Below are 56482 nucleotides of genomic sequence, written 5' to 3'. Positions count from 1 at the left end.
GGAGAAGACCATGGCGAACACCCCCACCCCAACGGCACAGCTCACCGCCTCCCCCGAGCAGGCGGCCTTCGACAAGGTGCAGAAGTGCATCGGGCTCTTCGCGGCAGTCAGCGCCATCGTGCTCGGCACGGTAGCCGTGATGGCGGCCACCGGACACACGGCGACCTCGTTCATGTGGGTTCGCGGCAGCATCCTGCTCGCGGTCTCCCCCTTCATCCACCGGCTCGCCGACCGCGCCGCACGGGGCTCGGCACCGGCCTTCGACCGGCTGCGCGCCCTCGCCACCGTGCTGCCGATCGCCGTCATCGGTGTTGACCTGATCCCCGGCCTCTGCCCGGCCTGGTACGCCGTCATGCAGGGGCTCTCGGTGCCCGGCCTCGTCGCCGTCGCCGTGATCACCCGGAGCCCCGCGCTGCGCACGGCCTTCACCAAGACGAGTTGACCGTCCCCCTCCCCCGGGCGCTCAACGGTGGGATCCCAGCAGGGCGTACGCGCCCCGGCGCGCGATCACGACGGCGGCGCCGAGCACCAGGATCAGCCCCCACACCGGCAGGCCCCCCGCCCGCAGGACGAACGCCGTACGGCTGGTGGCCAGGGTCGGCGCCACCACCACCGCGACCCAGGCACCCGCCAGCGCGACGGCGGCGCGGGTCACGCCGATCACCCCGCCGAGCGCCAGGGTCATCGAGGTGAAGGCCAGGCACGGCAACAGCCACTGGACGGCCGTCACCCCGGTCACCCATCCCCCCACCAGCATCGTCGGGATCACCACGGCGAGCACGGCGGCGGTGCGCCGCAGCACCAGCTGCAGCCCCGCCCTCGGCGTCGCGGCGGTCAGCTCGTACGCCGGGTCCAGGCCGCGCGACCAGGCGCCCGCCACCCCGCAGACGGGCAGCACGGGCGCGAACAGCAGCAGCAGGGAGACCCGGCCCGAGCCGGAGCCGGAACCGGAACCGAGCCCATCCAGCAGCAGTGCGAGCAGCGTGACGACCAGCGCCATGGCCAGCCACGGCGTCATGGCGGGCGTCGTCCACGCCGACAGCCGCGCTCGCCACCGGCGCGGCGGCGCCGGGACGGCCCCGGCCAGCCGGGGTTCGAGATCGGCCCAGACGGCCTCGGTCAGCGCCGCGACGGCGGGCGCCTCGGCCATGACGGCGGCCGCCAGCCGGTCACGGCAGATCCGGCAGCCCTCCAGGTGGGCCTCCAGTGCCCACACCTCGTCCGCGACGAGGTCCGTGGCGCCGCGCGCGTACCCCTCCACGAGCCGTGCCGAGGCGTGTTCCACGTTCTCCGCGTTCTCCACGTTCTCCGCGTTCCCCACGCTCATGCCAGTGCCTCCCGCATCGCGATCCGGGCCCGGCGGGCGCGGGTCTTGACCGTTCCCTCGGGCAGTCCGAGCAGAACGGCGGTCTCCCGGACGGTCATTCCGTCGAGCACCATGGCCTGCAGTACGTCCCTGAGCTCCGGCGCCAGGCGCCGCAGCGCGTCCCCGACGTCGCCGCCGACGGTGGCCACCAGCGCCTCCTCCTCCGCCGCGGGCGCCACGGTGTGCCCGGCGGCGGCGGGCGGCGGCTCCGCGTGGTGGGCCCTGCGCCGGAACGCGTCGACGAGGCGGCGGGCCGCGATCGTCCAGAGCCAGCCGACGGCCGATCCCCCGGTGCGGCTCCCGGTGAACGAGCCCGCCGCCCGCCACACCGCCAGGTACGTCTCCTGCATGACCTCGGCGACGATCTGCTGATCGGCGCAGCGACGGTTCAGCCGCACCGCCAGCCACGGCGACGTGCGGCGGTACAGCTCCTCGAAGGCGGCCCGGTCACCCCGGGCCACGCGTCGTAGGAGACGCTCCTCGTCCAGTTCCTGCGGCGGTGCCGCCCCAACCCGTTTCACACCTGCCAGACGCCGGGCCGGGGCGGCAGGTTCTCCCCGGGAGGTGATCCGGGTCACAGCCGGGCCGGGGTGGGAGAGGCACCGGTCACGACCGCTGCAACTCCACGGCCACCGCGTCCAGCAGCAGCCGGCGCGCGTGCTCCAGTGGCAGCGAGCCGCTGAGCCAACGGATGCTCAGGCCCTCCAGCAGCGCGGTCAGCCGTTCCGCGGCGGCGGCGTGCTCGGGGGCGGTGCCGCTCGGGTGCGCGCGGGCGAGCAGGTCGGCGGTCTCGTGCACCCAGCTGTGGGTGGCCCGGGAGAGTTCCTCACGCAGCTCCGGGTCGAAGACCGCGCTCGCTCTCAACTCGCCCCAGGCGGTGCTGTTCTCGCGCACCTCCGGGGTGTCCTGGAGTTCGAGCAGCAGCACCTGTTCCAGGTCGGCCCGGGGGCCGAGCGGGCCGGTCCCGGGCGGCCGCTCGGCGGTGTAGCGGTCGGCGCGGTCGGTGATGAAGTCCAGGGTCTGGCGGAGCACACCGGCCCGGTCGGTGAAGTGGTAGTAGATCAGCGAGGTGGACACGCCCGCCTCGGCCGCCAGCTCGGCCACCCGCAGTCCGCGCACGCCGCTGCGCGAGATGACGCGCGTGGCAGCCCTGAGTATCTCTGTTCGACGGTCCGACATGAGCCCTCACCCTACCGGCTGGACAGGCCGTCAGGTGCCGTTTCCTGATTGAAATATCAGGGCTAACACGCACCTCAGCAGCGTGGCACCCCGCCGAACGGGCAGCAACGGCCAAGCATCGGCGCCAAGCTATTGACTGAATTTTCAGTTCGGTGCAGGATGCCGGTCATCACTCCTCCTGCCCCCACTAGGAGTCCCCGTGGACCTGTCCACCCCGTCCCGCCGCGGGCTGCTCAAGCTCGGCGCGACGACCCTCCCCCTCCTCGCCCTCGGCGCAGCCTTCCCCACCCTCGCCCGAGCGGCCACCGGCACGAACACCGGCACGAACAGCGACACGGCCGCCGACACCAACGCCACCGCCGCCACCGCGGCGCTGCGGATGCCGGCCGAGTCCGACCCGCACGCGCTGACCTACATGGCCTGGCCCGAACCCACCGCGGTCTGGGGCACCATGCTCTCGGCCGTGCGCCAGGACGTCGCGAACCTGGCCCGGCAGATCTCGCTGTACGAGCCGGTCGTGCTCGTCGTCAGCCCCGGGCAGTACGCCTCCGCCGCCTACCAGTGCGACACCAGCGACCTCCCCTACAGCTACGGCGTCAGCTTCCTGCAGATCGCCAACGACGACCTGTGGATCCGCGACTTCGGCCCGACCTTCGTCGTCGGCCCGGGTGCCATCGCCGGCGTCGACACCAACTTCAACGGCTGGGGCAAGACCGGCACGCCGTACTACCAGAACTTCGCGAACGACGCCGCGGTCGCCGCGACCCTGCTGGCCCGCAGCGGCACCACCCGCATCGCGGCGCCGTTCACCGGCGAGGGCGGCGCACTGGAGACCGACGGGCAGGGCACCCTGCTCGCCACCGTCAGCTCGCTCGTGAACGCCAACCGCAACCCCGGCCTCTCGCAGGACCAGGTCGAGCAGCGGCTGAAGGCGACGCTCGGGATCGACAAGGTGATCTGGCTCGCCGGGCTGGCCGGGCAGGACATCACCGACGACCACGTCGACTGCCTGGCCCGCTTCACCGCGCCCGGCCGGGTCATCCTGGACCAGCCGGGGCCGGGCACCGAGCAGATCTGGATCGACGTCTACCAGCAGGCCAAGCAGGTGCTGCAGAGCGCCACCGACGCGCAGGGCCGCCCGCTGACCGTCATCGAACTCCCCGGCCCGGACCGCAGCCTGATCCGCGGGCGCGGCAAGGAGTTCCTCTCCAGCTACACGAACTTCTACACGCCCAACGGCGCCGTCTTCGTGCCCCAGTTCGGCGACGCCGACGCGGACGCCGCGGCCCGCACGATCCTGCAGGCCGAGTACCCGAACCGCACGATCGTCCAGGTCCGGATCGACAACATCGCCTCCGGTGGCGGCGGCATCCACTGCTCCACGCAGTCCCAGCCCGCCGTACCGCCCACCGCCTGAGCCACCGCCACAGAACAACCGCCAGCGCCGTCCCCTCCCTACTGACTGAAAATTCAAACAGGAAGAGAGTCACCATGGACTTCCGTATGCCCGCCGAGTGGTCCGAACACGAGTGCACCCTGATGGCCTGGCCGACCCGGCGCGAGCTCTGGGGCGACACGTACGACGAGGCCAAGCGCGAGTACGCCCAGGTCGCCCGCGCGATCGCCGAGTTCGAGCCGGTCACCATGGTGGCCGTGCCGGGGCTCGGCGCCGAGGCCCGCGAGCTGTGCGGGGACGGCGTCGAGGTGGTCGAACTGCCCATCGACGACTCGTGGTTCCGCGACTCCGGCCCGATCTTCGTGCTCGGCCCGGCCGGCGAGCGCGCGGGCGTGGACTTCCGCTTCAACGCCTGGGGCGGCAAGCACCACCCGTGGGACACCGACGACAGGATCGCCGCGCTGCTGCTGGAGCGCGCCGGCGTCGAGCGGATCGAGTCCCGGATGATCCTCGAAGGCGGCGCGATCACGGTCGACGGCGAGGGCACCCTGATCACCACCGAGCAGTGCCTGCTGCACCCCAACCGCAACCCCGGCATGACCAAGGCCGAGATCGAGGCCGAGCTGATCGCCCGGCTCGGCGTCAGCACGGTGATCTGGCTGCCGTACGGCGGCCTGGAGGACACCGAGACCGACGGCCACGTGGACGGCGTCTGCGCGTTCGTCGCCCCCGGCAGGGTCGTGGTCCAGCTCCCGAGCGACCCGGCCCACCCCGACTACGAGCGGATGCGCGCCAACCGCGCCGTGCTGGAGGCCGCCACCGACGCGCGCGGCCGCAAGCTGGAGATCATCGACCTGCCGCAGAGCGCCTTCGTGGACGTCAACGGCAAGCGCACCGAGGTCGGTTACCTCAACTTCTACATCGCCAACGGCGGCGTCGTCGTCCCGACCGCCGACGTACCCGAGGACGCCGGCGCGCTGGCCGTCATCGCGGCCGCGCTGCCCGGCCACAAGGTCGTCGGCGTGCGCACCCGGGTGATCGCGTACGGCGGCGGCGGCATCCACTGCATCACCCAGCAGGTCCCGAGCCCGGCGGCGGTGACGGCATGAGCCGCAGCGACACCGACAGCAACAGACACCCACGCTCCCACCGCCAACTCGCCCTCGCCACGGCGGCCCTGGCCGCCTTCGCCCTCGTCGCCGCCTGCTCCGGCCCACCCGCCACCACCTCCGCCGCCGACAGCGCGATGTTCCGCCTGTCGCCCGGCACCCCGGCCGCGAAGGGCGAGCTCGCCTCGTTCAGCTGGGCCTCGTACGCCGAGCCGCTGACGCTCGACTACATCAACGCCTTCGACTACCCCTCGAACACGATCCTCTCCAACGTCTGCGAGAGCCTGATGCGGTGGACGCCGCAGCTGACCGAGGAGCCGGGCCTGGCCGATAAGGCGTCGAACCCGGACCCGACCACCTGGGTCTACGACCTGCGCCCGAACGTGCACTTCCACGACGGCTCGGTGCTGACGGCCGACGACGCCGTCTTCAGCCTGCAGCGCCAGATGGACCCGAACAACGCGGCCGCCTGGGCGAGCCAGTTCCAGAACGTCGACTCGATCACCAAGACCGGCCCGCTCCAGATCACGGTGAAGCTGAAGTCCCCGGACTCCCAGTTCAACCAGTACATGGCGACGGCCGCCGGCGTGGTCGCCAGCGAGGCCGCGATCAAGGCCGCCGGCAAGGACTGGGGCAGCGGCACGGTCGACTGCACCGGCCCGTACAAACTCGGCACCTGGAACAAGGGGCAGTCGCTCGAACTCGACCGCTTCGACGGCTACTGGGGCACGAAGGCCAAGTCGGCCAAGGTCGTCTTCCAGTTCCTCAAGGACGCCTCCGCCCGCACCAACGCGATGCTCAGCGGCGGGGTGGACGGCGGCTACCTGATCCCGACCGAGAGCTACCAGCGCCTGCACGACAGCTCGGTCGGCAAGCTGTACTTCGGCGAGAGCCTGAGCACCGACAACGTCAACATCACCAACATGCAGGGCCCGCTCGGCGACCTCCGGGTGCGGCAGGCGCTGTCGCTGGCGCTGGACCGCCCCGGCTTCGTCAAGACCGGCCTGGCCGGCAACGGCACGGTGACGGCCGCGCTCACCGACCGGGCCGCCTGGGCCGCCGCGCCGCCCGACACCCTGAAGTCCGCGTTCGACCTGCCGTCCGCCGCGCAGAACCTGGCCCAGGCCAAGGAGCTGATCAAGCAGGCGGGCGCGACCGGCAAGACGCTGACCGTCGCGACCAGTTCGATCGGCGAGGACGTCTCGCTGCTGGCCACCGCCGTGCAGGCGGCCGGCACCCAGATCGGCCTGGACATCAAGCTGAAGACCATCGCGCCCGACGCGTTCAGCGCGCTCTTCACCGACCCCAAGGCGCGCGAGGGGATCGACATGTTCCCCGAGACGTACTACCTGTCCATCACCGACCCGATGGACCTGCTCAGCAACTTCCAGACCGGCTCGTACCAGAACTACGCGAACTACAGCGACGCAGGCTACGACGCTCTGGTCAAGCAGGCTCAGCAGACCTACGACCCAGCCGAACGGCTGGCGATCGAGGCGCAGTTGCAGCAGAAGGCGGCCACCCAGCTGCTCTGGCTCCCGGTCGCCGAGTGGCCGACCGCCGTCTTCATGAACAAGCGGATCACCGGCGCGCCGACCACCATCAGCTACCTGTACTACCCGTGGGCGGCCGACGTCGGGGCGGCCACGTGAACTTCCTGAGGTTCGCCGCCCGACGGCTGGCCGAGATGGCCGCCACCCTGTTCGGCGCGTCCTTCGTGATCTTCGGTGCGATGTACCTCGCGCCGGGCAGTCCGGCGAGCTTCCTGCTCTCGGGGCGGTCGGCCTCGCCGGAGGCCCTGAAGGCGATCAACGACCAGTACCACCTGAACGAACCGTTCACCGAGCAGTACCTGCGCTGGCTCGGCCAGGTGCTGCACGGCGACTTCGGGCGCTCGATCGAGTACCGCACCGACGTGTCGAAGCTGCTCGGCGACCGGCTGCCCAGCACGCTGCTGCTGGTCGCGATGGCGCTGGTGCTGGTCGTGGCGTTCGGCCTGGCACTCGGCTGGATCGGCGCGGTGCGCGGCGGCGCGGTCGACTCCACGATCCTGGTCACCACCACCTTCGCGGTCGGCACGCCCTCGTTCGTCGCCGCCGTGCTGCTCCAGGGCCTGTTCGCGGTGAAGCTGGGCTGGTTCCCGAGCGGCGGCACCGGCAGCGGGTTCGGCGACATGCTCTGGCACCTCGCGCTGCCCGCGCTGGCGCTCGCGCTCTACCTGATCGGCATGCTGGCCCGGGTCACCCGGGCCGCGATGCTCGAGGTCCTCGGCCAGGAGCACGTCGCGGTGGCCCGCAGCCGGGGGCTGAGCGACGGTCAGGTGATCCGCCGGCACGTGTTCCGCAACGCGCTCGGCACGGTCCTCACCACCGGCGGCCTGATCGTCTCCACGCTGCTCATCTGCACCGTGCTGGTGGAGTCCGCGTTCAACGTCGGCGGCATCGGCCAGCTCCTCGAACTCTCCACCACCACGAAGGACTTCCCCGTGGTCCAGGCCATCTCGCTGCTCATCGTGGGGCTCTTCATGACCGTGAACCTGGTCGTCGACCTGCTGCACCCGCTGGTCGATCCGCGGATCTCGCTGAGCTCCCGGAGGTCCGCCTCGTGAGCACCACCAGCGCGAGCGGAACCCCCGCAAGCGGCACCCCCACCAACACCAGCCCTGCCCGCCGCCCGCTCCTCGGCCGGCTGCGGACCACCCGCGCACCGCTGTACCGGCTCTGCCTCGGCTTCGTCGCCGTCATCGTCCTGCTGGCCCTGCTCGCGCCCTGGCTCTCGCCACACGACCCGAACGCGGTCGACCTGAGCAACGCGCTCGCCGGACCGTCCCCGGACCACCTGCTCGGCGTGGACGCCTCCGGCCGGGACACCCTCGCCCGACTGCTCACCGGCGCCCGCACCTCGCTGCTCGGCCCGCTCGGCGTGGTCGTCTTCTCCACCGCGGCCGGCGTCGCCGTCGGCGCGGCGGCGGCCTGGCGCGGCGGCTGGCTCGACTCGGTGCTGTCCCGCAGCACCGAGCTGGTCTTCGCGTTCCCCGGCCTGCTGCTGGCGATCCTGATCGTCTCGATCTACGGCGAGGGCCTGACCGCCCCGGTCCTCGCACTCGCCGTCGCCTACCTGCCGTACGTCAGCCGGCTGACCCGCTCGCTGGTGCTCGCCGAACGCGAACGCCCGTACGTCGAGGCGTACCGCGTGCAGGGCCACTCGGGCGCGCAGATCTGCCTGCGCCACGTGATCCCGAACATCGCGCCGGTCGTGCTGGCCCAGTCCACCATCAACTTCGGCTACGCGCTGATCGACCTGGCCGGCCTCTCCTTCCTCGGGCTCGGCGTCCCCGCGCTGACCCCCGACTGGGGCCGGATGGTCTTCGACGGCGAGAGCGCGATCCAGCACGGCTACCCGCTCTCCGCGGTGCTGCCGTGCGCGGCGATCGTGCTGACCGTCGTCGCGTTCAACGTCGTCGGCGAACGCTGGGCCGACCAGGTCGCCCGGAGGGACAGATGAGCACACTCGACATCCAGGCGCTGCGACTGCGGCTGCCGAACACCGCCAGGCCCGTGCTGGACGGCATCGACCTGACCGTCGGCGCGCAGGAGACGGTCGCGCTGGTCGGCGAGTCCGGCTCCGGCAAGTCGCTCACCTCGCGCAGCGTGCTGCGGCTGCTGCCGGCGGGCGCGAAGGCCGAGGGGTCGGTCCGGGTCGCCGGCCAGGACGTGCTGGCGATGAACCCCACCGAGCTGCGCCGGCTGCGCACCGGCACAGCCGCGATGATCTTCCAGGACCCGCGGGCCGCGATCAATCCGCTGCGCCGGATCGGCGACTTCCTGACCGAGAGCCTGCGCCTCAACACCGGCCTGCGACCGGAGCCGGCCGAGCGCCGGGCCGCCGAACTGCTGGACGCCGTCGGCCTGAGCGCCCGGGTGCTGCGGCAGTACCCGGGTGAGCTGTCCGGCGGCATGCTGCAACGCGTGATGATCGCCGCCGCGCTGATGGGCGACCCGGCGCTGATCCTGGCGGACGAGCCGACCACCGCGCTGGACGTCACCACCCAGGCCGAGGTGGTCGCCCTGCTCGGCGACCTGCGCGAGCGCTTCGGCACCGGGCTGCTCTTCGTCACGCACGATCTCGGCCTGGCCGCGGCGATCAGCGACCGGGTGTACGTCATGTACGCCGGGCGGATCGCCGAGACCGGTCCCGCCGACGCGCTCTTCGAGCGGCCGCGCCACCCGTACACGGCCGCGCTGCTCGGCTCGACCCCACGGCTCGACGCACCGCCCGGCCGGCTCGCCGCCATCGACGGCCAACCACCCAGCCTGCGCGAGGATCTGACGGGCTGCGCATTCGCTCCGCGGTGCCGGTACGCCACCGCGCTCTGCACCGAGCGGGCGCCCGAACTGCTGCCGCTCGCGAACGCGCCCACCCGGCTCGCCGCCTGCCACCACACCGACCGACTCGAAGGGAGCGGCGACGATGACTGAGACCGTCCTGGAGGTCACCGGCCTGCACCGGGCCTACGGCAGCGTGCGGGCGGTCGGCGACGTCTCGTTCGCGCTCGCCGAGGGCGGATCGCTCGGCATCGTCGGCGAGTCCGGCTCCGGCAAGACCACCACCGCCCGGATCGTCGTCGACCTGGAACGCGCCGACTCCGGGCAGGTCCTGGTGCACGGCCAGGACCGGACGGCCCGGCGGCGCGGCCGCGCCGAGCGGCTGCGCCGGGCCCGCGAGGTCCAACTGGTCTTCCAGGACCCGTTCCTCTCGCTGGACCCGCGCACCAGCGTGCACGACGTGCTGCGCGAGACGCTCCGGCTGCACTTCCCGGGCACCGACCACGCCGGCCGGATCACCGAACTGCTCGACCAGGTCGGCCTCGGCAGCCGGGAGGCCGGATCACTGCCCCGGCAGCTCTCCGGCGGGCAGCGCCAGCGCGTCGCGATCGCCCGCGCGCTGGCCGTCGAGCCGGCCGTGCTGGTGCTGGACGAAGCGGTGGCCGCGCTCGACGTCTCGGTCCAGGCGCAGATCCTCAACCTGCTCGCCGACATCCGCGCGCAGACCGGCATCGGCTACCTGTTCATCACGCACGACCTCGGCGTGGTGCGCTGCGTCACCGAGCAGGTGATCGTGATGCGGCACGGCCGGATCGTCGAGTCCGGCCCCACCGACAGCGTCCTCGGCAGTCCACAACACCCGTACACCCGGCTGCTGCTGGAGTCGGTGCCGCGCCCGGGGTGGGACCCGCAGGGCATCTCCGCCGCCCGCCGGGCTCTCCACGCAACCCCGGACTGACCACGGCTGCTCACCCGAACGGAGGCGCGTGGGGTACCGGCGGCGGACCCCACCGGCCTCTACTCTCGGACGGCATCGTGCTCGGACCGGGTAGCACAGGAAAAGTCGGAGCCCGCATGACGAACCCTCAGCTCTCCCGCCGTGCCGTGCTGCGATCCGGCTCCGGCCTGGCCGGCGCGGCACTGCTCGGCGCCTGCACCTCCTCGGCCTCCGACCAGTCCTCGACGCCGTCGGGCGCGCCGAGCTCGGCCGCGTCATCGGCAGCGTCCGCCGCGTCTTCCGCCTCCGCCGCAGCGGCCGGCGCCGGCGCGGCCGGCTACGCGATGCCCGCCGAGTCCGCCCCGCACACCCGCACCTTCATGGCCTGGCCGGCCCTGGAGGAGGTGTGGGGCGACCAACTACCCAACGTCCGCAAGGACATCGCGGGGATCGCGCAGGCCGTGGCACAGTTCGAGCCGGTCGTCATGATGGCCCGCCCGGACCAGAGCGACCAGGCCCAGCAGCAGTGCGGCTCCTCGGTCGAGGTGATCCAGCTGACCGTGGACGACCTCTGGGCCCGGGACACCGGCCCGACCTTCGTGCTCGGGCCGCCCGGCCTGGCCGGGGTGGACTTCAACTTCAACGGCTGGGGCAACAAGCAGACCCACGCCAACGACAGCCAGGTCGCCCGCGCCCTCCTCGCCAAGTACGGCATCACCCGGATCCCCGCCCCCATCACCGCCGAGGGCGGAGCCCTCGAAGTCGACGGCGAGGGCACCCTGATGGCCACCGAGAGCTCGCTGGTCAATCCGAACCGCAACCCGGGCAGGACCCGCGACCAGATCGAGGCCGCCCTCAAGGAGTTGCTCGGGGTCCGGCAGGTGATCTGGCTCCAGGGCGTGGCCGGGCAGGACATCACCGACTGCCACGTCGACGCGCTCGCCCGGTTCGCCCAGCCCGGGGTGGTCGTGCTGCACCGCCCGGCCGCCGACACCCCGCCGGACATCTGGTCGCAGGCCTCGGACCAGGCCCTCTCCATGCTCAACTCCGCCACCGACGCGAAGGGCCGCAAGCTGCGGGTCGTCGAGATCACCGAGCCCGACTTCAACGCGATCCAGAACCAGAGCAAGGACTTCCTGGCGACCTACCTCAACTACTACGTCGTCAACGGAGGGCTCGTCATGCCGCGCTTCGGCGACCAGGCCGCGGACGACAAGGCCGCGGCCACCCTGGGTGAGCTGTACCCCGACCGGAAGATCGTCCAGATCTCGATCAACGCCGTCGCGGCGGGCGGCGGCGGCATCCACTGCTCGACCCAGCAGCAGCCTGCCACCATCCCCGCCTCGCCGTGACGACCTGCGGCGGCCCGTGCGCCGGAGCGGAGTGCCCGCCCCGGCGCCGGTGCGACTACTCCTGCAGGTACGTCTCGCTGAAGCTGGTGCCGCCGGAGCCGAGCGCGCTGGTGCGGGCCTCGTAGGCGCCGTTCGACGGGTCGAGCGCGACCGGGCTGGAGGACCCGAGGGCCTTGCCGTTGACGGTGGCCGAACTGAAGTTCAGCGTACCGAAGTTGGGGTAGGCCCCGGTCGGCGACTCGATGATGACCTCGGCGCTGGTCCGCTGCGCGGAGAGGGACTTGGTCGTGCTGTAGGTCCAGCCCCGCGTGGAGTTGTTCAGCTTCAGGGCGTACCTGTTGCTCCCGGTGTAGGTCACCGAGGCGTTGATGACGTCACCGGTCTTCACCGGGTACGAGCTGAGGCTCAGGTAGACCGGGTTCGCCGGGTACATCTCGTACCAGGCCTGGTTGACGGGACTGCCGCTGGAGCAGTCGGTCGCCACGCCGGTCTGCTCCACGCTGGACGAGCCGTAGCCGTCGATGCCGACCCAGGGGGCGTAGAGGTCGTTGCTGGAGTTGCAGGTCGCCTTCGCCTCGGTCCAGCTCGCCGCGACCGAGGTGAAGTTGCTGCCCTGGGCGGCGTAACCGCCCCAGTTGTAGCCGTTGATGTTGTAGTGCAGGGGGCGGAACGACAGCTCGTGCGCCGCGGCCGCAGTGGCCGGCACGGCGGGGGCGGCGACGGTGGCCGCCGCTGCCGCGAGGGTGGCGACACGTATCAGGAATTTGCGCATGCCGGCTCCTATGTGGGGGACGATCAGGAAGCTCGTACGCCGACCCAAGCCGTGGGGAGGCTGTGAGGGCGGCAGTACAGGGTCTCCGATTGTCATGGGCCGGGCAAGGGGTTTGGCAGATCAGTCCCAGCCGAATTCCACTGCCGGACAGCAGACTTGATGATCACTCCGGCGCCGCGCAGACACAGTCCGCAGCTCAGCGACCCGCCGGAGCTCAGCGAACGGGAACCGTGGGGACCCCGGCGGCGAGCCCGAGGATGAGCGCCCGGATCGCCGCCCCGGCGTCGAGCTCGGGCTCGGCCGCCAACGACTGGACGGCGGCCAGGCCGTCGGCCGCCGCAGCGGCCGCCTCGCCGAGCGGGCGCGGGTCGAGGCCGCCGCCGCGCTCGTCCGCCAGCACCTGGAACAGCGCCACGAAGCAGGCCCGCCAGCGCCGGTACTCCGCCGCCAGGCTCTCGCGGACCCGCTCGTCGTTGAGCGCGAACCAGTGCAGCGCCGAGTGCAGCCGCGCCAGGTCGGTCGCCTCCGGCTGCGCGAGCAGGGCGATCACCCGCTCGGCCCGCTCGGCGAACGAGCCGGCGGCGCCGACGGCCTCCTCGAACGGGTCGATCCACTCCGGCCGGATGTCCTCGATCACGGCGACGATCAGGTCGGTCCGGTTCTGGAAGTGGTAGTGGCACATCCCGTGCGTGACCCCACCGAGCGCGGCGACGTTGCGCGTGGTGAACGGCACGGTGTCGTCGCCGGCCAGCAGCGTCCGGGCCGCGGCGACCAGGCGCGCCCGGGTCTGCTCCCCCTTCGCCGAGGCCCGCGGCTTACGGGCGGCAGCCGCACCGGCCGCCGCCACTGGACGGCCTGACGGGCGGTCGGCGGGTCGGGGGTCCTCGGCTCGGCTGGTCACGCCCCAACCCTAACGAGTCGCCCAGCCCCGGCGCCCACCCCTCGCCCCGATCCGGCCCGCGCGGTTCCACCCCACCCGCGCACCGGCCCACCCAGCCCGCGCGGTTGCGCCCCGTCCGCTCAGCGATCCACCCCACCCGGCCCGCGCGGCGCAGCCCGACTCCACCCCGGCGGCCCACCATCCCACTCAGCCCAGCCCGGCTCCGCCTCACCTGCTCACCACCCACCCAGCCCACCCACAGGCCACCGAGCTCAACCACCCCGCGCAGCCACTGCGGCCACGCGCCCCTTGCCGGCCAACCGATCTGACACCCCATCGGTTTCACCGAAAGCCTGCGCAGATTATTGACCGAGCGCTTGGTCAGTTATAGCGTCCGGCGCACCGGCCGCGGACCGCCGCCGGTCGATCGAGTGGAAGGCCAGCAGATGAACGACCAGGTGGAGCCGAACGATCAAGCCGACCCGGAAGCCCCAGCGAGCCGGGCCACCGGCCGTCCCGGAGTGGACCGACGCAGTCTGCTGGCCATCGCGGGCCTGACGACGGTCGGCGTCGTCTGGGCCGCCAACAGCGGCACCTCCGGCGTCGCCCGGGCCGACACCCCCGGCTGCGGCCCCTCCCCGACACCCACCCCCACGCCCACCGCCACGCCCACCGGCGGCGGTGGCGGCGGTGGCGGCGGCTTCGCTGTGCCAGTCGACTCCGTCCCGCACACCCGCACCTGGATGGCCTGGCCCGACGACCCCACCATCTGGACCGGCGGTGGCGGCGGCCGGCGCGGCAACGGGACTCCGTCAGTCGCCCAGATCCAGGCCAACATCGCGCTGGTTGCCAACACCATCGCCAAGTACGAGCCGGTCTACCTGTGCGCCAACCCGGCGAGCGCCGCGGCCGCCCGGAAGGCCTGCACCAACCCGAACGTCACCGTGCTCACCTCGATCCCGGTCAACGACTGCTGGATGCGCGACTCGGGACCGGTCTTCCGCACCAACGGCTCCGGCGGGCTCGACGCGATCGGCCTCAACTTCAACGGCTGGGGCAACCGGCAGACCTTCACGAACGACGGCAAGGTCGCCGCGAACGTCGCGAGCTACCTCGGCATCCCGTTCACCGCCGCGGGCCTGGTCAGCGAGGGCGGCGCGATCGAGGCCGACGGCTCGGGCACGCTGATGGCGACCCAGAGCAGCATCCTGGACCCGGCCCGCAACCCGGGCATGACCCAGGCCCAGGCCGCCACCGCGATGTGCGCGGCCTACGGCGCGTCCGAGGTGATCTGGTTCAACGGCTACGTCGACCCGTCGGACATCACCCGCGACCACGTGGACGCGACCTCGCGTTTCCTCGCCGAGGGCCGCGGCGTCGTCCAGCGGCCGAACGCGACCGACGACCCGAACGACGGCTGGACCATCGACGAGAACAACCAGTACGCCGTGCTCTCCGCCGCGACCGACGCCAAGGGGAACGCGATCCAGGTCGCGGGCATCGGCGGGCCCGACTACTCGGTCATCCGGCAGTACAACTCGCTCAGCTTCGTCGGCTCCTACGCGAACTACTACCTCTGCAACAACGCGGTGATCTCGGCCCAGTTCGGCGACCGCACCGCCGACGCCGCCGCGAAGAAGACCCTGCAGCAGCTCTTCCCGGGCCGGACCGTCGAGCAGCTGAACATCGACTACATCGGCCTGGGCGGCGGCGGCATCCACTGCGTCACCCAGCCGCAGCCCCAGCCGTAACCCCGCCGCTCCCCCCACTCCCCCACCCCGCCCCCGCCTCGCCACCCGCCCAGGTGGCGAGGCGGCGACACGCTCGACCGCGACTGGCCCCGGACGCCCGACCGGGCGAGGCTGGGCAGCAGAGCCCAGCGACCCGACAGTCGAGGCCGAACAGTCGAGGAGAGACCGATGACAGACAACCTGCCCCCGGGCATCGACCCCAGCGCCGCGCCCAGCGGCGACGGCTGCGTGGAGTGCCTGGCCGCCGACGGCTGGTGGCTGCACCTACGGCGCTGCGCGGCCTGCGGCCACATCGGCTGCTGCGACACGTCCCCGTCCCAGCACGCCACCAAGCACGCCCGGCAGGCCGGGCACCCCTTCATCACCAGCTTCGAGCCCGGCGAGGACTGGTTCTGGAGCACCGAGACCGAGGAGTACTACGACGGCCCACCGCTGCTCCCGCCGACCTCCCACCCGGCCGCCCAGCCGACCCCGGGCCCGGCCGGCAAGGTCCCGGCGAACTGGCAGGACCTGCTGAACTAGGCCCGGCCACCTGGCGCAGTACGGCCGCCCCGACAGACCCGGCGGCCCGCCGGCACACCGCCGACGGGCCGCCGAGTCATGCCGTCCGTGAGCAGGGCAACACGGGAACGTCACGCATCGCGCCATCCTCGCGGCGTAAGGACGGTCACAAGGGATCCATCAAGGCCGAAGAGTTTGCGGCCGAACGATGCCTACGAAGGAAATCCTCCCGGCCTTCCCAAGTGAAACCGCCGCACTGCCGAAGTTCTCACTTTGGTAAAAGATGCAACTTCTTACACATCATGTCCAGAAAGAATCACCCCTCCGCCCCCGGATGATCGCAATCGCCAACTCGCCTCCACGCCCTGATAGGAATGAGTCAGAGCGGAGCGATCACTCATCGCCGTGCGGCGCAGCAACTGCGCTTCTCATCTGGGGGAGGAGAGCCCGATTTGCCGTCAATGCTGTTCGGAGTTTGTGGATATGATTGCCCATCACATCGTTCACAGGCAGTGGTGTTAGTGTTGCTCTGTGGTGACCATGCACGTGAAGCGGGCGTATCGGTACCGCTTCTATCCGAGTGACGTGCAGGCGGCTGAGTTGTCGCGCACGTTCGGGTGTGTGCGGAAGGTATACAACCTGGCGCTGCAGGTCCGTACGGAGGCGTGGACGCTGCGTCAGGAGCGGATCAACTACAGCGCCACCAGCGCGATGCTGACGGCGTGGAAGAAGACCGAGGAACTGGCCTACCTCGCTGAGGTGTCCAGCGTCCCGTTGCAGCAGGCTCTGCGCCACCTGCAGGGGGCGTTCGCCAACTTCTGGAACAAGCGGGCGAAGTACCCGACGTTCAAGTCCCGGAAGAAGTCCCGCAGGAGCGCCGAGTACACCGCCTCGGCGTTCCGCTTCCGTGACGGCAGGCTGACTCTGGCGAAGATGGCGGAGCCGCTGGACATCGTGTGGTCCCGTCCGCTGCCTGAGGGGTCCGTGCCGTCCACGGTGACGGTGTCGCAGGACGCGGCCGGGCGCTGGTTCGTCTGCCTGCTGTGCGACGACCGGCCGATCATGCCCGCGCCCGTCAACGCGGCGGTGGGCATCGACGCCGGTATCACCGCCCTGGTGACGCTTTCCACCGGGGAGAAGGTCGCCAATCCCCGGATCGAGCACAGGGACCGGGAACGTCTGGCCAGGGCGCAGCGGGATCTTGCCCGCAAGGTCAAGGGCAGCAACAACCGGTCCAAGGCCCGTCTCAAGGTTGCTCGGGTGCATGCCCGGATCGCGGACCGGCGCAGGGACTTCCTGCACAAGCTCACCACTCGACTCGTTCGTGAGAACCAAACGATCGTGATCGAGGATCTGACCGTGCGGAACATGCTCAAGAACCGGACGCTGGCGCGAGCCATTGCGGATGCGAGCTGGTCCGAGATGCGGTCCATGCTGGAGTACAAGGCCGGCTGGTACGGCCGGGACCTGGTGGTCGTTGACCGGTGGTTCCCCTCGTCCAAGCTCTGCTCGGCCTGCGGCACCTTGCGAAGCGAGATGCCGCTGAACGTCCGTGAGTGGACGTGCGACTGCGGTGCGACCCACGACCGGGACGTGAACGCGGCATGCAACATCCTGGCCGCCGGACTGGCGGTTGCAGCCTGTGGAGACGGTGCAAGACCTCAACGGAACACTCCGGGCGGGCGGTCGTCGGTGAAGCAGGAAGTCGTCCCACCGCAGCGCTCACGCGCAGCGGCTCAGCCGCGAGGCTGAGGGGAATCCCCGCCCTTCAGGGCAGGGAGGATGTCAAAGACCGGCTCTGGGCGACGTTCTACAGCTACGACAGCGCCTACTAGAGAGGTCCTGGGACTCGTCCCGGCCCCCCGTTGTCAGCCCCGGCCCGTACGATCGCGCGCAGATGGCGGCTAGCTGCGAGGAGTTGACGATGGCGCACGTCCAGACGGTCTGCGGGCCGGTGGATCCCGCCGAGCTCGGAAGCGTGCTCACCCATGAGCATCTGCTGGCGCTCACCCCGGGGCCGTGGCTCGCCGGCGGCCCGAAGGCGGGGCAGCAGGAACAGCAGGACGAGGTGCAGATCGACCTCGCCGTGGCGGCGCTCAGCGGCCTGTCGGCCTACGGCGTCCGCACGGTGGTCGACCTGAGCCCGTACGGGGACGCCGGGCGGGACGCGCACGGGGCGAACGCCGCGCTGCTGCCCGAGATCTCCCGCCGCAGCGGTGTGCACATCGTCAGCGGCACGGCCAGCTACCGGGAGGGATTCAGCCCCGCCTGGGTGCGGGACGCCTCCGTCGCGGAGCTCGCCGCGCGCTTCGTGGCCGACGCCACCACCGGCATCGGCGACACCGGGATACGCGCCGGCTTGCTCGGTGAACTCCCCACCGGGCTCGGCGAAGTGACCGACCACGAGCGGAAGGGCCTGCGCGCGGCGGCCCGCGCCCACCACACGACCGGCCTGGCCGTGAGCACCCACACCACCCACGGGACGATGGCCCTCGAACAGACCGACCTGCTCCGGCAGGAGGGGGTGGACCCCCAGCGGGTGGTCATCGGGCACATGGACAACCATCCCGAACTCGACTACGTCCGCCGCGTGCTGGACCGCGGCGTCACCATCGCCTTCGACTCGGTCGGCAAGGAGAACTGGGATCTGCGGCTGCCACCGGCGCCGGAGCCGTTGCCGGACGGGCAGTACACCAAGCAGGCGCTGCGCCAGTCCGACGGCACCAGGGCCGACCGGATCGCCCGGCTCGTCGCGGAGGGCCACGCCGAGCGCATCCTGCTCTCGCAGGACCTCACCGGCGGCCAGGCCTACCTGAACCCCACGACACACGGGCGGTGGGGCTACACCTATCTGACCGCCGTCTTCGTCACGATGCTCGCCGAGCGCGGTGTCACCGAGGCGCAGCTGCACACGATGCTGCACACGAACCCCGCCCGCCTGCTCACCCTCGACTAGACGGGCCGGCGCCCTGCGCCGTCCCGTCCGGAGCGCATCCGGACGAGACGGCGCGGGGGTGTGACTAGCCCGCCTGCCAGTACTTGATCGACGAGATGCTCACGTCCGCGGAGGAGCCGACGCTCGGCGCGGTGCCGCTGGTGTCGGTCTCCGACTGGAGCACCAGGTGCATCGGGGTCGACGGGACTCGCGAGGTCGAGTGGCCGATGACCTGGCCGTCCAACGAGAAGGTCAGGCTCCCCGGCTGCCAGTCGATCGTCGTGGTGTGCCAGGCGCCGGCCTCGGGGACGCTGGTGGAGTACGCGTCCTGGTCGGATCCGGCGGTGGCGTCCTCGCGGTGCATGAACGCCGCGATGTTGCCGTTGAGCGGGCCCTCGGGGAAGTCGATCTCACCGTTCTGCGGCCAGATCCCGCTGTCCGGCCAGAGCAGCCAGGCGGTCTTGTAGCCGGCGGCGGAGGTGGCCTTCCAGGTCACCTGGAACGTGCCGTACTGCACGCCGCCGTCCGACCCGACCGCGCCGGGCAGCTTGGGCACCGGCGCGCCGACCCAGGTGCCCGAGCTGTCACGGTTGAGGTGGACGTTCAGCTGGCCGTTGGCGATCGACATCGTCTTGGCCGGGCTGTAGGTGCCGTTCTTCGAGGTGTCCTGCCAGCCGTCCGGGTAGGCCCACCACTTCGAGTCCACGTTGGCGGGCAGGCCGGTGCAGTGGCTGTTCTGGATCGGGCCGTTCGCCGAGCAGCCGGTCCAGCTGCCGAGCGGCACGTTCTCCCCGCTGAAGTCGTCGGACCAGGTGGGGGCGGTGCCGGAGGCCACCGCGGTCGGAGTCGCAGGCGCCGTCGGAGTCGGGGCAGACGGTGTGGCGGTCGGCGTCGGCGTCGGCGTGGACGCCGCACCCGACGCACCCGTGACGGTCAGTGTCTGCGCCGGCAGGTTGTGCCACTTGCCGGCGGAGTCCTGCCAGAAGCCGAACTCGCTGTACGTCCCGGCCGGCAGCGTCCGGGTGCCCGTGGTGATCGAGATCCCGCTCGGGCAGATCCGGGCGTTGCTCGCCGACCCGGGGAAGTCGAGGTTGTCGCCGGCCGCGTCGCGGACGCCCACGCCGAGCGTCCGGGCGGTGAAGCAGCTTGCGGAGTGCACGGTCAGCGAGGCCGACGTTGCGGTCCCGGCGGCCATCGCGGCCGGGGCGAGTCGGTCCTGCACGACACGCGGGGTGGCGGCTTCGGCGTTGCCGAAGACGGTGACGGCGAGCGCGCCGGCCGTGGCAACGGCCGTCGCACCCACCCGAAGGGTTGTGGCAGAGATGCGCATGGAGGTTTTCCTCGGCAACGCCTGCGAGGTGAGCTGTCGGATTCGGGCCGTGAGGTAGCCCGGCCGCCGGTGGAAGCGGCTTCACCCCTAGCCTTGCACGTCCGCCGAAAAGGCCTGCGGAGTGCTGAGGCGACTTACCTGGGTCCCCCGCTCCCGTCCGTGTCGGTTCTTGATCGACCGCCGACGGGTGGACGGGATTCGGCGTCCCGACGGCGGCGCCCGCACCTGGCGGACGACGACAGCAGGCTAGGCACCGGGCACGAACGACACAAGCGAGCAGCCCTTCCTGTCACACACCTCACACCTCATGCCTCCCATCGCTCACACGGCCCGCACCGTTCACGGCACCGGCATCACGCCTCGGCGCGCTCCGGGAACCGCTGCCGGATCGGCGTGCAGAGCGCGACCGCCACCACCACCGCCAGCAGCACCGCCGCCCCGAGCAGCGGCCCGCGCGCGCCGTAGCGCCCGACCAGCGCGGTCAGCACCGCCGCGCCGAGCGGCGCGAGGGCGCCGTGCGCGGTCCAGAACGCGGCGGTGACCCGCCCCAGCAGGTGACCGGGCGTGACCTGCTGCCGCAACGACATCGAGCAGAGCCGGGCCACCGCCATGCCGAAGCCGTACCCGAAGGCCGCACCCGCCGCCAGCGTGATCCGCCCGGTCAGCGCGAGCAGCAGCACGGCGGCACCGCCGAACGCGGTGGCGATGAGCCAACACGGGCCGAAGCCCCAGCGGCGGCGCAGCGCGGGGGTGACCAGGGCCGCGGCGCAGGTGCCGAGGCCGCCCAGCGCGAGGACGAGGCCGACCGTGCGCTCGCTCTGCCCGAGACCGTGCCGCACCTGGTAGATGAACACGTCGGTCATGCCGAGGTCGAGCAGGCTGACCACGGCCAGCGCGACGGTCAGCGCGCGCAGCACGGGGTGGCCCCAGAGGAAGCCCAGGCCCGCGGTGAAGTCGGCCCGCAGCCGCGCACCCGGGCTGAGCTCCTCGGCGGACGTCGCAGCGCCGGAAGCCGTCACCTCGGACGTCACGGCCTCGGACGCCGCCTGCTCGACGGGGCGCAGCCGGATCACCGCCATCCCGAGCAGCGAGACCCCGAAACTCGCCGCGTTGATCCCGATCGCGGCCGTCGGACCGAACAGCCCGGCCACCACACCGGCGAGCGCGGGCCCGACGATGTAGGCGAGCGCACCGGTCGACTGCAACTTGCCGTTGGCCGCGGTGATCCGGTCGGGGCCCACCAGGTTCGGCACGACGGTGACGTACGTGATCCGGAAGAGCAGGTCGAAGACCGAGGCCAGCGCCATCACCACGTACAGCAGCCAGATTTGCGGACTGACGGCCCAGCAGATCGGGATCGCGCCGAACAGCAGCAGTTGCGCCGCGTCGCAGGTCATCATCAGCCGCCGCCGGTCGAACCGGTCGGCGAACGCCCCGGCGACCGGCCCGCTGAGCAGCGCCCCGACGCTGCTGATCGCGGTGAGCAGCCCCATCTGCGCGGCCGAGCCGGTCATGTGCAGCACCAGCAGCGGCAGTGCCACGAGTGAGAAGGCGCTCCCCAGGTCGGACAGTGTCTGGGCGCCCCAGAAGATCGCGAAGTGGCGCTCTGGGCGTATGAAACCGGGAGTCATGCGCCTGATCCTGGGAAGCTCCGCGATCATCCGTCAAACCCTTATCGCTCATCGCACGGTTACCATCCGTCACCCCTGCCCCACCAGTACACGCCAACTCCCATGGCCGAGGCCGGGGTGCAGGGCAGCGGCACCTCACCTAGCGTCAGAGCAGTGCCGGGACCGGCCCCGGGTGCGGCGTCGCCGCCGGACCCCGCCGGGGAAGCGCGGCACGGCTCGGCGCAGCAGGGCTCGGCACGGCCGGGGACGCAGGCCGTCCTCCGGAAGACCGCGCCCGTTGGAGACGGCTGGAGAGATCGGCATGACTGCCTACCGCGGTTCGATACGACCGACGCGAGCGACCCGATCGTGGTCCCGCAGCGAGGGCCCCGATCCGAGCACCCCCGATCCGAACACCCCCGATCCGAGCAACCGGGCACCGAGCGCCACAGCCCCGCCCGGCCGCGCCCCGGGACGTCGGCGGTGAGCGGCGCGACGGCCCCCGGCGGGGTCCGGCTCTCGGAGCTGGCGGCGGTCTGGCCGGGCGCCGAGCGGTGCGGCGGGGATGCCACGGTGATCGACTGCACCCACGACAGCCGCCAGGTCCGCCCGGGCTGGCTGTTCATCGCGCTGCCCGGCGCCCGCTTCGACGGTCACGACTACGCCGCGGCCGCCGTCCGGGCCGGCGCCCCGGCCCTGCTCGTGCAGCGGTTCCTGCCGGAGCTGCCCGTCCCGCAGCTGCGGGTGCCCAGCGTGCGCTGGGTGATGGGCCCGGTCGCCGCGGCGATCCACGGCCGCCCGGCCGACGGCCTGTCGATCGCCGGCGTCACCGGCACCAACGGCAAGACGACGACCAGCCACCTGCTGCACTCCGCGTTCGTCGCGGCCGGCTGGAGCGCGGGCCTGCTCGGCACCGTGGAGACCCGGATCGGCCAGGACCGGTGCAGCTCCTCGCTGACCACCCTGGAGGCGCCCGAGCTGCACCGGGCCTTCGCCCGGATGCGCGGCGAGGGGGTCGGCGCCACCGCGATGGAGGTCTCCTCGCACGCGCTCGACCAGCACCGGGTCGGCGGAGTCGTCTTCGACGTCGCCGTCTTCACCAACCTGGCCGCCGAGCACCTCGACTACCACGGCACCGTCGAGCAGTACTACTACACCAAGTCGCTGCTCTTCACGCCGCAGTTCAGCCGGTGCGCGGTGGTCTGCGTGGACGACGAGTGGGGTGCCCGGCTGGCCTCGCACAGCACCGTGCCGACCGTCAGCTTCGGGCACAGCGAACGCGCCGAGGCCCGGATCACCACGGTCCGCAGCGACCGCACCGGCACCCGGATCGCCCTCGACTGCGCGGACGGCGCGGTCGAGCTGTCCGCCCGCACGGTCGGGCGGTGCAACACCACGAACCTGGCCGGCGCCTACCTCGCCGCCCGCGCGATGGGCGTGCCGGCCGAGGCGGCGGTCGCCGGGATCGCGGCCTGCCCGCCGATCCCGGGCCGCTCCGAGCTGGTGGACGCCGGACAGCCGTTCCTGGTCGTGGTGGACTACGCGCACACCCCCGACGCGATCGCGGCGCAGGTCGCCACCGCCCGCGACCATCTGATCGGACCGGGCGGCCGGGTGCTGCTGGTGGTCGGCTGCCGCGGCGGCCGGGACCGGTACAAGCGGCCCGAGATCGGCCGGGCGGCGGTCACCGCCGACCGCGCGTTCTTCACCAGCGACAGCCCGGACGACGAGGACCCGCTCGCGATCCTGGCCCAGATGGTCACCGGCGCGCTCGGCCGGCCGGACCGCTTCGTGGTGGAGCCGGACCGGGCCACCGCGATCGCCCAGGCGCTCGGGCTGGCCCGAGCGGGCGACGTGGTGCTGATAACCGGGCGCGGCCACGAGACGACCCAGCGGCTGTCCGGTCATGATGTGCCGCTGGACGACCGGGACCACGCGCGCAACGTGCTGCTGACGCTCGGCTGGCCCGGCACCTCGCGCACCTCGCGCACCGCCCGCCGCAGGCCCACGGCCACCCGCCCGCGCCTGCGTCCGGCCCACCGCCACCACATCCGCAGCCGGAGCAGCACCCCAGATGATTGAGCGTCGGATGAGCGAACGTCGGACGACCAGCCCGGCCCGCCCGGCCCGCGCCGAACTGGCGATGGCCGCCGGCACCGCGCTGTCCCGCCTCACCGGCCTGGCCCGGGTCTTCACGCTCGCCTTCGCGTTCGGCATCACGCCGCTCGCGGACGCGTACAACCTGGCCAACACCACCCCCAACATGGTGTACGACCTCGTCCTCGGCGGTGTCCTCTCCGCGACGCTGATCCCGGTCTTCGTCGCCCGCCTGGACACCGACTCCAAGGACGCGCCCGACCGGGACGACGGCGACGACGGCGACCCGTGGACCGCGATCTCCGCCGTCGTCACCGTCTGCACCGTGCTGCTCGCCCTCGCCTCGCTGCTGGTCGCCGCCGGCGCCGGGCTGCTGGTGGACGGGTACACCATCGCCACCCCGCACGGCTCCGCCGCCGCGACCGCCTCGGTCGGCGCCGAGCGGACCACCGCCGTCCGGCTGCTCCAGCTCTTCGCACCGCAGGTGCTGCTCTACGGCCTGATCGCGATGGTCACCGCCGTGCTCAACAGCCTGCGCCGGTTCGCGCTGCCCGCCTTCGCGCCGATCGCCAACAACCTGGTGCTGATCGGCCTGCTGCTCGCGCTGGCCGGGCCGCTGCGGCACGCCTCGCCCGGCTGGCTGCTCGACCACCCCGACCTGCTGCTGCTCCTCGGGCTGGGCACCACCGCCGGGGTCGCGGCGCAGGCGCTGGTGGTGGCCGGCGGGCTGCGCCGGGCCGGCGCCCGGCTGCGGCCGTGCTGGCGGCCGCGGCACCCGGCCGTCCGGCAGGTGGTCAGGCTCTCCGGCTGGACCTTCGGCATGACCGCCGCGAACCAGGCGGCGCTCTTCGCGGTGCTGCTGCTCGCGAACACCACGCCCGGCGGGGTCAGCGCCTACACGTACGCCTACGCGTTCTTCCAGCTGCCCTTCGGCGTGGTGGCCGCCTCGATCACCGGGGCCCGGCAGCCGTCCTGGGCGGCGGCCTGGGCGAGCGGACGGGTCCGCGCGCTCGGCGCGGAGGTGGCGGACGGGCTGCGGCTGCTGATCACGCTGATGGTCCCGATCGCGGCGGTGCTGGCGGCGCTGGCCGACCCGCTGGTGCGCCTGCTGCTCGGGCACGGCGCGACCAGCGCGACCGGCGCGGCGCTGACCGGGCAGGTGCTGGCCGTGCTGGCCGCGGGGCTGCCGGGGTTCTCGGCGTACCTGTACTTCGTCCGGGTCTACCAGGCCCTGCGCGAGCTGGGCACGGCGTTCCGGCTCTACCTGCTGAACAACGGCCTGATGGTGCTGCTCGCCGCCGCGCTGTACCGGCCGTACGGCGTGCAGGGCATCGCGGCGGCCGTCTCGATCGGCTACACCACCGCCGCGCTGGCCGCGGCCGCGCTGCTGCGGGCCCGACTGCGGACGGCCGCCGCCGCACCCTCCGCGCTGCCGGCCGGCGAGGTGTCCGCGCTGCCCGCGCTGCTGCCGGCCCGCACGCTGGTCCGGGCGCTGGGCGCCGCCGCGGCGGCCGGCGGCGCGACCTGGTCGGCGGTGCGCTGGAGCAGGTCACCGGCCGCCGCGCACGCGCTGCCGTCCTCACTGCCGCCCGCACTGGCGCTCGCCGTGCTGCTCGTGGTCGCGCTGCCGACGGTCTGGGCCTGGCGGCACTGGGTGCGCCCGCCCGAGCCCCTGCTGCCGGCTGGCCCGCCGGCCCGGCCCGCACGCAGCCGGACCGCCACCGACCGGCCGGCCACCGACGGGTCAGCCCCCGACCGCGCGACAACGGACCGCCCGGCAACCGACCGCCCAGCGACCGACCGGCCGGCACCCGACCGCCCGGCGACCGACCGAGCCGCCGCCCGCGCTCAGTACCGCCGCAGCCGCCGCGCCGCGCGCCCCGCCAGGAAGGGCGCGAGGTAGCGCGCGGCCGCCGCCGGCACGTGCGGGGTAAGCCCCGCGAGGCGCAGCTCCCGCCAGACGCCGCGCGCCCGCGCCGACTCGCCGGCCAGCAGGAACGCGAGCGCGAACCGCAGGTAGTGCCAGGTCAGCACGCGGGCGAAGGCCACCGCGCTGAGCGAGGTGACCGCCCGCTCGCGGTCCAGCATCAGCAGCATCCGGGCGTACAGCCGGGGCAGGTTCTTGCTGTAGCCCGCCGGCTCGTCCCGGTAGACGACCAGCGGGACGCCCAGCTTGACGACCGGCCCGACCTTGGCGCAGCGCAGCCAGAGGTCCCAGTCCTCCGCACCGTCCACCGTCGGGTCGAAGCCACCGCAGCGTTCCAGCACGTCCGCGCGGACCAGCACGGTCGAGGTCTGGAACCGGTTGAGCAGCAGCAGCTCCCGGTAGCCGAGCCGGTCCTCGTGCTCCGGCCCCGAGGTCGCGGGCCGCGGGCCGTCGGTGCGCACCCAGTCGCCGGCCAGCAGGACGGCGTCCGGGTGCCGCTTCATCGCGGCGCGCTGCCGGGCCAGCTTGCCCGGCAGCCACTCGTCATCGGCGTCCAGGAACGCCACCCAGGGCTGGGACGCCGCCTTGATCCCGGTGTTGCGCGCCACCGAGGGCCCCTGGTTCTGCTGCTCGACCACCCGGACGCCCGGGAACGACCGGGCCACCCTGGCGGTGCCGTCCGACGAGCCGTCGTCCACCACGATCACCTCGGCCGGGCGGGGCACCTGGGCGAGCACCGAGGCGAGCGCCGCACCCAGCGTGCGCTCCGCCTGGTAGGCGGGGACCACCACGCTCACGGGCAGCGGAACATCAGTCATCTCATCCCTTTCTTCGATTCTTCGGATCAGCGGAGTCTTCAAATCAGCGGAGTCTTCAGACGCCTTATCGGGTCACGCCGTCTCGGGGCACTGCGCCAGCAGCTGCCGCGCGGTGTCCTCCAGCCCGGCGCTGTGCGAGCCCTTCAGCAGCACCAGGTCGCCCGACCGCAGCCGCTCGCGCAGGCAGGCGAGCGCCGCGTCCCGGTCCGGCACCCAGGTGGCAGCGACCCCGCCGGCGACCGCGTGCTCGTGGATCAGCTTCGCCCCGGCGCTGCCGACCGCGATCAGCTCCGCGACGCCCGCCGCCGCGACCCGGCGGCCCAGTTCGGCGTGCTGGTCCTCGGAGGCGGTGCCCAGCTCGGCCATCTCGCCCAGCACCGCGACGGTGCGCCGTCCGCCGTCCGCCGACATCGCGACCAGCGCGCTGAGCGCCACCCGCATCGAGTCGGGGTTCGCGTTGAACGCGTCGTTGACGACCGTCACGCCGTCCGGGCGCTCGCCGACCTCCATCCGGCCCGGCGTCAGCTGGCGCGCCTCCCCGAGCGCCCCGGCCACTGCCCGCAGGTCGGCGCCGAGGCCGAGCGCGACGGCCGCGGCGGCGGTGGCGTTCGCGACGTGGTGCTCGCCGTGCATCCGCAGCGTCACCCGGACGCCGGCCCCCGAACCCCGGCTGGTCAGGATGAACGACGGCCGCCCGGCCCGGTCCAGCGCGACCGAGGCGGCCCGCACCTCCCCGGCGGCGCGGCCGAAGGTCAGCACCCGCGCCCTGGTCCGCGGCGCCATCGACATCACGTACGGGTCGTCCGCGTTCAGCACCGCGAGACCGTCCGCGGGCAGCGCCTCGACCAGCTCGCCCTTCGCGGCCGCGATCGCCTCCCGGGTGCCGCCGAACTCGCCCAGGTGCGCGGTGCCGACGTTGATCACCAGGCCGACGGCCGGCGGCAGGATCCCGGTCAGGTGCGCGATGTGCCCGGCCCGGCTGGCGCCCATCTCGGCCACCAGGTAGCGGGTCGAGGCATCGGCGCGCAGCACCGTCAGCGGCAGGCCGATCTCGTTGTTGAAGGAGAGCGGGGTGGCGACCGTGTGGTCCATGGTGGTGAGCACCTGGGCGAGCAGGTCCTTGGTGCTGGTCTTGCCGGCCGACCCGGTCAGGCCGATCACCAACGGGCCGCCGGCCGCGCTCAGCCTGGCGAACACCGCCCGGGCCAGCCGGGTGAGCCCCTGCAGCACGTCCGGCACCAGCACGGCGGGCACCCCCACCGGGCGGGACGCGAGCACCGCGACCGCGCCCGCCCGCACCGCGGCCACCGCGAACGCGTGCCCGTCGGTGCGGGTGCCGGGCAGCGCCACGAAGAGCGCGCCCGGCTCGGCCAACCGGGAGTCGATGACCGCCGGGCGATCCACCGTGGCCCCCGGCTCGGGCACGTCGCACAGCGTGCCCCCGACGGCTTCGGCGATCTCCTGCAGGGTCATGGGGATCACGGCAGCTCCCGATCCATGGCGAAGGGCCCCGAGCAGGGCTGTGCCCCATCACACGCCACCGCACCCCACCACCAGCGCAACCACGCCGCAGCCACGCCCCACCCATCCGGCAAACGGGCGCGCGCCAACCGCCGGGCGCCGCCGGCGCGGCCCGCGAGCGCCGGAACGGCCGGAACAAAATGCCGCGCCCGCGCCCGCCCAGCCCGCTAGCATCCCGTCATGACGACGCCCTCCACTCCTCCTCCCGGTACACCGAGCAAGCCCACCCTCGACGGCCTCGAGGTCAAGTGGGCCGCCGCCTGGGACGAGCAGGGCGTACACCACTTCGACCGGACGGCGCCCCGGGAGCGGGTCTACTCGATCGACACCCCGCCGCCGACCGTCAGCGGCAGCCTGCACGTCGGGCACGTCTTCTCCTACACGCAGACCGACACCATCGCGCGGTTCCAGCGGATGCGCGGGCGCAGCGTCTTCTACCCGATGGGGTGGGACGACAACGGCCTGCCGACCGAGCGCCGGGTGCAGAACCACTTCGGCGTCCGGTGCGAGCCGGGTCTGCCGTACGACCCCGGCTTCACGCCGCCGCAGACTCCCGGCAAGCAGCAGATCCCCGTCTCCCGGCGGAACTTCGTCGAGCTCTGCGAGCAGTTGACGCTGGAGGACGAGAAGGGGTTCGAGGAGCTCTGGCGCCGGCTCGGGCTCTCGGTGGACTGGCGCTACGGCTACCAGACCGTCAACCGGCGCGCCCAGGCCGTCTCGCAGCTCGCCTTCCTGCGCAACCTGGCGCGCGGCGAGGCGTACCAGGCCGAGGCGCCGACGCTGTGGGACGTCACGTTCCGCACCGCCGTCGCCCAGGCCGAGCTGGAGGACCGCGAGCGCCCCAGCGCCTACCACCACCTGCTCTTCGACGGACCGGACGGGCCGCTGGAGGTCGCCACCACCCGCCCAGAGCTGCTGCCCGCCTGCGTCGCGCTGGTCGCGCACCCGCAGGACGAACGGTTCCAGCCGCTCTTCGGCCGTACCGTCCGCACGCCCGTCTTCGGGGTCGAGGTGCCGGTCCTCCCGCACCGGCTGGCCGACCCGGAGAAGGGCACCGGGCTGGTCATGGTCTGCACCTTCGGCGACACCACCGACGTCGTGTGGTGGCGCGAGCTGAACCTGCCCACCCGCCCGGTGCTCGGCCGGGACGGCCGTTTCCTGCCGGACACACCCGACTGGCTCACGGCCCCGGCAGCGCGGGCGGCCTACGAGCAGCTCGCCGGGATGACCCCGCACACCGCCCGCGAACGCCTGCTCGAACTGCTGCGGATCGCGGCCGGCGTGCTCGGCGAACCGCGCCCGTTCAACCACCTGGTCAAGTTCTACGAGAAGGGCGACAAGCCCCTGGAGATCGTGACCAGCCGCCAGTGGTACCTGCGCAACGGCGGCCGGGACGCCGCACTGCAGCAGAAGATGCTGACCCGCGGGCGCGAACTCGCCTGGCACCCGGAGCACATGCGGCACCGGTACCAGGCCTGGGTGGAGGGGCTCAACGGGGACTGGCTGATCAGCCGGCAGCGCTTCTTCGGCGTCCCGGTGCCGGTCTGGTACCGGCTGGACGCCGAAGGCAACCGGACGGACGAGCTGCTGCTGCCCGCCGAGGACGCGCTGCCGGTGGACCCGAGCAGCGAGACCCCGCCCGGCTTCACCGCCGAACAGCGCGACCTCCCCGGCGGCTTCACCGGGGATCCGGACGTCATGGACACCTGGGCGACCTCCTCGCTCACCCCGCAGATCGCCGGCGGCTGGTCCTTCGACGAGGACCTGTTCGCCCGGGTCTTCCCGATGGACCTGCGCCCGCAGGCCCACGAGATCATCCGCACCTGGCTCTTCTCCACGGCCGTGCGCGCCGAGCTGGAGCACGGCGAACTGCCGTGGCGGCACGCGGCGATCAGCGGCTGGATCCTCGACCCGGACCGCAAGAAGATGTCCAAGTCCAAGGGGAACGTGGTCACCCCGCTCGACCTGCTGGAGCAGCACGGCTCGGACGCGGTGCGGTACTGGGCGGCCAGTGCCCGCCCGGGCACCGACACGGCCTTCGAGGTCGGCCAGATGAAGATCGGCCGCCGGCTGGCGATCAAGATCCTGAACGCCTCGAAGTTCGTCCTCGGGCTCGGGGCCGCCCCGGCCACCGCAGTCACCGAGCCGCTCGACCTCGCGCTGCTCGCCCGCCTCGCCGAGGTGGTGGCGGAGGCGACCGAGCAGCTGGAGGCGTACGACTACGCCCGGGCTCTGGAGGCCGTCGAGCGCTGCTTCTGGGCGTTCTGCGACGACTACCTGGAGCTGGTCAAGGACCGGGCGTACGGCCAGGGCCCGGCGGCGGACTCCGCCCGGGCCGCGCTCGGGCAGGCGCTGTCGGTGCTGCTGCGGCTGCTCGCGCCGTTCCTGCCGTTCGCCACCGAGGAGGCCTGGAGCTGGTGGCAGCCCGGCTCGGTGCACCGCGCGCCCTGGCCGGACCCGCACGAGCTGCGCGGGCTGCCCGAGCAGCCGGCCACCGCAGGGCCGGTCGAGGCGCGACTGCTCGACCTCGCAGCGGAGGCGATCACCGCGATCCGCCGGGCGAAGAGCGCCGCACAGCTGTCGATGCGCGCCGAGGTCGCCAAGGTCGTCGCCCGCGGACCGGCCGAGCTGCTGACCGAGCTCCAGCGGGTGCTTCCCGACATCCGCTCGGCCGGGCACGTGACGGACCTCGTCTGCGAGCCGGCCGACACCGAGGCGATCGTCTACCAGATCGCGCTCTAGCCGTTCCGGCCCGGCGGGTCAGGCCGCCCTGGTAGCCCCGCACAGCCCGTCCGCGCCCTGGACGCGGTACGGGGGCTGCCAGGGCGGCCGATAGACTGAGTGCACAGTCCGTCACCACCGACATGAACGGGAGCATCCAAGGATGGCTCGACACCTGATCACCAGCGCGCTTCCCTATATCAACGGGATCAAGCACCTGGGGAACATGGTCGGGTCCATGCTCCCGGCGGATGTCTACTCGCGCTACCTGCGTCAGCGCGGGCATGACGTGCTGTACATCTGTGCGACCGACGAGCACGGCACCCCGGCCGAGCTGGCTGCCAAGGCCGCCGGCCAGTCGGTCGCGGACTTCTGCGCCGAGCAGCACCTGGCGCAGAAGGCGATCTACGACGGCTTCCAGCTCTCGTTCGACTACTTCGGCCGCAGCTCCTCGCAGCAGAACCGGGAGATCACCCAGGAGTTCGCCCGCGAGCTGAAGGCCAACGGCTTCATCGAGGAGCGGGCGATCCGCCAGGTCTACTCGGTGACCGACGGCCGGTTCCTGCCGGACCGCTACATCGAGGGCACGTGCCCGCACTGCGGCTACGACAAGGCGCGCGGCGACCAGTGCGAGAACTGCACCCGGCTGCTCGACCCGACCGACCTGATCAACCCGCGTTCGGCGGTCAGCGGTTCGACCGACCTCGAGGTCCGCGAGACCACCCACCTCTTCCTGCTCCAGTCCAAGCTGGCGAACGAGGTCGAGGAGTGGATCGACGTCCACGGCAAGGACTGGCCCACGCTCGCCTCCTCGATCGCCCGCAAGTGGCTGACCGAGGGCCTGAACGACCGCGCGATCACCCGTGACCTCGACTGGGGCGTGCCGGTCCCGGCCGACGTCTGGCCGGAGCTGGCCGCGCAGGGCAAGGTCTTCTACGTCTGGTTCGACGCCCCCATCGAGTACATCGGCGCGACCAAGGAGTGGTCGGACGCCGACCCGGCCAACCGGGACTGGAAGTCCTGGTGGTACGAGGCCGAGGACGTCCGCTACACCGAGTTCATGGCCAAGGACAACGTCCCGTTCCACACCGTGATGTTCCCGGCGACCATCATCGGCACCCGGGCGCCGTGGAAGAAGGTCGACTACGTCAAGGCCTTCAACTGGCTGAACTACTACGGCGGCAAGTTCTCCACCAGCCAGCAGCACGGCATCTTCACCAACGCCGCGCTCGAACTGCTGCCGGCCGACTACTGGCGCTACTTCCTGATGGCGAACGCGCCGGAGTCCGACGACACCAGCTTCAGCTGGGAGATCTTCTCCGCGACCGTCAACAAGGACCTGGCCGACACCCTCGGCAACTTCGTCAACCGGGTGCTCTCCTTCTCGCTCAAGCGGTTCGGCGACACCGTTCCGGCCGGCGACGCGCCGGGCGAGGCCGAGCAGGCGCTCGGCAGCGAGATCGCCGGCCTGCTCGCCGAGTACCAGGGCCACCTGGACACGCTGCAGTTCCGCAAGGCGTCGCAGGCGCTGCGGGCGCTGTGGAGCGCGGGCAACTCCTACCTGGAGACCAAGGCCCCCTGGCTGGAGATCAAGACCAACGAGGCCGGCGCCGCGCTCACGCTGCGCACCGCGATGAACCTGATCCACCTGTACGGCGTGCTGTCGGCGCCGTTCATCCCGGCGACCAGCGCGGTGATGCGGGCGGTCTTCGCGCCGGCCGACACCGCCGAGCCGACCTGGGTGAGCGCCGAGCAGGCCGCCGGGCTCGACTTCGTCGCGGCCGGCACGCCGTTCACCGTCCCGCCGGTGCTCTTCGCCAAGATCACCGACGAGGACCTGGCCGCCTGGCGCGAGCGCTTCGGCGCCGAGTGACCTGACACCGGCGTTCGCCGCCGGGTGCCGTCCCGAGCCGTTCGGCTCAGGACAGCACCCGGCGGCGGAAGTTGCGCAGCCCGATGCTCAGGAAGAACACGCAGAACCCGATCAGCACCGGGTAGACCACGTACAGGTGCATGTGCGAGGCCGTGGTCAGCCCGGCCCGCATGCCCTCGGCGATGTAGATCAGCGGATTGAGCAGCACCAGCGTCTGCAGCCACGGGAACCCGCCCACCTGCACGGCGGACAGCTTCGTCCACTGGTAGTAGGTGCCGCCGAGGAAGACCAGCGGCAGCACCACGAAGCCGAACATCACACCGATGTTGCGCGGCTCGAAGCTGGTGCCGAGCACCAGGCCGAGCGAGGTCATCGCGAGGCAGGCGAGCGGGATCAGCGTCAGCACCACCGCCCAGTGCACCGACAGGTGCGCGTGCACGCCGGGCGCGTGCACCACCGCCGCGATCGGGAAGACCAGCACCGCCGAGATCAGCCCCTGGGTCGAGCCGGAGAGCACCCGGGAGACGGCGACCAGCCAGAGCGGGCAGGGGGCCTGCACCCGGTCCTCGATCTCCCGGGTGTAGCCGAACTCCTGCGAGAGCTGGATCGCCACCGACTGGATGCCCTGGAACATGATGGTCACCGCGACCACGCCGGGCACCAGCACGGTCGCGAAGTCCGACTCGCCGGCTTTCCCGCCACCACCGCCGACGCCCTGACCGATGGTCGGGAAGACGTACAGGAAGACGAAGACCAGCAGCAGCGGCTGCATGATGGTCCGGCCCGCGACCTCCCCGGCGTTCTTGCGCAGCACCACCAGGTCGCGTTTGATCAGCGCGCCGAGCGCGAGGCGGCTGGCCGCGAAGGCGGTGCGCGGGGGTGTGATCACCACGGGGGTGCCGGTGCTGCCCGTGTTACTGGTGCTGCCGGAGTTACTGGTGCTACCGGCGTCGATGGCGGCCATTAGTCCCGCAGCTCCTTCCCGGTCAGGCTGATGAAGACGGTCTCCAGGGTCGGCTCGGCCACCGAGAGGTCGGCCACCTCGAAGCCGCCGGCCTCGGCGGCGCTCAGCACCCGGGGCAGCAGCCGGTTCGCGCCGCCGCCCTTGACCTGCAGCTCGACGCCGCCGGCCAGCAGCCGGGTGCTGTTCACCCCGCTGACCTCGCGCGCCAGCCGGTCGGCCAGCGCGGCCGGGTCGCCGGAGGCCGAGACGGTGACCACGGTGTCGGCGTTCACCGCCTGCTTGAGCGCGGCGGGGGTGTCCAGCGCGAGCACCCGGCCGTGGTCGATGATCGCCACCCGGTCGCAGAGCTGCTCGGCCTCGTCCATGTTGTGCGTGGTGAGCATGATGGTCTGGCCGTCGGCGATCAGGCCGCCGAGGATCTCCCAGAGCGCGAGGCGGCTCTGCGGGTCGAGGCCGGCGGTCGGCTCGTCCAGGAAGAGCACGGCCGGGCGGTGGAAGATCGCCCGCGCCACCATCAGCCGCTGGGCCATCCCGCCGGAGAGCGCGTAGACCGAGGCGTCGGCCCACTTGGCCAGGTGGAACCGGTCCAGCAGTTCGGCGGCGGTGCGCCGGGCGGTGCGGCTCGGCATGCCGAACAGCAGGCCGTGGAAGTACAGGTTCTCGGCGACCGTGAGCGAACGGTCCAGCGTGTTCTGCTGCGAGACGACCGCGATCACCTGCTTGACCAGGGTGGGCCGGGCGATCACGTCGATGCCGCCGATCCAGGCCGAGCCCGCCGTCGGCACCACCCGGGTGGTGAGCATGCCGACGGTGGTGGTCTTGCCGGCGCCGTTCGGGCCGAGCAGGCCGAACAGTTCGCCGTGGTGCACCGCGAGGTCGAGCCGGTCCACGGCGGGGACCTCGGCCTTCGGGTACACCTTGGTGAGCCCGGCCGTGCGGATCACGGCCTGCGCCGAGCCATCGCGCTCAGCGCCCGCGCGCACCTTGTCCCCGGACACACCGCCCGCCGGGTCTGCCAGCTCTGCCACCGGGCACCTCGATCCTGAGCCCTTCTCCCCACGATGCGCCGCCGACCGGGCGCGGGCAAGCGTGCGGACCGTTCGTACCCACGAGCAGCGCACGGGGGCGCACGAAGGAGCGCCGGCAGCCGGTTTCGCGCCCTGGTTGAGCTGACGAAGTGCGCCTAGCGTCGGATCCGACCGGCACCGCCCGACTGCCTGGAGGAGCCTGCCATGGCCCCCGAGTCCGCTGCATCCCCCGAGTCCGCCCCCTCCACCTCCCCCACTCCCACCTCCCCCGAGCCGCTCATCCCGCTGCACCGCCGGCGGCCCGCCGACGCCGGGCCGCCGGTGCTCCGCGAACTGCTCACCGGCACCCCGGTCTGGGTCACCACCCGGCACGCGGACGTCCGCCAGGTGCTCACCGACCCGCGGCTCGGCCGCGCCCCGCTCTTCCTCCCCGACGCCCCGGCCGTGACGCCCTACCCGAACGTGCTGGACGACCCGGACGGCATCCTCAACCTGGACGGCGCCGACCACCAGCGGCTGCGCCGCACCGTGCAGCGGGCGTTCACTCCGCGGGCGATCGAGCGCTGGCGCCCGTGGGTCGCCTCGGTCGTCGAAGAACTGCTGGACCGGCTCAGCGCACTCCCCCAGCCGGCCGACCTGGTCACGGAGTTCACCCGGGCGCTGCCGGTCGCAGTGATCACCCGGCTGATGGGCCTGGACGACGCCGACCTGACCCGGCTCACCGAGTGGAGCGACCACGCGCTCTCCACCTCCGCCCACACCCCGCAGGAAGTCCGGCAGGCGATGCAGGAGTTCGGGCAGTTCGGCGCCGAGCTGGTGGCGCAGCGGCGCAAGGAGCCGGGCCCCGACCTGGTCAGCAGCCTGGTCCAGGCCGCCGACGAGGAGAGTGAGGTGACCGAGCGCCAGATCGTCTCGCTGACGATCGGCCTGGTGGTCGGCGGCCACGAGACCACGATGACCTCGCTCGGCAACTCGCTGGTCTACCTGCTGACCGCGAACCGCGCGCAGTACGCCCGACTCGCCGAGAGCCCCGAGCAGGCGGCCGCGGCGGCCGAGCAGCTGCTGCGCACCGTCCCGCTCGGCGACCCGGACGTGCTGCCGGGCGTGCTGCGCCGGGCGTCGGCGGACCTGGAGATCGGTGGCGTGGCGATCCCGGCCGGCGCCGTGGTGGCGGCCGACCTGTTCGCGGGCGGCATGGACCCGGCGGTCTTCCCGGCCGAAGAGGTGGTGGACCTGTTCGCCCCGCTGCCCGCCGCCACGCTGACCTTCGGCGCCGGGCCGCACCACTGCCTGGGCGCCTGGCTGGCCCGGATGGAGCTGGCCCTGGCACTGCACGGGCTGGCCCGCCGGCTGCCGGAGCTGCGGCTCACGGTGGCCGCGGAGGACGTCCCGTGGCGCCGCGGCCTGCTCACCCGCGGCCCGCAGACGCTGCCGGCCACCTGGTGAGCGCCGATCCGGCCGGCTACCGGGTCACGGTGGACCGCGCCCGCTGCGTCGGCACCGGCCTGTGCGCCGCCACCGCCCCGGCCGACCTCGCGCTCGGCGAGGACGGCCGGGCGGTGCCCCGGCTGGAGCGCACCGGCGCGCTGGCCGAGGTCACCGAGGCGGCCGAGCTGTGCCCGGTGGAGGCGATCGCCGTCCACCGGGCGGCCGACGGGGAGAAGATCGCCCCGCTCTGGTGATCGCCGGAGCGGACGGCCCTAGCGGAAGGCGGCCTCGGCCGGCGCGCTGAGCCGACCGGTCACCGTGCTCAGCAGCGGCGCGGTCGCCCGTGCCGTCGCCGGTGCGGACGCAGGTGCGGTCGCGGTTGCGGCCGCACCGCGCGGCAGGTCACCGCCGGTCAGCGGCAGCCGGAGCATCGAGTGCGCCAGGTCGACGGTGACCGTCGGCTTGGTGTCCGGCGGGTCGATCAGGCCGTTGTCGGTGCCCGCCAGGATCAGCGCGAGCCGGTGGCCGGCGGGCACCACGTGGTCGGTGGCGGCCAGCTTCACGGTCAGCTGGTAGGGCTTGCCGGGCGTGATCGGCGAGCTGTGGTCCAGCGTCGCGTAGTGCCCGAGGTCGGCCCAGCCGCGGCTGAACACGGTCGCGCCGACCTGCTCGGTGTCGGCGGCGGTGTCCAGGAAGCAGGCGCTGTCGCCGGCCGTGCTCTCACCCCAGCAGGAGCGGGTGGTGAGGTTCTTGATGCCCTCGCCCGCGCCCAGGTAGTTGCGGATGGTCGCCGGACCGAGGTCCACCAGCACCGCGCTGAGGTGCGCGCTGGTGGTGCTCGACGCGACGGTGAGGCTGACCGAGCCGCTGCCGGAGAGCCGCACGTCGTGGTCGAGCACGCCGGTGCTCAGCACCGTCTTGTCCGGCGTGACCTGGTCGGCGGCGGCCGCCCAGGCGTTCTCGTCCTGGCTCGGGTCGTCGGTGAAGGAGACCGTCCCGCTGTTCGAACCGCCGCCCAGCACACCCGGGTTGAGGTGCACGGTGCGCTGCTGGGTGCCGTCCGCCGGCCAGTGGGCGTCCTGCGTCCAGACGTCGGGCGAGCGCTCGATGTCCGCCTGCGGCTGGTGCTCGATCCCGTTGTGCACGCCGAGCAGGTAGTGGTCGAACCACTGGTGCAGCGTGTCCACCCAGGCGCCGCGCCGGTAGTCGAACGGGTCCACGTGGCCGGTCTCGGAGAGCCAGATCTTGCGCTGCACGCCGTGCGCGGCCAGCGCGTCCCACCACTGGCCGAAGTTGACGGTGCGCACGTTCAGGTCCTGCATGCCGTGCACGACGAAGACGCTGGCCTTCACCTTGGCGGCCGAGGCGACGTAGTCACGCTGCTGCCACAACGGCGTCCAGTCCCCGTCGTACGGCGCACCGGCCGCGAGCGCGCTCTGCACGGTCGCGCAGCGGGCGGTGGTGGCCGGGTCCTCGACGTAGCTCGCCAGGTCGGCCGGGGTGCCGCTGTAGAGCGGCGCGCCCTGCGAGCGGTAGTAGTCGTACCAGGAGCTGATCGCGGAGATCGGCACGATCGTCTTCAGCCCGGAAACCCCGGTAGCGGCAACGCCGTTGGCTATCGTGCCGTCCCAGGACTTGCCGATCATGCCGACCGAGCCGTCGGTCCAGCTCGCGGCCACCGCGCTGCCGCCGCTGCGCGCGCTGTAGCCGGTGGCCCGGCCGTTCAGCCAGTCCACCACGGCCTTCGCCGAGGTGACGTCGGAGGGGCCGCCGACGTCCACGCAGCCGTCCGAGCGGTTGGTGCCGGCCAGATCGACCAGCACCACCGCGTAGCCGCGCGGCACGAAGTAGTTGTCGTAGTAGAGCGGGAACTGCACGGGGTTGCCCTGCGCGTCGTACGTCTTGACCTGGCTCTCGTTGCCGCGCCCGCAGCAGGAGTAGTACGGACTGGCGTCCATGATCACCGGGATCTTTTGGCCGGCCGCGGCCGGCTCGCTCGGCCGGATGATGTCGGCGGCCACCCGGGCGGTGTGGCCGCTGCCGTCGAGGTCGAGGCCGGTGTCCACCCAGACCGTCTGGCGGATCGCATTGGCATAGGAGTAGACCGGCTGGCTGGCGCCGTCGTGCACCGTGCCGTTCGCCGCTGCGGCTGCGGCAGCGGCGGCGGACCAGGCGGGGGCGGCCAGTAGCCCGCTGAGCGCGAGCAGCAGGGCGGCGACGACGGCCAGTGGCCGAAAGCGGCGAAGTCTCATGCCCGGGGACCGTACCCAGCAAGGGCCGGGCCCAGTCATGGGCATGTCGAACCGTCAGGCGGCCGTCACCGCCCTTCGCCACACGAAAAGCCGACGGGTTACATCAGCGGATGGCTCGGGACCTGTCCGAGCTCGTCGATCTCCATGTGCGCCTTCTCGAAGAGCTGCCGTGCCAGCTCCTGCAGAGCCCGCGCCGCCGCGACCTCCTCGCCGACCCGGGGCTGCTCCGGGTCCCTGGGGTGCCGACTGGTGTAGCCGTGCGCCCGCAGCTCACTGCCGTCCGGGAGTCTCACCAGGGCGGCCGCCTTGGTGTGCGCCTCCTCCTCGGCGAACTCCATCTCGACATGCCACCCGACCAGCGTCTTTGCCATCGCCCTCACCTCCGGAGCCACGCTTCCAGAATGCACCCGCCGGCGACGACGGGCCCCGGCCCCGGCCTCCGACTTCCGGACACTCCGTCACACGTTTACACGCTCTGTGGTGGCAGCGACACGCCATGTGTTCGACGGTGATGGAGGCGCCTGCGGGATGTCCCTCAGGCCGGCGAATCCGTCGGCCCGTCCACGCAGCGCTGACTGAAGGGATCCCACTCATGCGTCGTGTACGTCACCTCGCCGCTGCCGCGTTCACCGTGGCCGCCCTGAGCCTCGCCGCTCCGGCCGCCTTCGCGGATGTCGCCCCGGCCGCACCGGACCACCCGGTCACAGCGACCACGGACGGCAAGAAGGCCGACGACAAGAAGGCCGACGACCGAGCCGACGAGAAGAAGGCGGACGACAAGGACTGGGCCAAGGACAAGAAGGACTGGGGCAAGGACAGCAAGGACAGCAAGGACAAGGACAAGGACTGGAGCAAGGACGACCGCCGCCCGCACGGCGGCGTGCACACCGGTGGCGGCTTCGCCGCGAACACCGGCAGCCTGGCCACCGGCGGTGCCCTGCTGGCCGGCGGTGTCGGCGTCGGAGCGCTCGCCCTGCGCCGCCGCAAGGACGTCACCGGCCGCATCTGACCGTCCACCCGTCCGACCCACCGTCCACTCCCACGGTCCGCCCCACCCAGGGCGAGCGTCCCGGGCCTGACCCGCAGGCCCGCCGCTCGCGTCGGGCACAACGTCCCGCGCGCTGCACCGCCCCCGAGGCGGCGTGGCGCGCGGGACGCCGCGCCCGTTAGGCAGCCGTTCGGCACCTGCTCCGCACTCACGCAATCCCCGCAAGCGCCCCTCCCCCGCAAGCACCCCGCAGAAAGGCGTCTCCCCATGGGCCACCACGCCCCCGGCAGTGACGGACCGGCTCCCTCCGCCGAGGCGATGAGCCGTCGGCGCCGTCAGGTCGTCGTCGGTGCGCTGGCCGCCTGCCTGCTCGGCCTGTTCATGATCCACCGCGCGGTGGACCCGCACTCCGCGCTGCCACCGCAGCCCCCGTCGGCCCAGGCGCAGGCCGCCCTCGCCTCGCAGGCCGCGGTCGCCTCGCAGCAGGCGCTCCGCGCCACCGGCACGCCGATGCCGTCGCCGAAGCGCACCGTCCCCGCGGTGGTCACGCCCGATGCCCACCCGGTCCGCCTGAGCATCCCGGTGATCGGCGTGAACGCGCCGTTCACCGGCCTCGACCTGGACCCGAACGGCGTGCTCAACGCCCCGCCGTCGGACGACACCAACCTGGTCGGCTGGTACAAGGGCGGCACGGTGCCGGGCAATCGCGGCCCGGCCATCGTGCTCGGGCACGTCGACACCAAGACCTCGCCCGCCGTCTTCTGGGGTCTGAGCACGCTGACCCCGGGCAACACCGTGGACATCGCCCGCGACGACTCCGTCACGGCCACCTTCACGGTGGACAGCGTCGAAGTGTTCCCGAAGGACGAGTTCCCGGACGACCGCGTCTACGGCAAGACCCAGGACGCCCAGCTCCGCCTGATCACCTGCGGCGGCTCGTACGACAAGAAGCGCGGCGACTACACCGCGAACGTCGTCGTCTTCGCCCACCTGACCGGCCTGCGCGAGAGCTGAGCGTGTGAGCGGGCGCAGCCGGCGAGGCGTCCGGGCTCCGCTGGTCGTGGGTGCGCAGCGGGTGGGTGCGCAGCGGGTGGCCGGGGATCCCGGTGTGCTGGGGACGGCGCTCGCCGTGGTGCTGGCGTTCTCGCTCGCCGAGGGCTCGTGGGAGTGGTTCTCCACCTACCTGGGCGTGACGCTTCTCGCGGTGGTCCTCTCCTTCGGCCGGGTCCCGGTGCGGACTCCGGGCCGGCCGGCTGCCTACGGGTGGAGTCTCGCGGCGTACTCGCTGGTCGTGGGCCTGTGTGTGGCGCTGGCGCTGGCTCCGGCGCTCCAGCGCTGGGACTGGCTGTTTCCGATGCCTGCCACCCGGCACGGGTGCGCGGCCTCGGGCCGGTACGCGAGTCTGCAGGCGGAGGCCACGCTGGGCGGCCTGGCCGGTCGTGACCCCGAAGCGCTCGCCCGTACGCAGCAGGAGCAGAGCCACCAGGCCGTTGCCGACTGCCTCGCGGCGACGACCACACGGTGGCTGCCGGCCTACGCGCTGGGCACGGCTCTGCTGGTGAGCGCGGCCGCGTGGTCCTGGGGGCGGTCGCGGGCTCGGCCTCAAGCTCAGGCGCAGGCTCGGCGGACGGCAACCGGTGCTTCACCGGATCCCGGGACAGCGCCCGCCCGGCCGTCCTAGGCTGGCCCCGCCGCCGCCCGTGGCGGCCGGTCGGCCCCGGCGTGCGTGCGGCCCGGGCGGGTCCGGTGCCCGGCGCGGTCGGCCATGCCCGCGCCGAGGAGGTCCCAGGCCATGACCATGACCCGTCGCACCCACTCCACCAGCAGCTCCGGCAACCACGTGCCCGCGTGGTTCGCCGAGGCCGTCCTCTACCAGGTCTACCCGCAGTCGTACGCCGACTCGAACGGTGACGGGATCGGCGACCTGCCCGGCCTCACCGCGCGGCTCGACCATCTGGCCGAGCTCGGCGTCACGGCGCTCTGGCTCAGCCCGTGCTTCGACTCCGAGTTCGGCGACGCCGGGTACGACGTGTCCGACTACCTGACCATCGCCCCGCGGTACGGCGGCAACGCCGACCTCGCCGAGCTGGTCGCCGCCGCCGGGCGGCGCGGCATCCGGGTGCTGCTCGACCTGGTGGCCGGTCACACCTCGCACCGGCACGCGTGGTTCCAGCACTCCGCGCACGCGCCCGGCGACGACCGCTACGTCTGGTCGGACCGGATCACCGCGCCCGCCCACGAGTGGATCCCCAACCAGGGTGCGCGCGGCGGCTTCTACCGGGCCAACTTCTACCCGATCCAGCCCGCGCTCAACTTCGGCTACGCCCGCCCGAACCCGGCCGAGCCCTGGCGCAGCCCGGTGGACGCGCCCGGCCCGCAGGCCAACCGGCAGGCGCTGCGCGAGATCATGGCGCACTGGTTCGAGCTCGGCGTGGCTGGCTTCCGGGTCGACATGGCGGCCTCGCTGGTGAAGGACGACCCGGGTTACGCCGAGACCGGCAAGCTCTGGGGCGAGCTGCGCGACTGGCTGGACGCCCGCTACCCCGACCGGGTGCTGATCGCCGAGTGGGGCGACCCGGCCGTCTCGGTGCCGGCCGGCTTCCACGCCGACTTCTTCCTGCACTTCAACGGCCGCGGCCTGCGCTCGCTCTGGGACAACGGCGCCGGCAGCCAGGGCAGTTGGGCGCACGGCGAGCCCTGCTACTTCGATCAGGCCGGCGCCGGCTCGATGACCGAGTTCCTGGCCGCCTGGCAGCGGGCCGAGGAGGCGATCGACGGGCGCGGCCTGGTCGCGCTGCCGAGCGCCAACCACGACTTCTCCCGGCTGGTCTGCGGCCCGCGCACCCGCGAGCAGGCGGCCGCCGCGTTCGCGTTCCTGCTCAGCTGGCCGAGCCTGCCGGTGATCTACTACGGCGACGAGATCGGCATGCGCTACGTCCCCGGCCTGCCCGACAAGGAGGGCAGCCAGTTCGGCACCGAGACCCGGCAGGGCTCGCGCACCCCGATGCAGTGGGACGGCTCGGCGAACGCCGGCTTCTCCACCGCACCCGCCGAGGCGCTCTACCTCCCGGTGGACCCGGCCGCCGACCGGCCGACCGTCGCCGACCAGGCGGACGACCCGGCGGCGCTGCTCCAGCACGTCCGCCGGCTGATCCGGCTGCGCCGCGACACGCCCGAGCTCGGCACCGGCGGCGGCGTCGAAGTGCTCAGCACCGGTTATCCGTTCGCCTACCTGCGCGGCGAGCGCCACCTGGTCGTGGTCAACCCGCGCCGCGACCCGGCCGAGCTGACGTTGCCCCAGGCCAGCGCGGGCGCCGAGCCGCTCGCAGTGCACGGCGTCCGGCTCGCGGACGGCCTGGTCCGGGCCGACGGCTTCGGCTACGGGATCTTCCGGCTCTGAGCGCGCCGGAGCCAAGGCGGGGCACTCGTCCCGATGCTCCGCATGCGCGGTGATTGCACCGTATTTATGCTGGGCCGCGATGACAGTCGACCGCCGCAGGCTTCTGCGGACCACCGCCCAGCTGGCCACCCTCACGGCGACCGGCGGGCTGCTCGCCGGCTGCGGCACGGAGGCCGCCACCGCCGGCGGCGCCGCGTCGCCGCACCCCGGCGCGGGCGACTCGCCGTCCGCCGGGCCACCGCTGACGCCCAATCGGATCCCGCACGCCACGCCGAGCGCGACGCCCTCGCCGTCCGGGGCGGGCTCCGGGGCGGCTTCGGGAGCGGCGGCAACGCCGGCGGGCTCGCCGTCGCCGAGCCCGCCGGCGCTGCCGCCGCTGGGGGCCGGCACCCCGGCCGAGGCGGTGAACGGGCCGCGCGACCGGCCGCAGGTCGCGCTGACCTTCCACGGCCAGGGCGACCCCAAACTCGCCATCGCGCTGCTGGAGGCGGCCGAGCAGCGCAACGCACAGCTCACCGTGCTGGTCGTCGGCAGCTGGCTGGACCAGCAGCCGCAGATGGCCCGGCGGATCCTGGACGGCGGCCACGAGCTCGGCAACCACACCCAGAACCACCTGGACATCTCCTCGATGTCCGCCGACCAGGCCTTCGCCGAGATCTCCGGCTGCGCGGACCGGCTGCAGAAGCTGACCGGCTCGGTCGGCCGCTGGTTCCGGCCGTCCGCCGCGCAGTACGCGACCGCGCTGGTCAAGGAGCAGGCCAAGCGGGCCGGCTACGACCACTGCCTCTCCTACGACGTGGACCCGCGCGACTACGCGGACCCGGGCGCCGAGGTCGTGCAGCGGCGGATGCTGGGCGCCATCAAGGCCGGCTCGATCGTCGCCCTGCACATGGGCCACCAGGGCACCGTGGACGCGCTGCCCGCGGTGCTGGACGCGCTCAAGCAGCACGGACTCAGCGCGGTGACGGCCAGTCAGATGTTCGCCTGATCGTACCGATCCGCGGATCGATCTTGCGGGGTGCGCGCTCCGGGTGCCAGGCTCGCGGCATGCGCTTCATCATCATCGGTGCGGGTGCGGTCGGCGGCACGATCGGCGGACGGCTGCACGAGAGCGGGCACCAGGTCGTGCTGGTCGCGCGCGGGCGGCACCTGGCCGCGCTGCGCTCCGACGGCCTGCGGCTGACCACCCCCGAGGGCACCCGGACGCTGCCGATCCCGGCGGTCGGCGGCCCGGCGGAGCTGACACTGCACCGCGACGACGTGCTGCTGCTCGCCGTCAAGACGCAGCACAGCGCGGACCTGCTCGCCGAGTGGGCCGGCCAGCCGGTCGACAGGGACGGCGGCAGCGCGGGCAGCGCGGGCGAGCTGCTCCCGCTGCTCTGCGCGCAGAACGGCGTGGAGAACGAGCGGCTCGCGCTGCGCTGGTTCCGTACCGTGCACGCCCTCTGCCTCTGGCTGCCCGCCACCCACCTGGAGCCCGGCGAGGTGGCCGCCGCCGGCACCCCGGTCAGCGGCATGCTGACGCTCGGCCGCTACCCGGCCGGCCGCACCGACCACGGGCCCGCCCTGCACGCGATCGCCGCCGCGCTGGAGCAGTCGCACTTCCAGGCGCCGGTGGTGCCCGACGTGATGCGCTGGAAGTACGCCAAGCTGCTCGGCAACCTGGGCAACGCGGTGGACGCGCTCAGCGACCCGGCGTCGACCGATCCGGCGGTCAGCGGACCGGCCTACGCGCTGCTCGAGCGGGCGATGGCCGAGGGCGCGGCGGTGCTGACGGCCGCCGGGATCGACTTCATGTCCGTCGAGGAGATGCTGGCCGAGCGCGGCGACCGGATCACCCAGGCCCCGCTGCCGGGCGTGCCGCACGCCGGCAGCTCCACCCGGCAGAGCCTGGCCCGGCAGAGCGGTTCGACCGAGGTGGACTACCTGAACGGCGAGATCGTCCGGCTGGCCCGCGAACACGGCGTGCCCGCGCCGGTCAACGAGGCGCTGCAACAGCTGGCCGACCGGTTCACCCGCGAGGGCCGGGCCCCGGGCAGCCTGCCGACCGCCGAGGTAGCGGCACTGCTCAAGCTCTGAGCCCCCCTGCTCGACCCTTCGCCCTGCTCGGCCCTCAGGTCAGCGGGTCGTCGTCGCCGTACGGGCGCAGCCGCAGCGTCCGCGCGTCCAGCGCGCGGATCCGGTCCGCCTTGGCGACCAGCTGCTGCAGGTTGTCCCGCCCGGCGTGGATGAACCGCCCGTGCAGCGCGTCGAACCGCCCGCGGGCGGTGTCCACCGCGACGGCGACCATGTACGGGATGCTGTTCCACTCCTTCATCCCGGCGAACATCGGCATCCCGGCCGTCATGTCGGTGGGCACCGCGCCCGGGCTGATGTCGAGCACCACGATGCCCTGCTTGGCCAGCGAGTCGGCGATGTTGTCGGAGAGCTGGAGCAGGCCGCCCTTCGACGTCGCGTACGCCGTGTAGTGCCCGTCCGGGCGCACCGCGAAGCCCGAGTTGAGGTTGAGGATCCGGCCGCGCCGGCGCTCCACCATGCCGGGCAGCACGCAGCGCATCAGGTTGAACGGACCGCGCAGGTTGACCTCCACCACCTGCCACCACTGCGCCGGGTCCACCTCCCAGATCGGCACCTCGGTGCGGTCCACCTGCCCGGCGTTGTTGACCAGCAGGTCGATCGGGCCCAGATCGCGCTCCACGCTGCGCACTGCCTCGCGCACCGCACCGGGCCGGACCACGTCCGCCGTGACCGCGACGCCCTTGGCCCCCAGCCGGACGCACGCGCGCAGCGTGTCGGTCAGCGTCTCCAGCGTCCGGCCGACCAGGCCGACCGCCATCCCCTCGGCAGCCAGACCCAGCGCGATGTCCCGCCCGATCCCCCGCCCCGCACCGGTGACCAGGGCCACCTGCCCCTCCAGCGTGCCGCTGCGCATCGCAGCTCCCCTCCCGCGCTACCCGCGACCGCCCTCAGCCGTCGTCCCACCCAGCATGCGCCCCGCTCGCGCCCGTTGCGCTCGGCCACACGGGCGAGTGGCCCCGGCTCATCCGAACGGCTCAACGGCGCAACGGCAGGGCGCCGGGACCTGCGCCTTGGCACAAGTAGTACGGTCGAGTGACATGGGCGGCGACCCCGCCCGGCTGGATGAGGGGAAAGGCAAGTCAGTGAGCGACATCACGCGCGTCGGAGTGGTCGGCTGCGGTCTCATGGGTTCGGGTATCGCCGAGGTCTTCGCCCGGGCCGGACTCGACGTCCTGGTCTCCGAAGCCAGCGGCGAGGCCCTGGAGTTCGGCCGCACCCGGCTGACCAACTCGCTGGAGACCGCGGTGAAGCGCGGCAAGCTCACCCCCGAGCAGCGTGACGAGGCTCTGGCCCACCTCTCCTTCACCACCGACCTCGCCGACTTCGCCGACCGCGACCTGGTGGTCGAGGCGGTCGCCGAGCGCGAGGACATCAAGATCCAGATCTTCCAGACGCTGGACAAGGTGATCACCCGCCGGGACGCCGTGCTGGCCTCCAACACCTCCTCGATCCCGATCGTCAAGCTCGCCGCGGCCACCAGCCGCCCGGAGCAGGTGATCGGCCTGCACTTCTTCAACCCCGCCCCGGTACAGCGCCTGGTCGAGGTCATCCCGGCGCTCACCTCCTCCGCCGAGACCACCGCCCGGGTCGAGACCTTCGCCGTCCAGGTCCTCGGCAAGGAGCCGATCCGCGCCCGCGACCGCGCCGGCTTCGTGGTCAACGCCCTGCTGGTGCCGTACCTGCTCTCCGCCGTCCGCATGTTCGAGTCCGGCGTCGCCACCGCCTCCGACATCGACAAGGGCATGGAAGCCGGCTGCGCCCACCCGATGGGCCCGCTGCGCCTGTGCGACCTGATCGGCCTGGACACCATCGCCTCGATCGCCGACTCGATGTACGCCGAGTACAAGGAGCCGCTGTACGCCGCCCCGCCGCTGCTCTCCCGCATGGTCGACGCGGGCCTGCTCGGCCGAAAGTCGGGCCGCGGCTTCTACGACTACACGGCGTCTGCCTGAGCTGCGACTTGAGGCACCACCGGTGCCGTCGGCGGTGAACAGCCGCACGCGCGAGGCCCGTTCCGACCCCAGCGGTCCGGACCGGGCCTCGCGCCTTTCGCTGCCTGCCATTTGGGCCGGCGGCGCGCGGGTCGTCCCAGGCTTCTGTTCGAGCGTGTGCGATAGGTTGCTCGGCATGACTCAACTCGACGGCGTCGCCTGGCCTCCTGCCCCGATACGCACCGAGCGGCTCGTGCTGCGGGAGTCCGAAGCCCGGGACCGTGCTGCGGTCATCGAGCTGTTCACCTCGTCGGAGGTGGGCACGTATGTCGGTGGTGCCCGGCCGCGTGAGGAGTTCGAGCGGGCGGTGCCCGAGGTGCCCGGGCGGCGTCCCGGCGTCTTCGTGGTCGCTCTGGACGGCGCGATGATCGGCGTGATCACGCTCGACCCGCGCGATGCGGAGCGTCCGGGGCACGTCCGCCCGGCGGGCGGGGAGACCGAGCTCGGCTACATGTTCCTGCCGCAGGCATGGGGGTACGGGTACGCCACCGAGGCGTGCGCGGCGGCGCTGGAGTGGTTCGCCGGTGTGCTTCCCGGCGAGCCAGTACTGCTCTGCACCCAGACCGCCAACGAGCGCTCGATGCGCGTCGCGGCGAAGCTGGGGTTCAGCGAGGTGGAGCGGTTCGAGGAGTACGACGCCGAGCAGTGGCTGGGTGTGCGGTCCCCGGCCACGCCGTCCGTCTGAGCCGTCCGTCTGGGCGGTCCGTCAGACTCCGCCTACGGCGCGGTATCCACTGCCCGGAGCTCTCGCGGGCCGCGCAGTGGCAGCGGCCGGCTGAGGACCAGGTTGGTGGTGGTGCTGCCGAACTGGGCCAGCGCGTCGACGATCTCCTCCAGTTGGGCCGTCGTGGCGGCGGCCACCTTGAGGACGTAGCAGTCGTCACCCGTGGTGCGCAGGCACTCCAGGATCTCCGGGCGCTCGCCGAGCAGCCGGTGCAGCGGCTCGTGCCGGGTGCCCGGGTACTTCAGCCGGACCACTGCCAGCATCACGTAGCCGGTCCGCTCCAGATTCACCTCGGCCCGGTAGCCCGTGATCACCCCGGCCGTCTCCAGCCGCCGCACCCGCTCCGTGGTCGCCGACGAGCTCAGGTTCACCCGCCGCGCCAGCTCCGTGTACGCGATCCGGCCGTCCTGTTGGAGCTCGTCCAGGATCGCCCAGTCCGTCGCGTCAAGATTCCCCGTCATCCGCCCAGATTACCGGCGAATCCACGGGCGAACGGCCTCTGAACAGGCACGAATCCCTTCAGGCGACCCGGGTCGCCTGGCTAGGCTCGACGTCGTGAAGATCGGCGTCAACATCCTCAATTTCGGCCCCGGCACCGACCCGGGCGTCCTGCGGAGCTGGGCCCAGACCGTGGAGGGGCTGGGCTTCGACCTGCTGATGGTCTCCGACCACATCGCCATCACGCCCGACGTGGCCGAGCGGTATCCGGGGCCCTTCTACGAGCCCTTCACCACCCTGTCCTGGCTGGCGGGGCTCACCACCCGGGTCCGGCTCGGCACGACCGTCCTCATCACTCCGTACCGGCACCCGCTGCTCACGGCACGTATGGCGGCCAACCTGGACCAGTTGAGCGGCGGCCGGCTGGTCCTCGGGGTGGGCGTGGGCTGGGCACGGCAGGAGTTCGCCGCGCTCGGGATCCCCTTCGAACGGCGTGGCCGCCTGACGGACGATCACCTGCGGGACATCCGCGCGGCCTGGTCGGACACCACCGACTACGGGAGCCGCCGGATCCCGTTCTGGGTCGGCGGCAACAGCGACGCGGGGATCCGCCGGGCCGTCCGGCTCGGCGACGCCTGGCATCCGCTGCGCTGCACCATGCCGTTCCTACGCGAAGCCGTCGAGAAGCTGAAGGTACACGCGGACGAGCAGCAGCTCCCGGTGCCCGCCTTCGCCCCCCGGATCGCCCTCAAGCTCACCGAGGCGCCGGTCGTCGGACCGGAACGGCTCGCCGGGGAGGGCACGATCGACCAGATCATGGACGATCTCGACCAACTCCGGCTGCTGGGCGCCGAGACCGTCGTCCTCGACCCGTACGCCGCCGACCCCCGCCAGACGTGCCACCCGCAAGCGGCCTGGCAGGCCCTCGCCACGGTGGCCGCGCGCTTCTACCCACCCCAGACCCGAAACCTCCGAACGGAGTCATCATGACCACACTCGACACCCAGGACCACACCCTCCTTCGGCGCGCCATCGAGCTCGCGGCCGAGGCACGCGCGAACGGCAACCCGCCGTTCGGGTCACTGCTGGCCGGACCGGACGGGACGATCCTGGCCGAGGAGCAGAACACCACCCTCACCGAGCAGGACATCACCGCGCACCCGGAGCTGAAGCTGGCGAAGTGGGCCGCGCGGGAGCTGGACGCGGCCACGGCGGCGGGCACCACGATGTACACCAGCTGCCAGCCGTGCGAGATGTGCGAGGCCGTCATCCAGCGGGCGGGGCTACGGCGGGTGGTGTTCGCCCTCTCGAACGAGCAGCTGCTGGGGATCCGGCCGGGCAGCGGCCAGCCGCCCGTGCCGCAGGACGGTCCCGCGCTGTTCGAGGAGATACGGGCGGTGGTCGAGAGCTACTACCGCTGACCGGCCGGCGTCGAGCCGGTCCCGACGGCGGTCAGAAGACGAAACGCGGCGGGTGGATCAGCAGTTCGACGAAGAGGAGCGCCGGCAGCACCAGGTGAATCACGAACGCCCCCGTCGCCGCGCTTCGCGCCCGCCGCGCCGCGGACGGCCGCCACCCGGACGGCAGCCGCCTGGACCGGCGCCCGCCGATCGCAGCTCCGATGGCGGCTCCGATCACGACCAGCAGCACGATCAGGAACGTGCCTTCGAGCGCCGACTTCTCCGCATGGCGCGCCGCCGAGTAGCCCCAATTGCCAGTGGTCGCACGGTGGTAGCCGACCCAGACGAAGTGCGTCAGCAGGTAGGAGTCGATCGCGACGGTGAGCCCGCCGAAGATCGCGGCGGCGACCCATTCACCCCAGTCCTGCGCCGCGTCACCCCCGCCGCCCGCCCGGTCGACCTCGTCCCCCTGAGCCCGGCTCATCCCGTCCCCCTTCGGTCGATACCCGTCTCCTAACCCTCAGGCAGTCGCCGGGTGATCTTCAAGGGACGGCCCCGATTCGAGATCGAATCCCAACCCGCCCGCGATCGTTTCACCCCGTTCATCCGACGGTCGGTCTGCCGTGCGGCGCTGCACGCTTCGAGAACGGCGTCCTACTCGAACGCACTGAGGAGGCTGCGGCCTGAGTAGCAGCGTTGAAGCTCGCAATCCTGAACCGCGTGTCGCTTCCACGTGATGTCGCTCCGGCTGGTCACCATTCCAGGTGATCGTGCCAGGAGGTGCACTGTGCAGGAGGAGGGCAAGGCCCCAGGCGAGTCGGGTGACGACCGGGCAGAGTCGGCGCGGAGCGCCGCGTCGAGCGTGCGTTCAGGAGTGGAGGGGTGGCCCTCTTCTCGCAGGATCCTGTGGATCTTGCTGCGCGTGGTCGGCTCGGTGGCCGTGCTGGTGACCGTGTACTACCTGATCCCCTTCGATCGCTCCTCGGCGGCGGCCGCCGTCACCAAGCTCCTCATCGGGCTCGCGGGGTTCATCGCCCTGGTCGTCCTACAGGTCCGCTCGATCATGCGTTCCCCAGGGCCGGGTGCGCGGGCCGTCGAGGCGCTGGCCACCAGCGTTCCGTTCTTCCTGCTGCTGTTCGCGGCCACCTACGTCTCGATTGCCTCGGTGACACCCGGCAGCTTCGGCGGGCACCTTTCTCATACCGACGGGCTCTACTTCACCGTCACTGTGTTCTCCACCGTCGGCTTCGGCGACATCACCGCCAAGACCGAGGGAGCGCGGCTTGTGGTCACCGCGCAGATGCTGGCCGACTTGATCATCCTTGGCCTGGCCGTCAAGGTCATCGTGGGCGCGGTCCGCCTCAGCCAGCGTCCTGCGGCCGGCCGGGAGAGCACGGATCAAGCAGACAGGAGCCGTTGATGATCGGGGCGAAAGCGGTCAGGTTCCCATTCGTTCCTGCGGTGGTCTTGTCTGGGCGGGGCGCTTGGCAAGCAGGCCGGCGAGCAGCATGACGAGCACGCCGATCCCCACGCCGCAGAACGTCCACAGCACCCGGTAGCCCTCGGCGGCGTAGTCGGAGGGTTGCGGGAGGTCGATCAGGACGAGTGCCCCCGCCGCGATGGCCGCACAGTAGAGCGCATAGTTCAAGAAGCGGATCGCCACCCCGTGCATCAACAGCACGAGCGCGACCACTTCGAGTCCGCGCGCGACCGCGAACAGCCTCAGTCCGTGCTCACTGGCGGGGATCAGCAGCAGCAGCGCCGCCGCGACGGCACCGATCAACGCCCCGGCAAGGCGCTGCGCGCTGACCAGCGTGGCCTGCTCCAGGCTCGGCTTCAGCGCGATCATGGTCGCGATCGGCAGCCAGACGCCGTGCGACAGGTTCAGCCCAAATGCCAGCGCGACGCTGCCGGCGATGGCCATGGCGCGGATCACCGCGAACATGACCTTCGGGCGCGTCAGCTTCTGGCGCGACGTGTCGCCGGGAAGTTCCGCGATCGGCTGGGGCCGGTCCTCGCGCCCGCGGATCAGCCACCCGATGAACGTGATCGCGATCCACAACACCGACCCCCCGGCCCAGGCGAGCACCTGACCCCAGGTGTAGCTGGTGAGGCGGGCATGCTGATGGAAGCTGGACGCGAGCGACAGGGCGAGGATGAACCAGACATTGAGGAGCAGGGCGGTCACGAACCTGCGCACCCCGAACGCGACTGCCAGCCCCGCCACCAGTGTGACTGCGAAGGCGGCCAGCACCGACCAACCCCAAGCCTCTCCGCCGATGCCGAACCCCAGCGCCGTCAGCCCTGCGCCGATCAGCGCAAAGACGGCGACGTGTGACGCACGCTGCCCGAAGCCCCCGCCCGGGTCGTCCAGCCAGGCAAACAGCAGGCCGAACAACGCGCTGAGCAGGTACTCCTCATGGCCGATCGCCCAGAAAACGACCAGTGGCACCAGCGCGATGTCCAGGAAGAACACCGCTCGCGGCCAATTCACGCCCTCGGGGTGGAGCTGAAACACCTTCGACACCCAGACCATGACCTTCCCCGCGTGAACGGGCTGTCCTACTGGTTCGCTCATCCTGGCCATGGCCGCCCTCGCCCGCCCTAATCGCCGGATATGCTGCCTTAATCCCGTATTGTCTGATTCTGCCGAGACCGCCGCGAAGCGACGCGCGGGCCCCGATCGACGCCCGCGCGTCCATCAGTCGTACGGCTCAGCCTCACCGAGCCCGTGGCACCCCGACCAAGGGTCCGGTCCGGCCATGCCCCGGGGGTGTTGGCTTCTGCGCTCGGACGTCACTCCAGTTCGGTACCGCCGCTTCGGCGCTGACGTAGCTCTTGCACCTTGCCGCGATAGGGACCCGCCCCGGCGTCCGGACATCTTGCGAGCACTGCTTGAGCCCGTCCCGGGGTGGGGGTCTGTTGGATGGTCCCGTCCGCCTACGACGAAGGCAGTCTGCGGACGGGCCCGGACCGGTGCTGGTCGTCACTGGCCGCCTTCCAGGACGACCGGCACGGGCGCCTGTGGAGCCGCTAGGCGTCCCTCGACGACTCAGGGGCTGATGACGGCGGAGGCGCGCACCGTGCGCACTGGCAGGCCGGCCAGATCTGACTGGACGGGCGGCCGCTTGGAAGCTCGGGGCCGAACTCGCCCCGGGAGAGCTGGATTCGCTCACCGTCGGCGGTCACCAGGTACGTGCGGATGGTGAGGCCCTGGTGCTGGGGCTCGCTGCTCACGACTCGCTCACCTCGTCTCGCACACCGGGCAGTTCGGCCACCCGAGCGGGCACGGTCCAGCCGGGGATGACCCGCCCCATACAGACCGCGTGGTCTTCGATGTAGCCGGCGATTGCTTCCAGGGTGCGGACGCTGCACCCGCCGATCTCGATGTGGATGCCTTCGCGCATGACGGTGATCCGGCCACCCTCCAACCCGACGAGGCGCGGAAGTTCAGCCAGCGCGAGAGCGTTGACCATCCGGGCGACGACCCGTTCGGCACGCTCCCGGAGCTCCCGGACCATCCGCTCCTCGGGGCCCTCAACGCTGCTGCTGGGCACGGTACTTCAGACCATCGGAGAGCAGGCTGATCAGCTCCCGCACGGTGCTGGTGTTGGCTCGGCCGAGCGTGACGAGGACTTCACCGGTGACCATCGGCCAGTCCACACCAACCGACGGCAGGACGATCGCGGCCTCGGCGAGCTTCGCCGCCAACTGCCTTGCGGTGTCGGTGGCTTCGCGCTCCTGCTCTCGGAGCAGCGTCCTCCGCTGCCCCGACTCCCACTCCGCGCTTCTCGCTGTCATCAGCCGATTCCTCTCCGTAGTGCTTCCACTACCAAGGATCGACACGACCCCGTACGCTCGCTAGTGGTTTGACCTTGACAGCTATGTCGCGTTAAGGAGTTCAACGATCTTGAGCGATAGTGACGCTGACTCTCAGTCAGCTCCAAACGTGCGCTTCGGACTGGAGATGCGCAGGTCACGGCGGGCAAGGCGCTGGTCACAGGTTGAGGTGGGCAAGCGCATGGGGTACACCGGTGCGTTCATCTCGTACCTCGAACGAGCTAAACGAGCCCCAACACGGGAGGCCGCTGTTAAGGCCGATGAGGTCTTCGAGACCGGACAGAAGTTCTACGAGCTGTGGCGCAAGTACACCCGTGCGGCGCTGCTCGAGGGGTTCCCGGAGTTCGCGGACGCTGAGGCAAGGTGCCGCCGCCTGCGGACAGTTGGGTTGATCATCGTTCCGGGCCTGTTCCAGACTCCGGCGTACGCGGAGGCGTTGGCATCCGCAGCAGTCAGGCGGGGAGCCATCACACAGAACGAGGCGGACGAGCGGACCGAGTATCTAGCCGCTCGCCAGGCGCTGCTTAACCAGAAGTCACCGCCTGTGTTTCACGCGGTACTCGAAGAGGGTTGCCTGCGCCGGACGGTAGGTGGCTCGCAGGTGATGACGGACCAGCTTCGGCATCTGGAGGAACTGGCGCAGCGACCGAACATCACAGTTCAGGTTGCCCCCTTCAGTCTCGGTGAGAACCTGACGTTCACCCTGCCGGTTGTGCTGCTCGACCTGCCGGATCACTCTGTAGTCGGCTACGCCGAATCGACGGCAAAGGGCCACTTGGAGCGGTCACGCACCACGGTGACGGCCTGGTCAAGGGACTACGATCACCTGCTAGTGGAAGCGCTGCCGACGGCGGCATCCCTTGACCTGATCCGCAAGGCACGAAAGGAACTTCAGCCATGAGCAGCACTGACCTGACCAGCGCTTCCTGGTGCAAGTCGTCGTACAGCAACAACGGCGGCGACTGTGTTGAGGTTGCCCCCGGCTTCGCCGGCGTCATGCCTGTCCGGGACTCGAAGAACCCGGAAGGGCCTGCGCTGATCTTCCCGGCCGACGCGTTCTCCGCGTTCGTGGACGGGATCAAGGCTGGCGAGTTCGGGGCGATCTGACCGGCTCCCCCGACTGAACCCTTGTGTGGCTCCGTGCGGGCCGTACAGGGGTTCTGTGTTTTCTGCGGGTTCCTTCGCCATGCGCTGGTGCAGGCGCAGGGAGGTTTCCCCCAGCCTCAGGCAGTCGCCGGGTGATCTTCAAGGGACGGCCCCGATTCGAGATCGAATCCCAACCCGCTCGCGATCGTTTCGCCCCGTTCATCCGACGGTCGGTCTACCGTCGGGCCCCACCCTCACCATGCGGGCATATCAAACGACGTTCAGTCACATGTTGTTGTCGTGGCGGGGGAAGGACGACGAGGCTGCATGTACGACGAGGCATCCGGTGCGCTCACCACTTTGAACTCGGTGATCGACAGCCGAGAGCTGGTGACCGCCGTGGCGATCACCGTGATCACCGGCATTGGCGGGCTGCTCTGGCGGGCGCTGCGTCAGCGCCGTCAGATCAACTGGAACGTGCTGTACGACGAGCCGATCAACCAGGGCCCGGTCAAGCCGAATGGCCCGGACATGTGGGAGATCAGCTGGAAGGAGAAGAAGATCGAGCACGGCAGTCTCGTCGTGCTCGACGTGCAGAACTCCGGCGGCCAGGACATCGAGGAGAGCCACTTCGCCGTCGCCATGTACTTCGCGTTCCCGAACCGGACGGTCGAGCACTTCAAGGTGCGCGACGCCGGTGACCTCTACGAGCTGCTGCACGCGGCGGCCCAGGCGATCCCGCCGGGCCAGGACCGGATCACGCTGCCCGCGCTGCCGCTCAACCGCCGCGCCGGGTTCAAGCTGCTCGTGCTGCTCACTGGCTCGGACGGCCCGATCGAGGCCGGCGGGATCCTGCGCAGCGGCGAGATCGCGAAGACCAGGAGCTCGCTGCGCACGCAGATCGTCGCCGCCGCGGTCGCCGTGGCCGTCGTACTCGGCGTCTCGATCGGCGCCTGGGTCGGCAACCGGGCGCACGAGGCGGTGGCCACCTGCGCCAACGGCACGCTCACCGTGGAGGGTTCGACCGCCTTCGCGCCGATCGCGACCGAGGTGAAGAACTTCTACCAGCAGAGCTGCCCGAACGCCGACATCACGGTGCTGGCCGACGGCAGCGGCCAGGGCGTGACCCACCTGGCCGCGAGCCGGAGCAGCTCGCTGATCGCGATGTCCGACGGGCAGCCGCCGCAGCAGAACGACTCCGGGCTGACCCGGCACCCGGCCGGCGTGGTGATGTTCGCCGTGGTGGCCAACCGGGCACTGGCCGCCCAACTGCCCGGACTCTTCAAGGACGGGCAGAGCCCCGACCAGCTGCGCAGCATCTTCGGCAACCCGCAGCAGGGCGGCTTCGTCGCGGTCGGCCGCAGCACCGCCTCGGGCACCCGGACGACTTTCGACGGCACGGTCCTCGACACTCCCGACGGCCAACTCACCGGCGCCCCGCCGTGCACCGCCCCCGACGGGAACCGGGCCCCGGCGGCCTCCTGCACCGAGCCGACCACGATGGACCTGCTCAGCTACGTCAACTCCACGCCGAACGCCATCGGTTACGCGGAGGCCGACGCGCTCTCGTTCTTCCCGAACGTCGGCGTCGTACCGATCGGCGGCTCGGCCCCGACCCGCGCGAACGCGCTGAACGGCAGCTACCCGTTCGTGGCGACCGAGTACCTCTACACCGCCGGCGCCCCGGCCGGCCTGACCGCCGACTACCTGCGGCTGCTCACCGACGACGCGATGACCGCCCAACTGCGCGGCCACGGCTTCATCGGCTGCGCGGAGCTCGGCAGCAGCAAGCTCAACGGCGCCTGCGCCAACTAGCAGCAGGCCGGTAGGCTCGACCGCATGAGCGATCGACCTGGCCGGCAGCAGCAGCCCGAGGCGCTCCTCGACGTCCCTCCGGGCGAGGAGCGCCTCGCCACCCGTGTCACCTGCCGCGGCTGCGGCCGGCCGCTGCACGACCCCGAGTCCCGGATGCTCCGCCGCGGCCCTGGCTGCCGGCACACCCCGGAACCCGCGCGCCGCCACGACGTCGAGCAGGACGTGCTGCCCGGGTTCTGACCCGCACCGTGATCCGCGGGCCGAGCCGGGCCGGGCCGGGCCGGGCCGAGTCGCCTCAGTTCGCCGGCGCGGGCAGCGGCTGCGGGGCCGCCTCGCCGACGTACCGGGCCGCCGGGCGGATGATCTTGCTGTCCGCCGCCTGCTCCAGCACGTTCGCGCACCAGCCGACGATCCGCCCCGCGCCGAAGGTCGGGGTGAACATCTCGCGCGGGACGCCGCACTGGTCCATGACCACGCCCGCGTAGTACTCGACATTGGTGAACAGTTCGCGGCCGGGCTTCAGTTCGGCGAGCGCGTCCAGCACGATGCGCTCCACCTCGACCGCCAGCGGCGCGAAGCCGCCGCCGAGCCGCTCCGCGACGCCGCGCAGCATCCGCGAGCGCGGGTCCTCGGTGCGGTAGACGGCGTG

General features: G+C 72.1%; 54 protein-coding genes and 1 riboswitch (1 of these 55 running past the window's edge). Of the genes, 34 read left to right on the top strand and 20 right to left on the bottom strand.

Annotation, left to right across the window (positions count from 1 at the left end):
- Positions 1-10: 10 nt before the first annotated feature.
- Entirely contained in the window at positions 11-442 is a 432-nt protein-coding gene (locus AC060L_RS07935) for a hypothetical protein (protein WP_483797855.1), read from the top strand.
- Between the two features lie 21 nt (positions 443-463).
- Here AC060L_RS07935 and AC060L_RS07930 read toward each other — a convergent pair whose 3' ends face one another.
- The 3 genes from AC060L_RS07930 to AC060L_RS07920 form a co-directional block, all read right to left on the bottom strand.
- Entirely contained in the window at positions 464-1327 is an 864-nt protein-coding gene (locus tag AC060L_RS07930) for a zf-HC2 domain-containing protein (RefSeq protein ID WP_483797854.1), read from the bottom strand.
- A complete protein-coding gene (locus tag AC060L_RS07925; RefSeq protein ID WP_483797853.1) occupies positions 1324-1827 on the bottom strand; it encodes an RNA polymerase sigma factor in 504 nt (167 codons plus the stop codon). Before AC060L_RS07925 ends, AC060L_RS07930 begins: the two co-directional genes overlap by 4 nt.
- Positions 1828-1972: 145 nt before the next feature.
- Positions 1973-2545, bottom strand: coding sequence for a TetR/AcrR family transcriptional regulator (locus tag AC060L_RS07920; RefSeq protein ID WP_483797852.1), 573 nt, complete (start codon positions 2543-2545; stop codon positions 1973-1975).
- Positions 2546-2744: 199 nt separating this feature from the next.
- Between AC060L_RS07920 and AC060L_RS07915 the strand changes: the two genes are divergently transcribed.
- From AC060L_RS07915 to AC060L_RS07880, 8 genes are all read left to right on the top strand, one after another.
- A complete protein-coding gene (locus AC060L_RS07915; protein ID WP_483797851.1) occupies positions 2745-3962 on the top strand; it encodes an agmatine deiminase family protein in 1218 nt (405 codons plus the stop codon).
- Positions 3963-4036: 74 nt separating this feature from the next.
- A complete protein-coding gene (locus AC060L_RS07910) occupies positions 4037-5050 on the top strand; it encodes an agmatine deiminase family protein (protein ID WP_483797850.1) in 1014 nt (337 codons plus the stop codon).
- A complete protein-coding gene (locus AC060L_RS07905) occupies positions 5047-6702 on the top strand; it encodes an ABC transporter substrate-binding protein (protein ID WP_483797849.1) in 1656 nt (551 codons plus the stop codon). Before AC060L_RS07910 ends, AC060L_RS07905 begins: the two co-directional genes overlap by 4 nt.
- Entirely contained in the window at positions 6699-7658 is a 960-nt protein-coding gene (locus AC060L_RS07900) for an ABC transporter permease (RefSeq protein ID WP_483797848.1), read from the top strand. Before AC060L_RS07905 ends, AC060L_RS07900 begins: the two co-directional genes overlap by 4 nt.
- Positions 7655-8554 (top strand): ABC transporter permease, encoded by a 900-nt coding sequence (locus AC060L_RS07895; protein ID WP_483797847.1) that lies wholly within the window; start codon positions 7655-7657, stop codon positions 8552-8554. Before AC060L_RS07900 ends, AC060L_RS07895 begins: the two co-directional genes overlap by 4 nt.
- A complete protein-coding gene (locus tag AC060L_RS07890) occupies positions 8551-9528 on the top strand; it encodes an ABC transporter ATP-binding protein (protein WP_483797846.1) in 978 nt (325 codons plus the stop codon). The genes AC060L_RS07895 and AC060L_RS07890 overlap by 4 nt, the downstream gene beginning before the upstream one ends.
- Positions 9521-10333, top strand: coding sequence for an ABC transporter ATP-binding protein (locus AC060L_RS07885; RefSeq protein ID WP_483797845.1), 813 nt, complete (start codon positions 9521-9523; stop codon positions 10331-10333). Before AC060L_RS07890 ends, AC060L_RS07885 begins: the two co-directional genes overlap by 8 nt.
- A gap of 116 nt (positions 10334-10449) precedes the next feature.
- On the top strand, positions 10450-11664 hold the full coding sequence (locus AC060L_RS07880; RefSeq protein WP_483797844.1) for an agmatine deiminase family protein: 1215 nt from the start codon (positions 10450-10452) through the stop codon (positions 11662-11664).
- 55 nt (positions 11665-11719) lie between these two features.
- Here the strand turns inward: AC060L_RS07880 and AC060L_RS07875 are convergent, their stop codons facing one another.
- On the bottom strand, positions 11720-12436 hold the full coding sequence (locus AC060L_RS07875; RefSeq protein WP_483797843.1) for a G1 family glutamic endopeptidase: 717 nt from the start codon (positions 12434-12436) through the stop codon (positions 11720-11722).
- A 214-nt stretch (positions 12437-12650) separates the two neighbouring features.
- Positions 12651-13337 carry a TetR/AcrR family transcriptional regulator gene (locus AC060L_RS07870; RefSeq protein ID WP_483797842.1) on the bottom strand — a complete coding sequence of 229 codons (687 nt, stop codon included), beginning with the start codon at positions 13335-13337 and terminating at the stop codon, positions 12651-12653.
- 500 nt (positions 13338-13837) lie between these two features.
- Between AC060L_RS07870 and AC060L_RS07865 the strand changes: the two genes are divergently transcribed.
- The 4 genes from AC060L_RS07865 (at position 13838) to AC060L_RS07850 (ending at position 18524) form a co-directional block, all read left to right on the top strand.
- The gene (locus tag AC060L_RS07865; protein WP_483797841.1) at positions 13838-15067 is read left to right on the top strand and encodes an agmatine deiminase family protein; all 1230 of its coding nucleotides are present in this window, start codon (positions 13838-13840) and stop codon (positions 15065-15067) included.
- 168 nt (positions 15068-15235) lie between these two features.
- Positions 15236-15589 carry a UBP-type zinc finger domain-containing protein gene (locus AC060L_RS07860; protein WP_483797840.1) on the top strand — a complete coding sequence of 118 codons (354 nt, stop codon included), beginning with the start codon at positions 15236-15238 and terminating at the stop codon, positions 15587-15589.
- A 519-nt stretch (positions 15590-16108) separates the two neighbouring features.
- The gene (locus tag AC060L_RS07855) at positions 16109-17320 is read left to right on the top strand and encodes an RNA-guided endonuclease InsQ/TnpB family protein (protein WP_483798017.1); all 1212 of its coding nucleotides are present in this window, start codon (positions 16109-16111) and stop codon (positions 17318-17320) included.
- 172 nt (positions 17321-17492) lie between these two features.
- A complete protein-coding gene (locus tag AC060L_RS07850) occupies positions 17493-18524 on the top strand; it encodes a phosphotriesterase family protein (RefSeq protein WP_483797839.1) in 1032 nt (343 codons plus the stop codon).
- 64 nt (positions 18525-18588) lie between these two features.
- On the opposite strand, the gene AC060L_RS07845 is transcribed toward AC060L_RS07850, so the two are convergent.
- A complete protein-coding gene (locus AC060L_RS07845) occupies positions 18589-19833 on the bottom strand; it encodes a glycoside hydrolase family 16 protein (RefSeq protein WP_483797838.1) in 1245 nt (414 codons plus the stop codon).
- 3 nt (positions 19834-19836) lie between these two features.
- Positions 19837-20011: riboswitch (cyclic di-AMP (ydaO/yuaA leader) on the bottom strand.
- A 175-nt stretch (positions 20012-20186) separates the two neighbouring features.
- The gene (locus tag AC060L_RS07840) at positions 20187-21464 is read right to left on the bottom strand and encodes an MFS transporter (RefSeq protein WP_483797837.1); all 1278 of its coding nucleotides are present in this window, start codon (positions 21462-21464) and stop codon (positions 20187-20189) included.
- 462 nt (positions 21465-21926) lie between these two features.
- Between AC060L_RS07840 and AC060L_RS07835 the strand changes: the two genes are divergently transcribed.
- Positions 21927-23525, top strand: a complete 1599-nt coding sequence (locus AC060L_RS07835; protein WP_483797836.1) for a UDP-N-acetylmuramoyl-L-alanyl-D-glutamate--2,6-diaminopimelate ligase — start codon at positions 21927-21929, stop codon at positions 23523-23525.
- A gap of 7 nt (positions 23526-23532) precedes the next feature.
- The gene (gene murJ, locus AC060L_RS07830; RefSeq protein WP_483797835.1) at positions 23533-25443 is read left to right on the top strand and encodes a murein biosynthesis integral membrane protein MurJ; all 1911 of its coding nucleotides are present in this window, start codon (positions 23533-23535) and stop codon (positions 25441-25443) included.
- On the opposite strand, the gene AC060L_RS07825 is transcribed toward murJ, so the two are convergent.
- Together AC060L_RS07825 and AC060L_RS07820 are read right to left on the bottom strand one after the other, a co-directional pair.
- Complete coding sequence (locus AC060L_RS07825) at positions 25389-26285, bottom strand: glycosyltransferase family 2 protein (protein WP_483797834.1); 897 nt, start codon at positions 26283-26285, stop codon at positions 25389-25391. The genes murJ and AC060L_RS07825 overlap by 55 nt on opposite strands.
- Positions 26286-26357: 72 nt before the next feature.
- Positions 26358-27767: a UDP-N-acetylmuramoyl-tripeptide--D-alanyl-D-alanine ligase gene (locus AC060L_RS07820; RefSeq protein WP_483797833.1), complete on the bottom strand. Its 1410-nt coding sequence runs from the start codon at positions 27765-27767 to the stop codon at positions 26358-26360.
- A gap of 219 nt (positions 27768-27986) precedes the next feature.
- Between AC060L_RS07820 and valS the strand changes: the two genes are divergently transcribed.
- Together valS and metG are read left to right on the top strand one after the other, a co-directional pair.
- Complete coding sequence (gene valS, locus AC060L_RS07815; RefSeq protein WP_483797832.1) at positions 27987-30548, top strand: valine--tRNA ligase; 2562 nt, start codon at positions 27987-27989, stop codon at positions 30546-30548.
- 142 nt (positions 30549-30690) lie between these two features.
- The gene (metG, locus tag AC060L_RS07810) at positions 30691-32400 is read left to right on the top strand and encodes a methionine--tRNA ligase (RefSeq protein ID WP_483797831.1); all 1710 of its coding nucleotides are present in this window, start codon (positions 30691-30693) and stop codon (positions 32398-32400) included.
- Positions 32401-32446: 46 nt separating this feature from the next.
- Here metG and AC060L_RS07805 read toward each other — a convergent pair whose 3' ends face one another.
- Together AC060L_RS07805 and AC060L_RS07800 are read right to left on the bottom strand one after the other, a co-directional pair.
- Positions 32447-33364, bottom strand: a complete 918-nt coding sequence (locus AC060L_RS07805) for an ABC transporter permease (RefSeq protein WP_483797830.1) — start codon at positions 33362-33364, stop codon at positions 32447-32449.
- A complete protein-coding gene (locus AC060L_RS07800; RefSeq protein WP_483797829.1) occupies positions 33364-34392 on the bottom strand; it encodes an ABC transporter ATP-binding protein in 1029 nt (342 codons plus the stop codon). Before AC060L_RS07800 ends, AC060L_RS07805 begins: the two co-directional genes overlap by 1 nt.
- Positions 34393-34596: 204 nt before the next feature.
- Here AC060L_RS07800 and AC060L_RS07795 point away from each other — a divergent pair, with 204 nt between their 5' ends.
- On the top strand, positions 34597-35838 hold the full coding sequence (locus AC060L_RS07795; RefSeq protein WP_483797828.1) for a cytochrome P450: 1242 nt from the start codon (positions 34597-34599) through the stop codon (positions 35836-35838).
- The gene (locus AC060L_RS07790) at positions 35835-36074 is read left to right on the top strand and encodes a ferredoxin (RefSeq protein WP_483797827.1); all 240 of its coding nucleotides are present in this window, start codon (positions 35835-35837) and stop codon (positions 36072-36074) included. Before AC060L_RS07795 ends, AC060L_RS07790 begins: the two co-directional genes overlap by 4 nt.
- An 18-nt stretch (positions 36075-36092) precedes the next feature.
- On the opposite strand, the gene AC060L_RS07785 is transcribed toward AC060L_RS07790, so the two are convergent.
- Positions 36093-38072 (bottom strand): Xaa-Pro dipeptidyl-peptidase, encoded by a 1980-nt coding sequence (locus AC060L_RS07785; protein WP_483797826.1) that lies wholly within the window; start codon positions 38070-38072, stop codon positions 36093-36095.
- Between the two features lie 98 nt (positions 38073-38170).
- Complete coding sequence (locus AC060L_RS07780; RefSeq protein WP_483797825.1) at positions 38171-38443, bottom strand: DUF1876 domain-containing protein; 273 nt, start codon at positions 38441-38443, stop codon at positions 38171-38173.
- Positions 38444-38664: 221 nt separating this feature from the next.
- Here AC060L_RS07780 and AC060L_RS07775 point away from each other — a divergent pair, with 221 nt between their 5' ends.
- The 6 genes from AC060L_RS07775 (at position 38665) to AC060L_RS07750 (ending at position 44539) form a co-directional block, all read left to right on the top strand.
- A complete protein-coding gene (locus tag AC060L_RS07775; RefSeq protein ID WP_483797824.1) occupies positions 38665-39081 on the top strand; it encodes a hypothetical protein in 417 nt (138 codons plus the stop codon).
- A 246-nt stretch (positions 39082-39327) separates the two neighbouring features.
- The gene (locus AC060L_RS07770; protein WP_483797823.1) at positions 39328-40074 is read left to right on the top strand and encodes a class F sortase; all 747 of its coding nucleotides are present in this window, start codon (positions 39328-39330) and stop codon (positions 40072-40074) included.
- A gap of 4 nt (positions 40075-40078) precedes the next feature.
- Entirely contained in the window at positions 40079-40741 is a 663-nt protein-coding gene (locus AC060L_RS07765; protein WP_483797822.1) for a hypothetical protein, read from the top strand.
- Positions 40742-40852: 111 nt separating this feature from the next.
- Positions 40853-42460 (top strand): alpha-amylase family glycosyl hydrolase, encoded by a 1608-nt coding sequence (locus tag AC060L_RS07760; RefSeq protein ID WP_483797821.1) that lies wholly within the window; start codon positions 40853-40855, stop codon positions 42458-42460.
- A 79-nt stretch (positions 42461-42539) separates the two neighbouring features.
- Entirely contained in the window at positions 42540-43448 is a 909-nt protein-coding gene (locus AC060L_RS07755) for a polysaccharide deacetylase family protein (protein ID WP_483797820.1), read from the top strand.
- 59 nt (positions 43449-43507) lie between these two features.
- Positions 43508-44539, top strand: coding sequence for a ketopantoate reductase family protein (locus AC060L_RS07750; protein WP_483797819.1), 1032 nt, complete (start codon positions 43508-43510; stop codon positions 44537-44539).
- A 34-nt stretch (positions 44540-44573) separates the two neighbouring features.
- Here AC060L_RS07750 and AC060L_RS07745 read toward each other — a convergent pair whose 3' ends face one another.
- Positions 44574-45392 carry an SDR family NAD(P)-dependent oxidoreductase gene (locus AC060L_RS07745; protein ID WP_483797818.1) on the bottom strand — a complete coding sequence of 273 codons (819 nt, stop codon included), beginning with the start codon at positions 45390-45392 and terminating at the stop codon, positions 44574-44576.
- 229 nt (positions 45393-45621) lie between these two features.
- Between AC060L_RS07745 and AC060L_RS07740 the strand changes: the two genes are divergently transcribed.
- Together AC060L_RS07740 and AC060L_RS07735 are read left to right on the top strand one after the other, a co-directional pair.
- Positions 45622-46491: a 3-hydroxybutyryl-CoA dehydrogenase gene (locus AC060L_RS07740; protein ID WP_483797817.1), complete on the top strand. Its 870-nt coding sequence runs from the start codon at positions 45622-45624 to the stop codon at positions 46489-46491.
- A gap of 175 nt (positions 46492-46666) precedes the next feature.
- The gene (locus AC060L_RS07735; RefSeq protein WP_483797816.1) at positions 46667-47215 is read left to right on the top strand and encodes a GNAT family N-acetyltransferase; all 549 of its coding nucleotides are present in this window, start codon (positions 46667-46669) and stop codon (positions 47213-47215) included.
- A gap of 32 nt (positions 47216-47247) precedes the next feature.
- On the opposite strand, the gene AC060L_RS07730 is transcribed toward AC060L_RS07735, so the two are convergent.
- Positions 47248-47715, bottom strand: a complete 468-nt coding sequence (locus AC060L_RS07730) for an Lrp/AsnC family transcriptional regulator (RefSeq protein ID WP_483797815.1) — start codon at positions 47713-47715, stop codon at positions 47248-47250.
- A gap of 94 nt (positions 47716-47809) precedes the next feature.
- On the opposite strand from AC060L_RS07730, the gene AC060L_RS07725 reads away from it, so the two are divergent.
- Together AC060L_RS07725 and AC060L_RS07720 are read left to right on the top strand one after the other, a co-directional pair.
- On the top strand, positions 47810-48682 hold the full coding sequence (locus AC060L_RS07725) for an LLM class flavin-dependent oxidoreductase (RefSeq protein ID WP_483797814.1): 873 nt from the start codon (positions 47810-47812) through the stop codon (positions 48680-48682).
- Entirely contained in the window at positions 48679-49113 is a 435-nt protein-coding gene (locus AC060L_RS07720) for a nucleoside deaminase (protein WP_483797813.1), read from the top strand. Before AC060L_RS07725 ends, AC060L_RS07720 begins: the two co-directional genes overlap by 4 nt.
- 31 nt (positions 49114-49144) lie before the next feature.
- On the opposite strand, the gene AC060L_RS07715 is transcribed toward AC060L_RS07720, so the two are convergent.
- Complete coding sequence (locus AC060L_RS07715) at positions 49145-49576, bottom strand: hypothetical protein (RefSeq protein WP_483797812.1); 432 nt, start codon at positions 49574-49576, stop codon at positions 49145-49147.
- A gap of 438 nt (positions 49577-50014) precedes the next feature.
- Here AC060L_RS07715 and AC060L_RS07710 point away from each other — a divergent pair, with 438 nt between their 5' ends.
- Positions 50015-50512, top strand: a complete 498-nt coding sequence (locus AC060L_RS07710) for a potassium channel family protein (protein WP_483798016.1) — start codon at positions 50015-50017, stop codon at positions 50510-50512.
- A gap of 18 nt (positions 50513-50530) precedes the next feature.
- Here the strand turns inward: AC060L_RS07710 and AC060L_RS07705 are convergent, their stop codons facing one another.
- From AC060L_RS07705 to AC060L_RS07695, 3 genes are all read right to left on the bottom strand, one after another.
- The gene (locus tag AC060L_RS07705) at positions 50531-51628 is read right to left on the bottom strand and encodes an FUSC family protein (RefSeq protein WP_483797811.1); all 1098 of its coding nucleotides are present in this window, start codon (positions 51626-51628) and stop codon (positions 50531-50533) included.
- Between the two features lie 697 nt (positions 51629-52325).
- A complete protein-coding gene (locus tag AC060L_RS07700; protein ID WP_483797810.1) occupies positions 52326-52613 on the bottom strand; it encodes a hypothetical protein in 288 nt (95 codons plus the stop codon).
- Between the two features lie 16 nt (positions 52614-52629).
- Positions 52630-52893, bottom strand: coding sequence for a hypothetical protein (locus tag AC060L_RS07695; protein WP_483797809.1), 264 nt, complete (start codon positions 52891-52893; stop codon positions 52630-52632).
- 148 nt (positions 52894-53041) lie between these two features.
- On the opposite strand from AC060L_RS07695, the gene AC060L_RS07690 reads away from it, so the two are divergent.
- The 4 genes from AC060L_RS07690 (at position 53042) to AC060L_RS07675 (ending at position 56073) form a co-directional block, all read left to right on the top strand.
- On the top strand, positions 53042-53833 hold the full coding sequence (locus AC060L_RS07690) for a helix-turn-helix domain-containing protein (protein ID WP_483797808.1): 792 nt from the start codon (positions 53042-53044) through the stop codon (positions 53831-53833).
- Positions 53830-54039, top strand: coding sequence for a DUF397 domain-containing protein (locus AC060L_RS07685; protein ID WP_483797807.1), 210 nt, complete (start codon positions 53830-53832; stop codon positions 54037-54039). The genes AC060L_RS07690 and AC060L_RS07685 overlap by 4 nt, the downstream gene beginning before the upstream one ends.
- Positions 54040-54345: 306 nt before the next feature.
- Positions 54346-55833, top strand: a complete 1488-nt coding sequence (locus AC060L_RS07680) for a PstS family phosphate ABC transporter substrate-binding protein (protein WP_483797806.1) — start codon at positions 54346-54348, stop codon at positions 55831-55833.
- Between the two features lie 24 nt (positions 55834-55857).
- Complete coding sequence (locus AC060L_RS07675) at positions 55858-56073, top strand: DUF6011 domain-containing protein (protein WP_483797805.1); 216 nt, start codon at positions 55858-55860, stop codon at positions 56071-56073.
- 55 nt (positions 56074-56128) lie between these two features.
- Here the strand turns inward: AC060L_RS07675 and AC060L_RS07670 are convergent, their stop codons facing one another.
- Positions 56129-56482, bottom strand: the 3' end of a protein-coding gene (locus tag AC060L_RS07670; protein ID WP_483797804.1) for a citrate synthase. It continues 879 nt past the right edge of the window; the window shows 354 of its 1233 coding nt (coding positions 880-1233); its start codon lies beyond the right edge, outside the window — the gene reads right to left on this strand; its stop codon occupies positions 56129-56131.

The sequence above is a fragment of the Kitasatospora sp. NEAU-69 genome (genome assembly GCF_057158765.1).
This window is presented reverse-complemented; position numbering and strand designations above follow the sequence as displayed.

Bases quoted from the DNA above. Each gene is read 5' to 3' on its own strand.
- AC060L_RS07695 (WP_483797809.1), bottom strand. From the start codon at position 52,893: ATGACAGCGAGAAGCGCGGAGTGGGAGTCGGGGCAGCGGAGGACGCTG.
- murJ (WP_483797835.1), top strand. From the start codon at position 23,533: ATGAGCGAACGTCGGACGACCAGCCCGGCCCGCCCGGCCCGCGCCGAA.
- AC060L_RS07920 (WP_483797852.1), bottom strand. From the start codon at position 2,545: ATGTCGGACCGTCGAACAGAGATACTCAGGGCTGCCACGCGCGTCATC.
- AC060L_RS07885 (WP_483797845.1), top strand. From the start codon at position 9,521: ATGACTGAGACCGTCCTGGAGGTCACCGGCCTGCACCGGGCCTACGGC.
- AC060L_RS07930 (WP_483797854.1), bottom strand. From the start codon at position 1,327: ATGAGCGTGGGGAACGCGGAGAACGTGGAGAACGCGGAGAACGTGGAA.
- AC060L_RS07795 (WP_483797828.1), top strand. From the start codon at position 34,597: ATGGCCCCCGAGTCCGCTGCATCCCCCGAGTCCGCCCCCTCCACCTCC.
- AC060L_RS07685 (WP_483797807.1), top strand. From the start codon at position 53,830: ATGAGCAGCACTGACCTGACCAGCGCTTCCTGGTGCAAGTCGTCGTAC.
- AC060L_RS07715 (WP_483797812.1), bottom strand. From the start codon at position 49,576: ATGAGCCGGGCTCAGGGGGACGAGGTCGACCGGGCGGGCGGCGGGGGT.
- AC060L_RS07855 (WP_483798017.1), top strand. From the start codon at position 16,109: ATGCACGTGAAGCGGGCGTATCGGTACCGCTTCTATCCGAGTGACGTG.
- AC060L_RS07755 (WP_483797820.1), top strand. From the start codon at position 42,540: ATGACAGTCGACCGCCGCAGGCTTCTGCGGACCACCGCCCAGCTGGCC.
- AC060L_RS07700 (WP_483797810.1), bottom strand. From the start codon at position 52,613: ATGGTCCGGGAGCTCCGGGAGCGTGCCGAACGGGTCGTCGCCCGGATG.
- AC060L_RS07785 (WP_483797826.1), bottom strand. From the start codon at position 38,072: ATGAGACTTCGCCGCTTTCGGCCACTGGCCGTCGTCGCCGCCCTGCTG.
- AC060L_RS07745 (WP_483797818.1), bottom strand. From the start codon at position 45,392: ATGCGCAGCGGCACGCTGGAGGGGCAGGTGGCCCTGGTCACCGGTGCG.
- AC060L_RS07705 (WP_483797811.1), bottom strand. From the start codon at position 51,628: ATGGTCTGGGTGTCGAAGGTGTTTCAGCTCCACCCCGAGGGCGTGAAT.
- AC060L_RS07850 (WP_483797839.1), top strand. From the start codon at position 17,493: ATGGCGCACGTCCAGACGGTCTGCGGGCCGGTGGATCCCGCCGAGCTC.
- AC060L_RS07825 (WP_483797834.1), bottom strand. From the start codon at position 26,285: ATGACTGATGTTCCGCTGCCCGTGAGCGTGGTGGTCCCCGCCTACCAG.
- AC060L_RS07680 (WP_483797806.1), top strand. From the start codon at position 54,346: ATGTACGACGAGGCATCCGGTGCGCTCACCACTTTGAACTCGGTGATC.
- metG (WP_483797831.1), top strand. From the start codon at position 30,691: ATGGCTCGACACCTGATCACCAGCGCGCTTCCCTATATCAACGGGATC.
- AC060L_RS07675 (WP_483797805.1), top strand. From the start codon at position 55,858: ATGAGCGATCGACCTGGCCGGCAGCAGCAGCCCGAGGCGCTCCTCGAC.
- AC060L_RS07720 (WP_483797813.1), top strand. From the start codon at position 48,679: ATGACCACACTCGACACCCAGGACCACACCCTCCTTCGGCGCGCCATC.
- AC060L_RS07730 (WP_483797815.1), bottom strand. From the start codon at position 47,715: ATGACGGGGAATCTTGACGCGACGGACTGGGCGATCCTGGACGAGCTC.
- AC060L_RS07880 (WP_483797844.1), top strand. From the start codon at position 10,450: ATGACGAACCCTCAGCTCTCCCGCCGTGCCGTGCTGCGATCCGGCTCC.
- AC060L_RS07750 (WP_483797819.1), top strand. From the start codon at position 43,508: ATGCGCTTCATCATCATCGGTGCGGGTGCGGTCGGCGGCACGATCGGC.
- AC060L_RS07910 (WP_483797850.1), top strand. From the start codon at position 4,037: ATGGACTTCCGTATGCCCGCCGAGTGGTCCGAACACGAGTGCACCCTG.
- AC060L_RS07845 (WP_483797838.1), bottom strand. From the start codon at position 19,833: ATGCGCATCTCTGCCACAACCCTTCGGGTGGGTGCGACGGCCGTTGCC.
- AC060L_RS07735 (WP_483797816.1), top strand. From the start codon at position 46,667: ATGACTCAACTCGACGGCGTCGCCTGGCCTCCTGCCCCGATACGCACC.
- AC060L_RS07935 (WP_483797855.1), top strand. From the start codon at position 11: ATGGCGAACACCCCCACCCCAACGGCACAGCTCACCGCCTCCCCCGAG.
- valS (WP_483797832.1), top strand. From the start codon at position 27,987: ATGACGACGCCCTCCACTCCTCCTCCCGGTACACCGAGCAAGCCCACC.
- AC060L_RS07905 (WP_483797849.1), top strand. From the start codon at position 5,047: ATGAGCCGCAGCGACACCGACAGCAACAGACACCCACGCTCCCACCGC.
- AC060L_RS07890 (WP_483797846.1), top strand. From the start codon at position 8,551: ATGAGCACACTCGACATCCAGGCGCTGCGACTGCGGCTGCCGAACACC.
- AC060L_RS07770 (WP_483797823.1), top strand. From the start codon at position 39,328: ATGGGCCACCACGCCCCCGGCAGTGACGGACCGGCTCCCTCCGCCGAG.
- AC060L_RS07860 (WP_483797840.1), top strand. From the start codon at position 15,236: ATGACAGACAACCTGCCCCCGGGCATCGACCCCAGCGCCGCGCCCAGC.
- AC060L_RS07780 (WP_483797825.1), bottom strand. From the start codon at position 38,443: ATGGCAAAGACGCTGGTCGGGTGGCATGTCGAGATGGAGTTCGCCGAG.
- AC060L_RS07875 (WP_483797843.1), bottom strand. From the start codon at position 12,436: ATGCGCAAATTCCTGATACGTGTCGCCACCCTCGCGGCAGCGGCGGCC.
- AC060L_RS07805 (WP_483797830.1), bottom strand. From the start codon at position 33,364: ATGGCCGCCATCGACGCCGGTAGCACCAGTAACTCCGGCAGCACCAGT.
- AC060L_RS07840 (WP_483797837.1), bottom strand. From the start codon at position 21,464: ATGACTCCCGGTTTCATACGCCCAGAGCGCCACTTCGCGATCTTCTGG.
- AC060L_RS07760 (WP_483797821.1), top strand. From the start codon at position 40,853: ATGACCATGACCCGTCGCACCCACTCCACCAGCAGCTCCGGCAACCAC.
- AC060L_RS07775 (WP_483797824.1), top strand. From the start codon at position 38,665: ATGCGTCGTGTACGTCACCTCGCCGCTGCCGCGTTCACCGTGGCCGCC.